The following is a 50,527-nucleotide window of genomic DNA, read 5'->3' on the forward strand; positions in this document are numbered from 1 at the left end:
CGATGCTCAGGCGCAGGAACTCGTGCAGGGGATGAGGGGCCATGCGCCTCGTGTAGTGAATGGACAGCAGGTCGTCGAGACTGGACCGGGTACTCGGCAGCCCGAAAGCGGAGATGACGAGCTGAAGCGCCACCGCGAACGCCGCCGTCGCGGCGAGGACCGCCAACTCCGGCCGTGAGAACTCCCGTCGCCGTACCCAGCGCACGCAGACGAGGAGTCCGGTCATGGCCGCGATTCCGGCGACGGCCAACAGGGTCTGCGCGTATTTGACCACTGCCGCGACGGCGAACGCCGAAAGGCATAGCGCCGTTCCCGACCGAATCCGGCCCCGCAGTATGCGGACACATCCGAGGACGGCCGCGAGCAGGACGCTCAGCAGCAGCCCTTCGCACAGCGGCAGCATGGACTCCTTCCCCGTCGGCAGCGCGTAGTACAGCACCTGTCCCAGGAGGGCGAGGGGAACGGAGACCCCCAGCGTCCGCAGAATCAGGACCACGAAGCCACTGGCCAGGACCGTCGCCACGAGCGACGCCGCCCACAGGCCGAGGACCAGACCGAACACACGGATGAAGGGGACGGTGTACAGGGGATATCCGGGCCGGGTCGCGAAGATCACGGAGAGGCGGGGATCGCAGAAGAGCGCCATGTAACCGGTGATATCGGTGCGCCCCGCATTACGCGTGACGCGGCCTCCCATCCACTTCCGGCACTTCTCGTACTCGGCCTTTCCGGTGCTCTTGTCCCGGTAGTGCCCCAGATCCGCGCTCGCGCGCCGCACGGAGCTGACCCGCACGCTGTCACAGAAATAGTCCACCGATCGCCGAGAGGCCTCCTCTCTGCCGACCCCTTGCAGCATGTAGCTGTGGGCCACGTATTGGCGTGTGTCCATGGCGGCACGCCCCTGGATCTGCCCCGACTGCGCCGCGGCGAATATGAGGGCGAACAGCAAGAAAAAGAAAAGGAGCACACGTTGGTCACGTGGCAACGACGGCGGTCGGAGGAACCTCTCTGCTTTCCACATCATCGAATGGCCTATCACGCGCGGCGGTGCGATTCCGCAGGGAACGCACTCCCCCACATTCATCACTCGAAGGTGTGACAACAGGAGAGCGAGCTGACGCGAGAGGGAAAATGCGATGAATGCGCCCCTCCGCCCAGCCCTCCCGCTCCCCCGCCGCCACCCGGTGAGCGCCGACGTCTTCGTCCGGCGGGCCGCGCGCGGCGCCACGGCGCTGCGCGGCGGTGGCTCCTGGCGCCCGACTCCGTATCAGGTCTTTGGGGGCCTGTTCTGGCTGGTGATGTCGCTCGCCTACTGGCGGGTCCCGCTGTGCTGCGACGCCGGCCGGCACGCGGCGGTCGTCGAGCGCCTCAGGGCGAGCCTTCTCCACCCGCTCCACCCGACGGCGGACCTGCCGGGCGCGGGCAGCCCGTACTACTCGCCGTACGCCGTGGCGCAGGGGGCCTTCGCACGGCTGACGGGCCTGGCGGGCTGGGAGGTCGTCCGGCTCACCGCCCCGGTGAACCTGCTGGTGCTGCTGACGGGCATCGGCCGCTTCGTCCGCGTCCTGACGCCTCGTCCATGGGCGCCGGTCCTGGCGCTCTTCGCCATGACGCTCCTGTGGGGCACCGAGCCCGCCTGGTCGAGCGGCTGTCTCGGACTGATGCCGATGACGGCGAACCTCGGCGACCCGTCGACGTTCGCCGTCGGACTGGCCTTCTGGGCCTGGGCGTTGACGGGCACGCGCGCGGGAGGCATCGGCGGCACGGTGCGGTACGTCGGCCCGAGCGGGCTGCGGAGCTTCTCCGGGTACGCCGGGATCGGCGCCCTCTACGGGCTGATCCTGCTCGTGCACCCGATCACGTCGATCGCGGCGGTGCTCGGGGCGGTGGCGTTCGTGGCCGGGTGGCAGCGCGGGTGGCGGGCGGCCGTCGTGGGCCGGTGGGCGCTGGCGAGTGCGGCGGCGCTGCTGGTCGCGTACGGCTGGCCGTACTTCGACGCCTTCACGCCGACCGGGGACAGCGGCGGCACGGAGGCGATGTACGAGGGGATGCCCGGCCACTTCTGGCTGGCGCTGACCGGGGTGCCCGCGCTGTGGCTGCGGGCGCGGCGGGCGGCCCGGAGCGCGGGGCACTGGTGGCGCGATCCGCTGGTGCTGATGTTCGCGCTGGAGTGCCTGGTCGTGGCGTACGGCCGGGTCGGCGGACACTTCGCGTACGGCGGGATCCTGGGGCTCACGCTGGTGCCGCCGCAGTTCGCGCTCGCGGTGGAGCTGGCAGCGCCGCGGCCGTGGGGATCCTGGCGTCGCCTTCTGGGGTGGGCGGCGGCAGCGGGGGCCTGCGTCGGGTTCCTCACCGTGCAGGCCGGGGCGGTCGTGCCGCGCTCGCTCGACCCGGTCGGCTTCGAACAGCCGCCGCGCTGGCCGACGTACGTCTGGGCGGCGCGGTACATCGGGCCCGGCGAGGTCGTCATCACCGACGGGTATTACTCCGGCCGGCTGATCGCGGGCTACGGCGCGAACCTCGTCGCGCCCGCCCGGCGCGACGCGGCCCTCGACGAGTCGGAGCGGCTGCGGCGGCTCGCGGCCGTCCGCGGCTACCTCGACCCGGCGTCCACCCGCGCCGAGCGCACCGCCGTCGCCCACCGGTACCACGTCCGCTGGCTGCTGCTGACGCGCTGGCGGCGGGTGCCCGGGGAGGCGACGGTGGTGGCGTGGAGCCGGGAGACGGGCGAGGTGCTCGCGCGGGTCGGCGACGGCGGGCGCTGACCGGTCCGGTTGCCGGCCTTGCTCGACCTACCCGCCTTGCTCGACTTGCCGGCTCGGCTCAGTCGCCTTACTCGACGACGATCTCGACCGGGATGTTGCCGCGGGTCGCGTTGGAGTAGGGGCAGACCTGGTGGGCCTGCTCGACCAGCTTGCGGCCGGTGGCCTCGTCCACGGTGTCGGGCAGCTCGACGCGGAGGGTGACCGCGAGGCCGAAGCCCTCGCCCTGCTTGCCGATGCCGACCTCGCCGGTCACGGCGGCCTCGGTGACGTCGACCTTCGCCGCACGGCCGACGAGGCCGAGGGCGCTGGCGAAACAGGCGGCGTAACCGGCGGCGAACAGCTGCTCGGGGTTGGTGCCCTGGCCACTGCCACCCATCTCCACCGGAATGCCCAGCTGGAGGTCGAGCTTGCCGTCGGAGCTGACGGCGCGGCCCTCGCGGCCGTGGGTGGCGGTGGCGACAGCGGTGTAGAGCGCGTCCATGGGGACCATCCCTCTCAGGTCGAAGTCTTGCCGGGGCGGCCGGTCCGACCGCCTCACGGCCCCAATTAGAGCACGCAATTAAATTGTGCACAACTCAATGGCAGGCAAGAGCTACCCTGGACGCATGACCGCCACGCCGACCCCGACCTCCGCGACCCCCGCCACGACCCCCGCCCCGAGCCCCCAGGTCTCGCCCGACGGGGACTACCTCCGTCTCGACCAGCAGATCTGTTTCTCCCTGAACGCCGCGTCGCGCGCCTTCGGCAGCGTCTACCGCGTGCTCCTCAAGGACCTCGGGCTCACCTACCCCCAGTACCTGGTGATGCTGGTGCTGTGGGAGCACGGCGAGCTGCCCGTGAAGAAGGTCGGCGAGCATCTGCGGCTCGACTCCGGGACTCTGTCGCCGCTGCTCAAGCGGCTGGAGGCGGCCGGTCTCGTACGCCGTGAGCGCAGCGCCCGCGACGAGCGCTCCGTGCATGTCCAGCTCACCGACGAGGGCGTCGCCCTGCGCGAGCGCGCGCTGCTCGTGCCGCGCCGGATCGCCGCGGCGACGGGTGCCGGCCTGGAGGAGATCCGCGAGCTGCGGGCGCGCCTCGACCGTCTGACGGCGGCACTGGACGAGGCGGCGCTGGACGAGACACCCGGCTGCGCCTAGGCCGTGCCCGGCGGATCGTGCCGGGGACGCGGGGTCCGGTGCGCCCACCTGCCGGAGGGGCCCTAGTCGGCGGCCGCCCAGTCCACGAGCCGGATAGGAGGACGGCGGACGTACAGACGCAGGGTCACACCCTTGCGTACGACCTCCTGCCGCGCGACGAACTCCTCATAGACGACGGCGAGTTTGACCTGCTCGGTCGCACTCGACGGATACCAGGTCGGCCGCAGCGCGAACGGCTCGGTGACCACCCACACCCGGTCGAGCCGCTCCAGCCGCCGCCGCAACTCACCCGGGCCCGTCTCCTTCCCGTACAACGTCCCGGACACCGGCGCCGGCACCCTCAGCGCCACATCCCGCACCCCGTGAAACCCCTTCGGATACGCCAGGGCCGACCGCCGTGCGAGCGCGGGCACGAACAACACCGGGTCCCCGGGCCGCAGTTCCCGCCCGGCGACCGCGGAGACGGCGGCGAGGTTGTCGGGACGGCGGTCGGGGATGCGGTCCTGCCGGAGGAGGGGCAGCTGGCAGACGAGCGCGAGGGCGATGGCCAGGACACCGACGAGGGCGACCGCCGGGACGCGGGAAAGGGAGACGGCCGGGACGCGGAATAGGGGGACGGCGGGGACACGGGCAAAGGGGGCGAGCAGTGGACGCGGGATGCCCCCTTCCGGCCGAGTGGCCCACAGCCGGCTCACCGCCCCGGCCAGGCGCTCGGCCCCGGCCGCGACAAGCAGCGGCGCCCCCGCAAGCGCGTACAGCACATACCGGTCGTCGTACAACGGCGAGAACTGTGAAACGCCGATCAGCACCGCGGGCGGAACCACCATCAGGGGCAGGGCGACCGTCTGGAGAGTGAGCCCGCGCCCGGCGAAGGGCGGATGCACGGCGACGACGATGAGGACCAGACAGGGGCCGGCCACCGCAGGCCCCGTGAACGCCTCCAGCAGGCGGTCCACGCTCTCCAGATCCGGCCTCGGCAGCCATGCGACCTGCGCGGACTGCCGCTGCGAGACGAGGAGGAGCGGCAGCAGCAGCAGCATTACGGCCCCGGCCGCACCTCCCCACCCCCGCCACACCCGCGCCGGCACCCGCGCGAGCGCCAGCGTTGCCGCGTGCCCGAGCAGCAGCAGCGCGGCCATCTCGTGCAGCAGACACGTGACGGCGACGGTCACGCCGTAGACCCACCAGCCCCCAGAGCCCAAGCGCACGGCCCGCACCAGAAGCAGCGTCGCCCCCGCCGCCCCTGCCGCGACGAGCGCGTACGACCGGCCCTCCTGGGCGAAGTGCCCGGTCATGGGCGTGACGGCGTACAGCAGCCCCGCCCACAGGCCGACCCGCGGGCGGCACAGGCGGACGCCGAGGGCGGCGACGAGGCCCGCGGTGGCGGCGGCGGCGCAGACCGAGGGGAGCCGGAGGGCGACCTCGCCGGGGTGCGGGGCGAGTACGGCGTGCATCAGGAGGTAGTACAGGCCGTGCACCGCGTCCACGGTGTGCAGCAGCTGCCAGATCTGCGGAACCGAGCGCCGCGCGACCTGGAAGGTGACGGCCTCGTCGCGCCACATGCCGCCGCGGTCGAGCCTCCAGAGCCCGAGCGTGAGCATGACGAGCACGGGCAGGAGAACGGCAACGACCTCCGGACGTCCGAGCCTCGACCGCCTCACCCATGCTCTCACCATGGGCAAATTTTGTGCGATTAGCCAACGTTTGACGGTCATTGACGGTGTATCACCACTTAAATGGCATCCGCGCGGCCTACGATTCGGCCGTGACGAGCGTCTCGACGCACACCGCCGCCCGCTCGCGCCCGCCCTGCCGTTTCGCGCGGTGGTGACGGTCAAGCTTCCACGCAACCACGACAGACGGGATGAAATGCGACGATCCCGCACGCCACCCACACCCAATTCCTGTCGTCTTCCGGACGAGACACTAAGTACCTCTTAACGGAAAATTACTCGCAACACCTACGATTCCGGCCCGTGGAAGCCATGAACCCTCACCACTCACAGGTCAGTGTGGTCGTCATCGGGTACAACGACGCCGCCCACGTGACGGACGCGGTCCGCTCGGCGCTCGCCCAGGGACCGGCCGTCCGTGAGGTGGTCGCGGTCGACGACTGCTCGACGGACGGCAGCGGAGCCCTCCTCGACGGCCTCGCCGCCGACGAGCCACGCCTGAAGGTGATCCGCCGCCCGGTCAACAGCGGCGGCTGCGGCAGCCCCCGCAATGCCGGGATCGACGCCGCGACAGCCCCGTACGTGATGTTCCTGGACAGCGACGACGTGCTGCCGCCCGGCGCGGTGGACGCGCTACTGGGGGCGGCGGTCGAGCGGGGCACCCAGGTCGCGTCCGGGCTGTGCGTGCGCCGTGAGCTGCCCTCGGGCCGCGAGGTCCCCTGGGAGCGCGCGCTGTACGCGCGGCCCGCGCTGGTCTCCCACCCCGCACGGCGCCCGCGCCTGGTGCACGACACGCTCTGCGTCAACAAGCTGTACCGCACCGACTTCCTGCGCGAGCACGGCATCCGCTTCCCCGAAGGCCGCTTCCGCTACGAGGACTTCGTGTTCACCGCGCGCGTGCTGGCCGCCGGACCGCGCATCGCGCTCGTCCCCGACACGGTGTACGTCTGGCACGTACGGCGCACCGCCGCGCGCCTGTCGATCTCGCTGGACCGCGCGGACGTCGACAACTGGCGGGCCAGGACCGAGGCGAACCAGGCCGCGTACGACATCCTCCTGGGCGCCGGTGAGAAGCGGCTCGCGCGGGCGGCGCACGCCAAGTTCCTCGACCACGAGCTGCGGATGTACACGCGCGAACTGGAGCTGCGCTCACCCGAGTACCGCCGCGCGTGGTGGGACCTCACGCGCGCGTACCTGTCGATGTTCGACGCGGCCGACTTCACCGTCAACCCGACCGCCCCCGGCCGCCTGGTCGCCCGGGTCGTCCTCGCCTCCCCCGAGCCCCGCGACCTGCCCCGCCTCAAGGAGCTCGCGGCCCGCCCGGCCCGGCTGCTCCCGCCCTACGCCCGCGCCTCCGACTCCACACCCATCTGGTCGGACGACCTCCCGCGCGTCACGCTGGACCACTTCCTGCTGCGCCCCGCGCACCAGCTCCCCGCCGCCGTCGACGCGGAACTGCGTCCCCGCGCGCGTGGCACACGACTGCGGCTGCGCCTGCACGAGTTGTACGGGCGGATGGCGGAGGCAGGTCCGAAGTCGGTGGACGTGGAGTTCACGCACCGGGAGGGGGGGCGCGTGGGCCTGCGCCTCGAGGCGGCCCTCGTGCCGGACCGGTACGGCGACACCTGGTCGGCCGAGACGCCGGTGGACCTGTCGGCGCTGGGCGCGGGCACCTGGGACCTGCGAGCCCGCCTCCGCTTCCGTGACGGCACGAGCCGCGAGGTCACCGCGCACGCGCTCGCGGACCCCGGCCTGCTGCGCCGCCGCGCGGTCCTGGACGCCCGCCACGGCGTCCTGCTGGTGCAGCCGTACCGCACGCACGCCGGGGCGCTCGCGCTGCGCACGGCGTCCGGATGGCGAGGAATGACCGAAGTGGTACGCCGTCGCCTCAAGCGCCTGCTTCACTGATACGCGACCGCACCACACACGCACGGGCACCCGCGCACACACGCACCCGACGGACTCACTGACGAGGGGACGACCACACATGACCTGGCTGATCACTGGCGGCGCCGGCTACATCGGGGCGCATGTCGTCCGCGCGATGCGCGACGCGGGCGAACAGGCCGTGGTCTACGACGACTTGTCCACGGGCATCGCCGAGCGGGTGCCGTCCGACGTCCCGCTGGTGGTCGGCTCGACCCTGGACGGCGAGCTGCTGACCCGGACGCTCGCGGACCACTCAGTCACCGGCGTCGTCCACCTGGCGGCGAAGAAGCAGGTCGGCGAGTCCGTGGACCTCCCCCTGCACTACTACCGGGAGAACGTCGAGGGCCTGCGGGTGCTGCTCGAAGCGGTGACGGCCGCGTCGGTCCACTCCTTCGTCTTCTCGTCCTCGGCCGCGGTGTACGGCATGCCGTACACCGCGCGGGACGACGCCCTGGTGACGGAGGAGACGCCGTGCGTGCCGATGAGCCCGTACGGCGAGACGAAGCTGGCGGGCGAGTGGCTGGTCCGCGCGACGGGCCGGGCCACGGGCCTGTCCACGGCGTCACTGCGCTACTTCAACGTGGCGGGAGCGGCGACCCCGGAACTGGCCGACGTCGGCGTCTTCAACCTGATCCCCATGATCTTCGAGAAGCTCACGGAGGACGCGCCGCCGCGCATCTTCGGCGACGACTACCCGACCCCCGACGGGACCTGTGTCCGCGACTACATCCACGTGGTCGACCTGGCGGAGGCCCACGTGGCCGCGGCCCGCGCGCTTCAGGCGTCCCCCGGCAAGGACCTGACCCTCAACATCGGCCGCGGGGAAGGCGTTTCGGTCCGCGAGATGATCGACCGCGTCAACGCGCTCACCGGTTACGACCGCCCTCCGGTGACCACCCCCCGCCGCCCCGGCGACCCGGCCCGTGTCGTCGCCTCCGCCGATCGCATCGCCGCCGAACTGGGCTGGAAGGCCAAGTACGACGTCCAGGACATGATCACATCGGCGTGGGAGGGCTGGGTGCGGCTGCATCCGGGGGCGGCACGTGACTAGACGGTCGCGAGCCGGGGGAAGGTGACGCCGGTCAGCTCCTCGGAGGCCTTCCACAGACGGACCGCGGACACCGGGTCACTGGCCGCGGCCGAGCGGCCGACGAGCGTCGGCCCGCCGCGCATCTCGGCGAACCCGTCCGGTCCTACGTAACTGGCGCCGGGCAGGTCCTGCGTGGCGGCGTACAGCGTCGGCAGGGCACCCGCCTTGTTGTCCTGGGCGATGAACCGGTTGCCCACCGCCATCAGCGTCCGCCGCATCACGCTGGCGTCGCCGCCCTGGAGGTTGGTGGCGGCCCAGCCGGGGTGCGCGGCGAGGGCTCGTACGGACGATCCCGCGGCGGCGAGACGGCTCTGCAGCTCCAGGGTGAACAGCAGATTGGCGAGCTTGGACTGGCTGTAGGCGGTCATGGGCGAGTACTCGCCCGTCAGGTTCAGGTTCTCGAAGTGCATGTGGTTGCTGCTGGGGATCTTGTGGGCCCCCGACGCCACGGTGACCACGCGGTCGGTGACATACGGCAGCAGCAGGTTCGTCAGGGCGAAGTGCCCCAGGTGATTGGTCCCGAACTGCATCTCGAAGCCGTCCTTGGTGCTGGCCTCGGGGATGTTCATGACGCCCGCGTTGTTGATCAGCAGATCGAGGCCGCCGGTCCACGACGCGGCGAACTCCCGCACGGAGGCAAGGTCGGCCAGGTCGAGCCTGCGCACCTCGACGCTGCCCTCGACGGTGCCGGCGGCCGCCTCACCGCGCCGCACGTCCCGGACGGCGAGTACGACGTGGGCGCCCGCTCGGGCGAGGGCGTCGACGGTGGCGATGCCGAGCCCGCTGTTGGCGCCGGTGACGACCGCGGTACGGCCGGTCTGGTCGGCGATGTCGCTCGCGTTCCACTTCTGATGCCTGCTCATGACCCTCAATGTAGGCGCCGCCAACAATGCTGTCAATGACAACAATGATGGCGGTGCCAACAATGTAGCCGGTGGTTACATCCCGGTTAGCATGAAGGCCATGGAGACCCGCCCTTACCACCACGGAGACCTGCGCGCCGCGCTGCTGACCCGCGCCGAGGAGACGCTCAAGGAGAAGGGCCCGGCTGCCCTGTCCCTGCGCGAACTGGCCCGCGATCTCGGCGTCAGCCATGCCGCGCCGAGCCGCCACTTCAAGGACAAGCAGGCCCTGCTGGACGCACTGGCCCTGGCCGGTTTCGACCGGCTCGGCGAGACCGTGGCCGCGTCCCAGGAAGCGGCGGGCGAGTCCTTCGCCGACCGGCTCGACGCCCTGGCCCGCGCCTACGTGGGCTTCGCCACCGCCAACGCGGAACTCCTCGACCTGATGTTCTCGATCAAGCACGACCCGGGAGCCTCCGAGGGCCTCATCAAGGCCTCCCAGGGCATGTACGTACTGGCACTGCGCATGATCAAGGACGGCCAGCGCCGGGGCGAGGTCCGCGAGGGACCCATGGAAGACATCGGCACCCCGGTCTTCACCACCCTCCACGGCTTCGCCACCCTCGCCGTGAGCGGCACGCTGGACGCCGAAACGCTGGACGCGGCGCTGGAGAAGGTCATCGCGCACACGCTTCGGGGGTGCGCGCCGGACGCCCCCGGCGCCGCCTCATAGGGCTGCTCAGTCCTCACAGGGCGGCGGCTCAGCCCTCACAGGGCGGCTCAGTCCTTCACCGCGAGGAAGCCGAACAGGTCCGGGACTCCGCCCGGGCCCGCCTCGGCGGTGCGCACCAGCCGCAGGCCGGCTGCCGTGGTGGCGTTGAGGAGGTCCGCGAGCGGGAGGTGCCAGGCGCCGACACGGGCCCGGACGCCCGCGGGGTTCCACGCGTCGAAGGTGCGGGACCGGTCGGCGTACCGCTCGTCGAGCAGGATCCTCGGCCGGTCGCTCCAGTCGGCGAACGCGCCGATGAAGCACGGGTGCACCCCCACGTGCGCGAATCGCCCGCCGGGCCGCAGCACCCGGGCGATCTCGCGCAGGACCGCGGCGTAGTCGGGTACGTCGGTGTGGGCCAGCACGCAGGCGACGGCGGGCAGGCAGCCGTCGGCGATCGGAAGCGCCGTCGCGTCGGCCGCGGCGACGGGCAACCTCCGTACCGCATGGCGCAGTTGACCGCTCGACAGGTCCACGCCCACCGGCGTCCACCCCAGTCCGGCCAGCGCGGGCGCGTGAGCACCCGTGCCGCAACAGACGTCCAGGCACGTCCCCTCGCCGGGCCCCAGCAGATCCTCGATCGTGGCGTGCACCCGCCGGATTAACTCGCCGCCCGCGCTCGGCGACATGAAGTCGTTGTACCAGTCGGCGTGTTCGTCGTAGGTAGCTGTCGTCGTCCCTGCGGTCCCTGTGGCCCTTGTCGTCTCGGCTCCCATGCCGTCGATGCTAGGGACGCCGCTCAAGCCCGCGGGGAGCTGTTCGCTCAGGGCTTCGACATCGGCATCGGCATCGGCGTCGGCATTGGCATGGGCGTTGATGTTGGCGTTGGCGTTGTTCAGCGGTCTCCCGAGGGGCGCAGGCAGTCGAGTACGACGCCCGCGAGGCGGTCGGGGTGGGCCGTGTCGGCGCGTTGACGCTGAGCGGTGAGCGCGGCCAGGACGATCGCCTGCACGTCCGCCGCGTCCACGTCGGGCCGTACGGCGCCGGCCTGCTGGGCCCGCTCCAGGAGCGTCGCGAAGGTCTCCCTCAGGTCGGCGGCCGCCTGCTGTGCCGCGCTTCCCATGTCGACCCCCGTGCGAGCGATCGCGTCGGCGAGATCCTGTTTGGCACCGGCTTCGCCGACCATCCGGACGAGGAACGCGAAGAACGCCGGTCCGGCCTCGCCCACCCGCTGGGCTGCCCGCACAGCCACCTGCGCGTCGAGCGTCAGCTGTTCGAGGTGCTCCACCACCACCGCCTCGAAGAGCGCTTCCTTGGTCGGGAAGTGGCGGTGGACGGTGCCCGCGCCGACCCCGGCCCGGCGGGCGATCTCGTCCAGCGGTACACCGACGCCCTCGGCGGCGAAGGCGAGCCGAGCCGCCTCCAGGATCCGTTCCCTGTTGCGTCGCGCGTCGGCTCGCAGCGGTCGCCCGGTGCTCAATCGTCCGTCCTCCGAAGTGATGGTTCCCGAACCGGAGACAAGCGGGGCGTGCGCCCCGTATAGTCAACATAAGCGGGGTGACCGCCCCGCTTACTCTCTCGTGAGGAGTGTCCCATGCCTGCTGCCACATCACGCGAGGTCGTCGAGAGTTTCCTTGGTCTCACCGTGCAGGGGCCGAGCGGGGAAATGGCCGACGTGTTCTCCGAGGACGCCGTCTTCGAGGTGCCGTTCCCCGCCCCGGGCCAGCCGCGACAGGAAGTGGGCCGCGAGACGTTCCGGACCCATCTGCAAGGGGCCGTCGGGCTGCAGGAGTTCGACGCCGTGGACCACGTCCGGCTGCACGAGACGGCCGACCCGGAGGTCGTCATCACCGAGTACCGGCTGCACGGCCGGGTGATCCCCACGGGAAAGAGCTTCGCCTCCGACATCGTCATGATCGCCCGCGTCCGCGACGGACTGATCGTCTGGTCGCGCAACTACTCCAACCCGCTGGTCGGCGCGATCGCGTTCGACACGGTCGGGGACCTGCTCGCGGGGCTGACCGCGGCGTAACCGCGCCTTTGGATGCCCCGGGGTCAGGGCGACAACCGACGGGCGAGGTCGGTGAGTTCGGCCGTCCGCAGTACCCGTCCGGCGAAGCCCGGCAGAGGTACGTGCAGGGGCTCCGTCCACCCCTCGCCGTGGCCGCTGCCGCCCCCTTCGTGGTCGACGGCACGCAGGGTGTCAGACCGCCGTCGGCATGGGCGTCGTCTCCCTGGGCGCGGGCGTCAGCCTCGCGCGGGGCCGGGGGCAGCACGCCGCCTGACACCGGGACAGGTGCCGCTGCCCCTGCCCCTGCCCCTGCCCCTGCCGGTCACAAAGCCTTGAGTGCCGCCGCCGTGGCCCGAGCCAGACTCGCCAGATACCCCTTGGGCAGCTTGGGCCCGCGCACCACGACCGCCCGCCAGTACAGCGGACCGGACATCAGGTCCAGCGCGAGTTCCAGGTCGATCCCCTCGCGCACCTCCCCACGCGCGGCCGCCGCCGCGACGATCCCGCTCGCGACCCCCTGCTGGCCCTCGCGCAACGCCTTCTGCATGGCGTCGGCGATGTCCGGGTTGCGGGCGGCCTCGGCCTGGAGATCCGGGATGATCTGACCGGCGACGGGGTGACGCAGGGCGCGGGACGTGACCTCGTAGAGGAGTCGCAGGTCGCCCTCCAGGGAGCCCGTGTCAGGGACGGGCAGCCCCTGCACCGCGATCGCCGAGACCAGGTCGAGCACCAGATGCAGCTTGGACCGCCAGCGCCGGTACACCGCGGTCTTGCCGACGCCCGCGCGGCGCGCGATGCCCTCGATGGACATCCGGGCGTAGCCGACGGCCGCGAGTTCCTCGAAGACGGCGGCGCGGATGGCTTCGGTCACATCCTCGCGCAGGACGGCCGCCCCCGCGGGGGCCCTTCGGCGCGGCTGCGTCTTCGGGGCGTCGGCGTTCGTCGTCATACGGACCAGCATAGGGCGTTACGACGAAACGGTTGCGTTCCGACGTCCTGACGCCCTACGCTCGCGTTGCGACGATACGGTCCCGTCCCGACGTAAGAAGACGGCAAGGACGACGTAAGAAACGTTCAGCGACGGACCCGCGCACTCCACCCCCCGAGCGAAAGCAGCGGATGTGAGCCAGGTCCTCCACACACCGCCCCCGACGTCGGTCTCCCCCGCCGACGACGCCGCGGCGCTCGCCGCCCGGTACGGCCTCACTGTCAGCGGCGCCCGCCCGTCCCTGACCGAGTACGTCCGCCAGTTGTGGGCGCGGCGCCACTTCATCACCGCCTTCTCCACCGCCAAGCTCACCGCCCAGTACAGCCAGGCGAAGCTCGGTCAGATCTGGCAGGTGATGACCCCGCTGCTGAACGCGGCGGTCTACTACTTCATCTTCGGCATCTTGATGGGCACCAGCCACGGGGTGCCCGACTTCGTGCCGTTCCTGGTCACCGGCGTCTTCGTGTGGACGTTCACACAGAGCTCGATCATGGCGGGCACCCGCGCGATCTCCGGAAGCCTCGGCCTCGTCCGCGCCCTGCACTTCCCGCGGGCCGCGCTGCCCGTGTCGTACGCCCTCCAGCAGCTTCAGCAACTGCTGTTCTCGATGGCCGCGCTGGTCGTGATCCTGCTCTGCTTCGGAGTGCCGGTCAGCATGTCCTGGCTGCTCGTCATCCCGGCGCTCACCCTGCAGTTCATGTTCAACGCGGGCGTGGCGATGGTCGTGGCCCGGATGGGCGCCAAGACGCCGGACATCGCGCAGCTCATGCCCTTCCTGCTGCGCACCTGGATGTACGTCTCGGGTGTCATGTGGAGCATCGAGAAGATGCTGAAGCACCAGAACCTGCCGCACGTCGTCCTGCTCGCGCTGCAGTGCAACCCGGCCGCCGTCTACATCGACCTGATGCGGTTCGCGCTGATCGACAGCTTCCACGCGCACCAGCTGCCGCCGCACGTGTGGGCGGTCGCCACGGGCTGGGCGCTGATCGCCGGTATCGGCGGTTTCATCTACTTCTGGAAGGCTGAGGAGACGTACGGCCGTGGCTGACATCATCACGAAGGAAGCCGGATTCCAGAGCGAATCCGGCCCCCAGGACGCACGCGTCCCCACCGTCATCGCCGACCGCGTCGACATCGTCTACCGCGTCAACGGCACCGGCGCAGGGCGTGGCAGCGCCACTGCCGCCCTCAATCGCATCCTGCGCCGCGAGAAGGCCGAGAAGGCCGCGGGCGTCCGCAAGGTGCACGCCGTCAAGAACGTCTCCTTCACGGCGTACCGGGGCGAGGCCGTCGGCCTGATCGGCACCAACGGCTCCGGCAAGTCGACCCTGCTCAAGGCGGTCGCGGGCCTCCTCCCCGTGGAGAACGGCAAGATCTACACCGACGGCCAGCCCTCGCTCCTCGGCGTCAACGCGGCCCTGATGAACGACCTCACCGGCGAGCGCAATGTCTACCTCGGCGGCCTCGCGATGGGTATGTCCCGCGAGCAGGTCAGCGAGCGCTACCAGGAGATCGTCGACTTCTCCGGCATCAATGAGAAGGGGGACTTCATCACGCTGCCGATGCGGACGTACTCCTCCGGTATGTCGGCGCGGCTCCGTTTCTCCATCGCCGCGGCCAAGGACCACGACGTGCTGATGATCGACGAGGCCCTGGCAACCGGCGACCGCTCCTTCCAGAAGCGCTCCGAGGCCCGCATCCGCGAGCTGCGCAAGCACGCGGGCACGGTGTTCCTGGTGAGCCACAACAACAAGTCGATCCGGGACACGTGCGATCGCGTGCTGTGGCTGGAGCGTGGGGAGCTCCGCCTGGACGGGCCGACGGAGGATGTGCTCAAGGAGTACGAGAAGTTCACGGGTAAGTAGTTCCACGCGGGGAACTACGGGGCCTCAGCTGCGGGTTGTTCGTGGCTGGGCGCGCAGTTTCCCGCGCCCCTTACGGGGCGCTCCTCACCTCTCCAAGAACGTGAACAACTCCTCCCAGCGCCGCACGATCTCGTCCGTCGTGTAGCGCTGGATGTTCGTGCGCGCGGCCTCGCCCATGGTGTCCCGCAGGCCCTTGTCGGACATCAAGGTGTCGAGTCGGCGGGCGAGTTCACCGGTGTTACCGAGGGTGGCGAGGAGGCCGTCCTCGCCGTCGTGGATGATCTCGTGGACGCCGGGGGCGCAGTCGAAGGCGGCGCAGGGGAGGCCGGTCGCCATGGCCTCCATGAGGGCGAGCGGGAAGCCCTCGCCACGTGAGGACAGAACGAAGACGGAGCCGCTGCGCAGCGCGCCGGGTACGTCGCTCGTACGGCCCATCCACTCGACGGAGTTGTCGAGTCCGAGCGCCGTGCACTGCTTCTTGAGGATCTGCTCGTCCTCGTCCTCGCCGGAGCCGTAGATCCGCAGGCGCCAGTCGGGGTGGCGCGGCGCGACCTCGGCCCAGGTGTCGAGGAGCATGTCGATGCCCTTCTGGTCGTGCAGCCGGCCGACGCTGACGACGGCCTTCTCGGTGCGGGGCGAGGGCACCTCGGGCATGAACGGGATCGGGTTCGGCATGAACGATGCGTTGTTCATGCCCTGCCCGATCCACAGGTCGGCGTCTTCGCGGGTGAGCGCCAGCATCCGGTCGACGTCCCGGTAGTGCCGCCGCACCCGCTGGAAGCGCGAGGTCGTCTTCGAGTACACGAAGGACTCGTGGCTCATGCCGATGACGGTCAGGCCGCTCGTGTCGGCCAGCGCCACCCACTCCATGGCCCACACCTGCGTGACGATCACGACGGCGCCGGGGCGCGCGGCACGGAAGAGCGCGGTCAGCTTGGCGGCCTGCTCGTGCATGCCCGCCGCGCGGTCGGCGCGCAGCTTCCGCTCGGCGACGTTGAGCCGCCCCTTGAGTCCGCGCATCGGGCCGACGCTCGGCGGATGGACGTCGTACAACGTCGTGGTGGGGTACGGGAGTTCGCCGAGCCACTGCGGGACGGCGGGCTCGGTGATGCCGACGACGTGGACGCGGTGGCCGCGCTCGGTGAAGAGGCGGGCCATCTGGTGCGACCAGCTGGTCACCCCGCCCAGCTCGTCGACGCTGTTGGAGACGAAGAAGATGTCCCGCTGGACGTCCGGGGTCACGCGCGCCTCCACTGGGCGAAGAACTGGTCGACGATGTCGCGGGCGGCGGTTCCCTTGTCGTACTCGCCGAAGTCGGCGACGAACCGCTCCCGCGCGGAGGCGTACTTCACCATCTGCTCGTCGAGGGAGCCGAGGGCGGCGTGCAGTTCCTCCTCGGTACGCACGACGGGTCCGGGCGCTCTCTCCAGCAGGTCGAAGTAGGTCCCGCGGCCCTCGTGCACGTACTCCTCGTAGTCGTAGGCGAAGAAGAACATCGGCCGGTCGAGGACGGCGTAGTCGAACATCACCGACGAGTAGTCGGTGATCAGGCCGTCGGCGAGGGCCAGCAGCGGTGTCATGTCGTGGCGTGCCGTGACGTCGATGACCCGGCCGCGTACGGAGGGCGGGAGCACGACGTGGTTCAGGTAGTGCGAGCGGACCAGGAGGACGTACCGGTCGCCGAAGGTGTCGGCGAAGCGCTCCACGTCGAAGGGCAGCTCGAACCGCTTCTTCCCGCTGCCGCGCTGGCGGAAGGTCGGGGCGTAGAGGAGCACCGCCTTGCCGCCCGGGATGCCCAACGCGGCGGCGAGCGGCCCGCGTTCACGGATGCCGGAGGTCTCCTCCCGCTCCTTGGCCTGCACGAGCGCGTCGTTGCGCGGGTATCCGACCCGCAGCAGCGTCCGCTCCTGGAGCCGGAACGCCCGTGCGAGCGTGCGCACATCGTGCTCGGAGCGGATCAGGAACCGGTCGAAGCGGTCGAGGGTGCGCTGCTGTCTGGCCTGCTCCCCACGGGACTTGACCTTCCACTCCGGCTCGTCGAAGCCCATCCGCTTGAGCGCCGAGCCGTGCCAGGTCTGGATGTATGTGGTCTCCGGGCGCTTGGTCAGCTTCAGCGGGTAGCTCTGGTTGTCGACCCAGAACTCGGCCTGGGCGAGGGCCTTGAGGTACGGGAGCGACCAGCGGCGTACGAGGGTGGCGTCGGCCGGAAAGCCGTCCGGGCTGTGCGCGTACGACCACACCGCCTCGAACTCCAGCCCCTGGCGCCGCATCTCCTCGTAGATCGCCTTGGGGCTGTCGCTGTACTGCCTGCCCAGGTGGCTCTCGAAGACGACGAGGCCCTTCTTGACGGGCAGGCGGCTGAACACCTCGCGGTACACGCGGAGCTTGGCGGAGCTGGAGGTGATGTCCTTGCGCAGGGTCCTGACCTTGCGGTAGCCCGACTTGGCGAGCCGCCCGGCCGGGCCGTGCACCCCTCGCTGGAGGAGCTCGTTCGCCTTCTTGTCCGGGACGAGCCGGAAGGAGAGGTGCCCGCGCGAGGAGACCAGTGGCTCGACGCGGTCGGCGACCAGCCGGGTCAGCCGGGGCCGCACGGGCGACTGACCTGTGGCCAGGCCGGGTTCGGCGGCCGTGAGGCGGGTCGTGGTGCGTACGTCGTCGACGTCGAGGTGGAGTCGTACGTCCCACACGGCGTCCACGATGCCCAGCGGTCTGATGGCCGCGAGGTCCGCCGCGGCCTCCCAGGAGATGGCCTCACCCTCGTGCCGCACGGCCTCGACCGGGAAGCGGAAGGTCTGGAAGCGCACGCCCGGGCGGCGGGCGTAGAACTCCAGCTGTCCGCCGAGCCGGGCGCCGGGCGGGACCACGCCGAGCGGGTTGGTGATCCGCCCGGCCAGCCGGACGGTGCCGCCGGACTCCTCGTACCGGGTCAGCACGTTGCGCAGGAACATCTTCTCGACGGGCTTGGTGTGATAGCCGAGGTCGGTGACGTCCAGGACGTGGCGGCCGAAGTCGTCGTCGAGGTGCTCGGCGCACCAGTACACGCGCCCGTCGCGCTCCACGAGCGGTGCGGAGATCTTGTCGCGGTTGGTGAGCGTGTCCACGGCGGGCAGCAGGTTGTCCCAGTCGCTCACCTGGAGGAGGTGGGCGCAGATCGCGTGGATGGGTTCCGTCTCGTCGAAGGCGGCGCGGTCGATCGACTCCAGGTACGGGCGGGCGATCGCGGCGAACTCCTGCCGGTAGACCGCGTCCCGGTAGGGCAGTTCCCGCAGATGCAGCACGAGGTCGTGCTTGAGGAACTTGACGTCCTTGGCGAACTTCAGCTCCAGCAGACCGCCGTCCGCGAGGAGTTGGTCCACCCGGCGGTGGATCTCCATGCGGTGCGCGAAGTTGGCGATCTCGTCACGCCGGTTACTGATCGACTTCGCCGCCGCGTCCGCCGGTTTCTCCACGACCCGCCAGTCGTACACCCGGTTGGGGATGAGGGTGATGCGGCGGGCGGCCACATAGGCCTGCGCGGAGAAGAGCAGGTCCTCGTAGTGGATGCCGACCGGGAACTCCAGGCCCGCGTCCAGCAGGAACCGCCTGCGGTAGCACTTGTTGGTCGACAGGGTGTCGAAGACCAGCAGGTCGGGCAGCTCGGAGATCGACTCCAGCGTGCGGGTGCGCTCGTACAGCCAGGGGTACCACTTGACCTCCTTGCCCGTGCGCGAGTCGACGTGCACGCGGACGCAGAGGCCGGAGACGAGGTCGGCGCCGGTGGTCTCGGCGGCCTCCAGCATGTTGCGGCAGGCGTTGCGCTCCAGCACGTCGTCGCTGTCGAGGAAGAGGACGTAGTCACCGCGGGCCCGGGTGATGCCGTGGTTGCGGGGGGCGCCGCAGCCGCCGCTGTTCTCGGGCAGCTGGTAGGCGCGTACGCGGTCGGGGTACTCGGCGGCCAGCCGCCGCGCCACCTCGTACGAGCCGTCCGTGCTCCGGTCGTCGACGACGACGACCTCGACGCTCCGCAGCGTCTGCTCCAGGGCGGAGCGCACGGCCGTGGGCAGCCGGGCGGCGTCGTTGTAGACGATCACGACCACGGATACGGCGGGCGTGATCGCGGACTCGGCGGGTGCGCAGCGCTGATCCACATTCATCCTATTAATCGTAGACATAACTACCCGCTGCGGCTCGTCACCGACCGTGCTTCGAGCTCTGGAACACCCACGTCCGGTAGACCAGGAAGCGGAAGGCCGAGGCCAGCAGGATCGACACCACCTTGGCGATGTTCGAGCCGAGCGGGCTGCTCATACCCAGGCCGTGGTAGCCGATATAGAACAGCGCGCTCTCCATGACGACGCCGATCCCGCTGAACACGAAGAAGAGGACGATCTGCCGCTTGGTGCGCGAGGCCCGGTCCCGGTAGGCGAAGAAACGAAAGCCCAGGTAGTTGGTGCCCATGGCGATGCAGCTGGCGATCACCGTGGCCGCCATCGGGGCCCACTTCAGGCCGTGCAGCAAAAGGTTGAAGAAGAGAATGTTGACCGCGACCCCGCTGCCGCCGACGACCCCGAATTTGGCCACCTCGAGAGCGATCCGGCGGGTCCGCGGGAACGCCCGGGGGCTGGTGGAGGGCGGTGTTGCCACCGATGTCCGCCTGCCGGAGAGGTTCACTGCCACAGGTCCGAGTCCTCCACACGTCCGTCCGACAACCGAAACAACCTTAGCCCAAATGTCGTATTTAGCAGGAATAGGTAAATTCCAAGCGCGATTTCCTCCAGAGATCGGAAAGAAAGCGGTCCGGGGCAGCTCGGCCGGCAGCTCGGCCCCGCGCGATACGCTCCCCCGGCACCGACAGAGCGGGGGGAAACCTATGCCGGGCGCGGTACCGAAGCCGCTGCGAGCCGAGGATCCACGGGAGATCGCGGGGTACCCGCTGCACGCGCGGATCGGCCAGGGCGGCATGGGCACCGTCTACCTCTCGCGCACCCGGGACGGCCGACGCGTCGCGCTGAAGCTGGTGCGCCGCGAGTACGCGGACGACCCGGCCTTCCGTGAGCGCTTCGCTCGCGAGGTGGCCGCCACCCAGCGGGTCTCCGGCCACCACCTGATCCCGGTCGTCGACCACGACGCGACCGGCGAGCGACCGTGGCTCGCCACCCGGTACGTGCCCGGCGTCCCCCTCGACGAGGCCCTCAAGGCCCACGGACCCCTTCCCGACCCCACCGTGCTCCAGCTGCTCGCCTGCACGGCGTCCGCCCTGCACGCCGTCCACACGGCGGGGGTGATCCACCGCGATGTGAAGCCCGGCAACCTGCTGCTGGCCGCCGACGGCCCCTGGCTGCTCGACTTCGGCATCGCGCGGGCCGCGGGCGCCACCACCCTGACCACCGTCGGCCGCCTGATCGGCACCGCGCGCTACATGTCCCCCGAGCACGCCCGCGGCCGCCCGGTCACCTCCGCGTCCGATGTCTTCGCCCTCGGCCTGATCGCGGCGGTCGCGGCCACCGGACGCCACCCGTACGGCGACGGCGGCGCCATCACCATCGCCGCACAGATCGCCAACACGGCCCATCGCCCGCCCCAACTGGACGCCTACGGCGACCAGTTGCGCCCCGTCCTCGAACGCTGTCTCACGGCCGACCCCGCCCAGCGCATCGGCACGGAGGAACTGGCCGCGCTGTGCCAGGAGTTGGCTGGGCGTGGCCTGAGCGACTTCAACGGCTGGCTGCCCGCTCCGCTGACCGCGGAGATCGCGCGGCGCGAGCAGGCGGCGCAGAACCCGCCGCAGCCGACGGCCCCGCAGATGCCGTCCGCGCCTCCCGCGACCCCTCCGCCGTCCACCGGTTTCGGCCCGTCGGCGCCCGCTCCCGCTCCGTCTACGGGCTACGGCCCGCCAACCTCCGATCCCCACACGTACAACCTCGCCCCGGCGCCCGCCGCTCCCCCGCGCCGCCGTGGCCGTGCGGCCCTGATCGCCGCCGCCCTCGTCGTCGCCGTCGGCGCGGGCGCGGGTACGGCCGTGTGGCTGCTGGGCAAGGACAAGGGCGACACCGGCAACGAGTCCAAGAACCAGGGTGGCCCGACGAGTTCGACGCCCACTCAGTCCAAGGGGCAGCAAGGCGGCGCCGGTTCGACGTCTTCGGATCCGACCGGCTCGGGCCGGGCGACGGCGAACGCCACGTACAGCGTCCTCTTCGAGGACAAGCCGCTCACGCTGCTCCGGCCCAGCGGTGGGCTCGACTCGACGTACGTCGATCTCGACGGGCCCAAGGTCGATCCGACCAACTACATGGACAGCGAGGTCCAGGACCTCCACTCCGACAACCGGACGCTCTACTTCGACCGCCCGATGGGCAAGTCGGCGGGCACCACCCCCGAGGAGTGCCGGGCAGGGGCCGAGCAGAACCCCTTCACCTCGTCGCTGAGCGGCTCCGTCATCAACAAGGACCAGTCGATCGTCAAGGGCGACCACCTCTGCATGGTCACCGGTGACGGCAACCTCGCCATGTGGACGATCACCGAGGTCGACCGCCCGGACGACACCGGCTACCTCCCCGACATCACGGGCACGGTCACCCTCTGGGACATCAAGAACTGAGAAAACGCGGGCGCCCCGAGCCGTTCCCGGCCCGGGGCGCCCCTATGCACGTACCTCTTACGAATGCGTCCGCAGCAGCGTCCGCATCGTCCGCATCGCCACCGACAGATTCGCCAGGTCGAACGAGTCGGAGCCCTTGATCTCGTCCAGGGTGGTGCGGGCCCGGCTCAGGATCGCCGCGTTCTTCTCCTCCCAGGCCTTGAAGCGCTGCTCGGGAGTCGAGGTGCCGTTGCCGACGGCGAGGACGTCGGCGGTGAGCGCCGCGTGGGCCGCGTACAGGTCCTCGCGGATCGACGCGCGGGCCATGGACTGCCAGCGGTCGGCGCGCGGGAGCTCGATGATGCGGTCCATGAGCTGGGTGATGGAGAGGCGGTCGGCGAGGTCGTAGTAGACCTCGGCGACGGCCATCGGGTCCCTGCCCATGCGGTCGGCCACCGCCACGATGTCCAGCGTCGGGAAGGCGGAGGAGAACCCGGCCACGCGGGTGGCGAGTTCGTCCGGGACGCCGGCGCCCGTCAGCTCGTCGTAGATCTGCTGGTACCACTCCAGATCCGCGCCGCGCAGCAGCTTGGGCAGCTGGGACCAGACCTGCTCGACACCGTCACTGAAGAAGGTGATCGTCTCGGCGAGCTGGAGCGGCTGCGGCCGGTTGTTGAGCAGCCAGCGCGTGCCACGCTCGACGAGGCGGCGCGAGTGCAGCCGGATCCGGGTCTGGACGTCGGCGGCGACGACATTGTCGAGCGCCTCCACCGCGTCCCACACCTGGCTCGACTCGAAGATCGCGCGGGCCGCGGTCTGCGCCCGGACGATCTCCTCCAGCGAGGCGCCGGTCTCCTCACGGAGGCGGTGCAGGAAGCTCGTACCGCCCGTGTTGACCGTGTCGTTGACCAGGACGGTCGTCACGATCTCACGACGCAGCGCGTGCGCTTCGATCTGCTCACGGAACTTCTCGCGCAGCGCCGACGGGAAGTACGCGTACAGCAGTCTCTGCAGATACGAGTCGTCGGGCAGCGAGGTGGAGAGCAGCTCGTCGGAGACCGTGATCTTCGTGTACGCGAGCAGGACGGCCGTCTCCGGACCCGTCAGGCCCTGCCCGGAGTTGAGCCGCTCGCGGATCTGCCGCTCGGTGGGCATGAACTCCAGGGCCCGGTCGAGGTGGCCCTCGTGCACCAGGTGGCGGATGAACCGCTGCTGGGCGTGGAGCATGCTCGGGGACTGGGCCAGCGCGTTGGCGATCGCCACGTTCTGCGCGTAGTTGTTGCGCAGCACCAGCTGGCCGACCTCGTCGGTCATCTCGGCGAGCTGCTTGTTGCGCTGCTTGACGGTCAGGTCGCCGTTGGCCACCACCGCGTTGAGCAGGATCTTGATGTTCACCTCATGGTCGGAGGTGTCCACGCCCGCGCTGTTGTCGATGGCGTCCGTGTTGATCTTGCCGCCGTGCTGCGCGCACTCGATCCGGCCGAGCTGGGTCAGACCCAGGTTGCCGCCCTCGCCGACGACCTTGGCCCGCAGGTCGGCACCGTCCACGCGGATCGAGTCGTTGGCCTTGTCGCCGACGTCCGCGTGCGTCTCCGTGGACGCCTTGACGTACGTACCGATGCCGCCGTTCCACAGCAGGTCGACCGGCGCCTTGAGGATCGTCTTCATCAGGTCGGCCGGGGTCATCTTGGCGACACCGGGCTCGATACCGAGGGCCTCGCGGATGTGCGCGTTGATCGGGATGGCCTTGGCGGTACGCGGGAAGACACCGCCACCGGACGAGATCAGCTGACTGTTGTAGTCGGCCCACGACGAGCGCGGCAGCTCGAACAGGCGGCGGCGCTCGGCGTACGAGGTCTCCGCGTCGGGGTGCGGGTCGATGAAGATGTGCCGGTGGTCGAAGGCGGCGACCAGGCGGATGTGCTCGGAGAGCAGCATGCCGTTGCCGAACACGTCACCGGACATGTCGCCGACGCCGACCACGGTGAAGTCCTGCGTCTGGGTGTTCACACCCAGCTCCCGGAAGTGCCGCTTCACGGACTCCCAGGCACCGCGGGCGGTGATGCCCATCTTCTTGTGGTCGTAACCGGCGGAGCCGCCGGAGGCGAAGGCGTCGCCGAGCCAGAAGTTGTACTTCTCCGCGACCCCGTTGGCGATGTCCGAGAACGTCGCGGTGCCCTTGTCCGCGGCGACGACGAGGTAGGTGTCGTCCTCGTCGTGCCGTACGACGTCCGCGGGCGGGACGACCTCACCGGCCACCAGGTTGTCGGTGATGTCGAGCAGCGCGGAGATGAAGGTCTTGTAGCTGCGGATGCCCTCGGCCATCCAGGCGTCGCGGTCCACGGACGGGTCGGGCAGCTGCTTGGCGACGAAGCCGCCCTTGGCGCCGACCGGCACGATGACGGTGTTCTTCACCATCTGCGCCTTGACCAGGCCGAGGATCTCCGTACGGAAGTCCTCCTTCCGGTCGGACCAGCGCAGGCCGCCTCGCGCGACCTTGCCGAACCGCAGGTGCACGCCCTCGACGCGCGGCGAGTACACCCAGATCTCGTACGCCGGTCGCGGCGCCGGAAGGTCCGGGATGGCCGTCGGGTCGAACTTCATGGAGACGTATTCGTGCCACTTGGCACCCAGCGCCTCCTGGAAGAAGTTCGTGCGCAGGGTCGCCTTGATGAGGTTGAGGAAGGACCGCAGGATCCGGTCCTCGTCCAGCGACGCGACCTGGTCGAGGGCGGCTTCCAGCTCCTCCAGCAGGGCGTCGGTCAGCTCCAGACCGGCGCGCTGGCGGTCCGGCGACATCCGCGCCTCGAACAGCGACACAAGGAGCCGGGTGGTGTGGACGTTGTTGCGGAGGGTGTCCTCCATGTAGTCCTGGCTGAAGGTGGAACCGGCCTGGCGCAGGTACTTCGCGTACGCGCGCAGCACCATCGCCTGCCGCCAGGTCAGCCCGGCGCTCAGCACGAGGGCGTTGAAGCCGTCGTTCTCGGCCTGCCCGGTCCACGTGGCGGAGAAGGCATCCTGGAACCGCTCGCGGCCGTCGTCGCCGAGGGTGTCGCCGTTGCCGTCCATGGACTTGGGCAGGCGCAGCCCGAAGTCGTAGATCCAAGCGGTCGTACGGTCCGAGCAGCGCAGCTCGTACGGGCGCTCGTCGGTGACCTCGACGCCCATGCGGTTCAGGGCGGGCAGCACCGCGGAGAGCGAGACCTGCTCGCCGGTGCGGTAGATCTTGAAACGGCGCTCGCCGGGCGCGGCACCCACCGGCTCGTACAGGCTGAGCGCGAAGTCCTTGCTCTTGTCGCGCGTCAGCGCTTCGAGGTGGACCAGGTCGGCGACGGCGGCCCGCGGGTTGTGGTCGGCCTTGTAGCCCTCGGGGAAGGCGTTGCCGTACCGGCGCAGCAGTTCGGCGGCGCGCTCCTCGCCGCACTCGGCGTTCAGCGCCTCGGCGAAGCCGTCGGCCCAGGAACGGGCGGCCTCGACGAGCCGCGCCTCGATACGGTCCTTGTCGGCGTCGGACAGCTGCGCCAGCTCGGTGCCCGGCGCGACCCGGACCACGAAGTGCAGCCGGGACAGGATCGACTCGGTGTTCCAGGCCGTGAAGTCGACGCTGGTGCCGTTCAGCTCTTCCTTGAGGACGTCGATGATCCGCAGGCGCACGCCGGTCGTGTAGCGGTCGCGCGGGAGGTAGACGAGGGCCGAGTAGTAGCGGCCGTACTCCTCCTGGCGCAGGTAGAGCCGCAGCCGGCGCCGCTCCTGGAGGTACAGGACAGAGGTGACGATGGAGCGCAGCTCGTCGGCGGGCGTCTGGAAGAGCTCGTCGCGGGGGTACGTCTCCAGGATCTGGAGGAGGTCGCGCCCGTCGTGGCTGTTGGGCGAGAACCCGGCGCCCTTGAGGACCTCTTCGACCTTCCGGCGGACGACGGGAACGCGCCGCACGGACTCGGTGTACGCGGCGGAGGAGAACAGCCCGAGGAAGCGCCGCTCCCCGATGACGTTCCCGTGCTCGTCGAACTTCTTGACCCCGACGTAGTCGAGGTAGGACGGCCGGTGCACGGTCGCCCGGCTGTTGGCCTTGGTCAGCACCAGCAGCTTGTGCTCGCGGGCCTTGGCCCGGGCGTCGGCGGGCAGCCGCTCGAAGGACGGGCTGACCGGGTGGCTGTCCTCGCCGGCGTGGTGCGGGTCGGAGCGCAGGATGCCGAGTCCGGTGCCGGGCACGGCGGCGAGCGAGTCGTCGTCGCGCAGCTCGTACTCCCGGAATCCCAGGAAGGTGAAGTGGTCGTCCGCGAGCCAGCGCAGCAGCTCACGGGCCTCCTCGACCTCCTGGTCGCGCAGGTCGTCCGCGGCCGGCTCCTTGGGGAGCTCCTCCGCAATACGCAGCGCGGAGTCGCGCATCTTCTCCCAGTCCTCGACGGCCTCACGGACGTCGGACAGGACGCGCAGCAGATCGGCGGTGATCTGCTTCAGATCGGCGCGGTCGGTCTCGCGGTCGATCTCGACGTGGATCCAGGACTCGATGTGGGCGTCGTGCGGAAGCTCGTCCGGGGTGGGCCGACCGGGCAGCACCTCGATGAGCTTGCCGGTGAGATCACGCCGTACGACGAACTGCGGGTGGATGACGACATGAATCCCGCGCCCCTGCCGTGACAGCTCATTGGTCACGGAGTCGACGAGGAAGGGCATGTCATCGGTGACCACCTCGACGACGGAGTGGCTGCACATCCAGCCGTTCTCCTCGACGGACGGGGTGTGGACCCGCACGTTGGCCTTGCCCTGCGGGCGGTTCTCGGCCAGTCGGTAGTGGGAGAAGGCGGCTCCGAAGACATCGACCGGGTCGCGGTCGGTGAGGTCCTCCGGGGCGGTGTGCAGGTAGTAGCGCTGGAGGAACGCGAGCACGGTGTCCTTGTCAGGGGTGCCCTCGCCCGTGGTCCCAGTCGGTAGGTGCCCCCCGACCGGGCTGTTCTCAGCTACCCGGGCGGCCCTCTCGAGCAGCTCGGCCTTGGCTTCGTCCAGCTTGGTCTGCATTGTCCTCTGGCTCCTGTCGCGCGCCGTTGCGTGACGTTGAAGGAAATTCGGTCTCTTCTCCGACGTAACGCCGTGACGCGGGGTGTCCGGTCTGGTCCGACGCTATGCCGCATGGAGAGATGAGCGGGGGGTTATCGGCCATTTTCGGCGCCCCTGGAGACTGTGACGCTGCTCTCGGCGACGTCCGTTCCGGGGGTGTCCTCCACGTACGGAGTGCGCTTGCCGCGTTCGCCGTCCCGTCCCGCCCGCGAAGATCAGCGACCGCCGCCCGGTCACGGATGTCGTCCGTGCTCACCGGGCGCAGGGCAGGGGCGACGATGCCCCCGCGAGATATCGCGCTGATCACGCCACAAGGCTATCGCCCCCTACCCGGGGCCCGTCATGAGCCGTATGTGTACAAAACCGGGGGGTGAACTTTGACAGTCTGCACAGGGACGAAAGGGACGAGGACGTGCAGTCCCGGCCGGGAGTGGGGATGCTGGATACCCGACGAGCGCACGGCCCCTTGGCAAGAACCCCCGCCCGAGGCACGTTGACCTGGACGGCCAACGCAGGCGCGAAAACGGCTGACGGGAGCGCAGTGACATGACAGCGAAGATCCTGATGGTCACCGGCGACGCGGCGGAATCGCTGGAGGTCCTGTACCCCTACCAGCGCCTCCGCGAGGAGGGCTACGAGGTCCACATCGCGGCCCCCACCCGCAAGAAGCTCCAGTTCGTGGTTCACGACTTCGAACCCGGCTTCGACACGTACACCGAGAAGCCCGGCTACACCTGGCCCGCGGACCTCGCGTTCGCGGACGTCGACCCCGGCCAGTACGCCGCCCTCGTCATCCCCGGCGGCCGAGCCCCGGAGTACCTCCGCAACGACCCCGAACTCCGCAAGATCCTCAAGTCCTTCTTCGACACGGACAAGCCGGTGGCCCAGATCTGCCACGGCCCCCTCCTGACGGCAGCGGTCGACGCCCTGCGCGGGCGCCGCGTCACGGCGTACCCGGCCCTGGAACTGGACATGCAGGCGGCCGGCGCGACCTTCCAGGACGCGGAGGCCGTGGTGGACGGCACCCTCGTCTCCGCCCGCGCCTGGCCGGACCACTCCAGCTGGATGCGCGAGTTCCTCACGGTGTTGCGCGCGAAGGCGCCGGTGACCTGACGCCGGTGACCTGACCCACGCGAGCGGCGACTGCCCCTCCGACGAGGCCTGGCCGGCACCACACAGCCCGTCCGGCGTTTGAGGACGAGGCCGTTCAGGCCGATGGCGGGGGTCTGGGGGCGCAGCCCTCAGGGACGATGGGGCCCCCAGCTCGAGCGAAGCCGAGAGTGCGGGGGGCATGAGGGCAAGGGCAGAGGGGGCGAAACCTTGGGCCGGCACCCGCTGCCGGCACGAGGCAAGCGCCGGTGAGCGCCGGTGAGCGCCGGTGAGCGCAGCCCACCCCGCCGCCACACCCCCGGTCAGGGTCACGCCGCCAACCGCTCGGCCTCCTCGACCGCCTCCTGCAGGCTGTCCACCACGGGCACGCCCACCTCCTCCAGGCTGGCGCGGCTGTGGGAACCCCCGGTGTAGAGGACCGCCTGCGCACCCACGTGCCGGGCGGCGACCGCGTCGTCGGCCGCGTCACCGATCACCACCACGCGGGACGGCTGCACACCGCTGAGCGCGCCCACGTGCCGCACCATGTGCTCGGCCTTGCTGCCGCCGGAGGGCCCGGTCCGCCCGTCGACGCGTATGAAGTGCGGCTCGATTCCGAACCCCCGCACCAGCGGGACCAGTTCGTCATGCCCGTACATACTCAGGATCGACTGACTGCGCCCCGCCGAACCCCACTCGGCGAGCAGCACCGGCACGCCCGCGGTGAGCTCGCACGCTATGCGGTGCTCCACGTAGTACCGGTGGAAGGTCTCGTCCATGACCTGCCACTCGGCATCCGTCGGCAGCCGCCCCATCAACCGCTCGTAGAACTTCGGCACCGGCACGCAATAAAGCGCCCTGTACCGCTCCAGCGTGATCGGCTCGAGCCCCAGCTCGGCGAACGCCGCGTTCGTCGCCCCGATGATCGCGTCATTGTCGTGGAACAGCGTCCCGTTCCAGTCCCACACAATGTGCGCAGCTCCGTGCTTCCCCATGCCAAGAACGTACCCGCCCCCACTGACAACGGCCCCCTCGCCTGGGGGGCCGTGGATGCCGAGGGCCGTGGATGCCGGGGGACGGCAGGCGGGCGCGTCAGTCCCACCGGGAGACGGCAGGCGGGCGTCAGTCCCCCAGCCCCACCAGGTTGGGGATCTCCTGCGTAGCGAACCACAGCAGCTCGTGATCCTCGGCCCCGTCCACAATGAACTGGGCGTCGTCGTCGCCGTGGTCGGCCGCCCCCAGCGCCTCCACGGCAGCGGCGACATCCGCCTCCGCGTCGGCCGAGTCGACGTGCACGGCGGCAGCCTTGGCCAGGGCCATGGCCCCGGAAACCCGCACCTCACCGAGCGCCGCGGGGTCGAGGCCCCGGTCGGGATCGGCGGCAGCGGTCCGGTCCGGGACGTCGACCGCGACGACGACCCGTCGCCGCACAGCCCCCGGCTCGACCGCGAGCAGCCGCAGCGAGGCCAGCGCGGCACGGTTCAGCGCCGCGTACTCGAGTTCCTCGATGTCGTCGGAGAGATACCACTCCCGCAACGCGGGCGTGACGGCGTACGCGACGAACGGTCCCGCCCCCAGCTCTCCCGTCTTGTACGCCTCGGCGAGACCGGAGAGGGTCAGGGGGACGTAGACGCGCATGGCTGTCCGCTTTCGTTAGTCGGAGGGCTCCGAGAAGGGCGGTCCCGCGCCTCCCGGGAGGGCCTTCAGGATACGTGCGGGCGTCCCCTTTCGAGTCCCCGGCCGCACCCTGTACGCCGTCCACCCCGGGCCACGGATTCACCCGGTACACCCCATCCCCGCCAAGGCTCCCCCTCATCCCGGCCACCCTGATAGGTGAACTTTCCGGCCGCCCCGGCGCGCGGCCGGCGTCCTTGCGAAGGCTCACTCCCGCCTCGTACAAGATCCCCAACACGAAAGTTACCGCCCGGTATTACCCGGGCCGGACCGAGCGGGGACCCCACATGAACAAGGTGATGACCAGGACGAAGCGCCACCCGGGCAGCCACCCACCCGGCCGCCAGGACACCCGCCGCCCCGGCAGCACCCCGCCGCGCACCCCGGGCGGCCCCCGCACTTCCCCAGCTGTCAGCCCGCCGTCCACGCCCCCGGGCGAGGGCGCATCCCTCCCGACACCGACCGCCACCCGCCGCCCACGGACGGCCCCGACCGGGACGCGCCCGGCGGCTGCACCGGGTGGCGTCCGCCCGTCGACGACACCGGGAGGAGGCCATCCATCGGCGACACCAGGAGGAGGCCGCCCGTCGACGAACCCGGGTGGCGTCCGCCCGTCCTCGACCCCGGGCGGCGCAGCCCCGCCCCTCAACGCCGCCCACGTCGAAGCCCCCCACGGGCCCGCTCCCCGGCCCCGTCCCACCGACCTCTTCGCCGACCGCCTCCTGGCCGTACTGAGCGGTCAGCGCCCCGTCCACTGCATGCTGCGTCACACCGCGGGCCGCGCCTACGACGAACTGGCCTGGCTCGCCGAGCGGGGCCCGCTGCGCACCCGCGGCACCCGCCCGGTCGTCCGCGACATCGGCTACTACGTCCCGCGCGCCGGCGCGATCGAGGCCTTCGCCCGCATCGGCGCCGGCGAGCAGGTCCGCGCCATGGCCTTCCGCCTGGAACGGGGCCCCGACCTCCGCTGGCGCTGCACGGCCGTGGAACTGGGCGGCCCCCGCATGCCCCACGCAGCCGACGACTGAGCCCCGCCGCGTCCCCGGCACCCTCGGCCCACCGCACACAATGCGGCCAGGCAACGCGAAGGGCCGGGCACCCGAAGGTGCCCGGCCCTCTCAAGCCGCTCTCAAGCCGCTCCAAACGTCCGTAACCGTCCCGGCCCGGCGGCAGCCTGCGCTACCGCCCGCCCGCGGCGACCGTCACTTCTTGCGCCGACGCACGCCCTTCTGCTGCTTGCGGCGCTCCGCGCGCGTGAGGCCGTCCGCCTCGGAGCGCACGGGCTCGTCGTCGTCGCTGGTGAAGTCGCCCTCGACGATGCCGCCCTCGCCGTCCACGGTCGGCGCCGAGAAGTGCAGCCGGTCCGGGCGCTGCGGGGCGTCGAGCCCCTTGGCACGGATCTCCGGGCGCGCACCCGCCGGGACGACGTCCTCCTTGTCCAGGGAAGGCGCGGCGTCCTCGACCGGGACCTCCTCGACCTGCTGCTCGACCTGGACCTCCAGGTTGAACAGGTAGCCGACGGACTCCTCCTTGATGCCGTCCATCATGGCGGTGAACATGTCGAAGCCCTCGCGCTGGTACTCGACCAGCGGGTCCTTCTGCGCCATGGCGCGCAGGCCGATGCCCTCCTGGAGGTAGTCCATCTCGTAGAGGTGCTCGCGCCACTTGCGGTCCAGGACCGACAGCACGACCCGGCGCTCCAGCTCACGCATGATCTCGGAGCCGAGCTGCTCCTCGCGGGCCGCGTACTGCTCGTGGATGTCGTCCTTGATGGACTCGGAGATGAACTCGGCGGTCAGACCGGCACGGTCGCCAGCCGCCTCCTCCAGCTCCTCGACGGTGACCTTCACCGGGTAGAGCTGCTTGAAGGCGCCCCACAGCCGGTCCAGGTCCCACTCCTCGGCGAAGCCCTCGGCGGTCTCGGCCTCGATGTAGGCGTCGATCGTGTCGTCCATGAAGTGCTGGATCTGCTCCTGCAGGTCCTCGCCCTCCAGGACGCGGCGGCGCTCGCCGTAGATGACCTCGCGCTGCCGGTTGAGGACCTCGTCGTACTTCAGGACGTTCTTACGGGTCTCGAAGTTCTGCTGCTCGACCTGCGACTGGGCGGACGCGATCGCGCGCGTGACCATCTTGTTCTCGATCGGCACGTCGTCCGGCACGTTCGCCATCGACATGACGCGCTCGACCATCTGAGCCTTGAACAGGCGCATCAGGTCGTCGCCGAGGGACAGGTAGAAGCGGGACTCGCCCGGGTCGCCCTGACGGCCGGAGCGGCCGCGCAGCTGGTTGTCGATACGGCGCGACTCGTGGCGCTCGGTGCCGAGGACGTAGAGCCCGCCGAGCTCCTTGACCTCCTCGAACTCGGCCTTGACCGCCTTTTCGGCCCTCTCCAGAGCAGCCGGCAGGGCATGGGCCCACTCCTCGATGTGATCCTCGGGGTCGAGGCCGCGCTGGCGCAGCTCCGCCTCGGCGAGGTCGTCGGGGTTGCCGCCGAGCTTGATGTCGGTACCACGGCCGGCCATGTTGGTGGCGACGGTCACGGCGCCCTTGCGGCCGGCCTGAGCGATGATCGGCGCCTCACGGTCGTGCTGCTTCGCGTTCAGCACCTCGTGCTGGATGCCCCGCTTGGAGAGCTGCTGCGAGAGGTACTCGGACTTCTCGACCGACGTCGTACCGACGAGGATCGGCTGGCCCTTCTCGTGCTTCTCGGCGATGTCGTCGACGACTGCCTCGAACTTCGCGACCTCGGTGCGGTAGATCAGGTCGGACTGGTCCTTGCGGACCATCGGCCGGTTGGTCGGGATCGGGACGACGCCGAGCTTGTAGATCTGGTGGAACTCGGCGGCCTCGGTCATCGCCGTACCGGTCATGCCGGAGAGGCCGGGCAGTTCCTTGCCGTCCTGGTCGTGGCGCTTGTAGAGGCGGAAGAAGTTCTGCAGGGTGATCGTGGCGAGCGTCTGATTCTCGTCCTTGATATCCACCCCTTCCTTCGCCTCGATCGCCTGGTGCATGCCCTCGTTGTAGCGGCGGCCGGCGAGGATACGGCCGGTGTGCTCGTCGACGATCATGACTTCGCCGTCGATGACGACGTAGTCCTTGTCCTTCTTGAAGAGTTCCTTGGCCTTGATCGCGTTGTTCAGGTACCCGACGAGCGGCGTGTTCACCGACTCATACAGATTGTCGATACCCAGCCAGTCCTCGACCTTGGAGACGCCGGGCTCGTGGATGGCGACGGTGCGCTTCTTCTCGTCGACCTCGTAGTCCCCGGTCTCCTCGATGCCCTTGAGGGAGTTGCCCGCCTCGCCCTTCTTCAGGCGAGTGACCAGCTTGGCGAAGTCGCCGTACCACTTGGTGGCCTGGTCGGCCGGGCCGGAGATGATCAACGGCGTACGGGCCTCGTCGACGAGGATCGAGTCGACCTCGTCGACGATCGCGAAGTTGTGGCCGCGCTGCACCAGTTCGTCCTGCGACCACGCCATGTTGTCGCGCAGGTAGTCGAAGCCGAACTCGTTGTTCGTGCCGTACGTGATGTCGCACGCGTACTGCTCGCGGCGCTGGGCCGGCGTCATGTTGGCGAGGATGCAGCCGACGCTCAGACCCAGGAACTTGTGGACGCGACCCATCATCTCGGAGTCGCGCTCGGCCAGGTAGTCGTTGACCGTGATGAGGTGAACGCCGCCTCCGGAGAGGGCGTTCAGATACGCGGGCAGGGTGCCGACGAGCGTCTTGCCCTCACCGGTCTTCATCTCGGCGACGTAGCCGAGGTGGAGCGCGGCGCCGCCCATCATCTGCACGTCGTAATGGCGCTGGCCAAGGACGCGCTTGGCCGCCTCACGGACGGTGGCGAACGCTTCGGGCAGCAGGTCGTCGAGGCTTTCGCCGTCGGCGTACCGCTGCTTGTACTCATCGGTGAGGGCCCGCAGCTCGGCGTCGGAGAGGTCGACGAAGTCCTCTTCGATGGAGGCGACCTGGTCCGCGATGCGGTGCAGCTTGCGCAGGATCTTGCCTTCGCCTGCACGCATGATCTTCGAGAGGACGGACACGGGGGTTTGTCTCCTTGCCGGTCGGGCCTGGGACGGTCGGTTTCAATGGCAGATTCAAATCACAGCTTGAGCAACGGCCATCGTAAGCGAGGACCCCACCGCGCCGGGAGGTCTGCCAGTGACAGCCACTAGGACAACGGACAGGCGTTGCGGAAGGTGCCGCGTCCATGCTGCGAAAAGTAGTGGGACACTCACCCACAGCAAACAAATGGCGCCCTTCCGCTCGTCCGAGCAGAATCGGCCGATGGACCCCGTCACGCTGACCACCGACCGTCTCCTCCTGCGCGCCGTGGGCTCGCACGACACCGACGCCGTGTACGACGCCGTTCAGGACCCCGACATCCAGCGCTGGACCACGATCCCCTCGCCCTATCTGCGCGAGCATGCGACGGGGTTCACGGACCAGATGGTGCCCGACGGCTGGGCGGACGGCTCCATGTTCACCTTCGGTGTCTTCCTCCCCTCCGGGGAGCTGGTGGGCATGCTCGGCATCACCATGCGCTCCCTCGGCGTCGGCGAGGTCGGCTTCTGGGCGGCGAAGGAGCACCGCGGCAACGGCTACATCACCGAAGCCACCGTCGCGGCCTCCCGCTGGGCGTTCACGGACCTGTCCATCGACCGCGTCGAATGGCGCGCCGAGGTCGGCAACACCGGCTCCCGCGCCGTCGCCGAACGCGCCGGCTTCACCCTGGAAGGCACCCTCCGCTCCGCCATCAACAACAAGGGCGTACGCCGAGACTGCTGGGTGGCTTCCTTGCTCCCGTCGGACCTGGGCCTGCCGTCGACGGCACCGTACTTGCCGGCACCGTCGCACCTGTAACAGCTGTGGGCTCTTCTCTTTCGGCCCGTCCGGCGTTTGAGGACGAGGCCGTCCAGGCCGATAGGGGGTCTGGGGGGCGGAGCCCCCAGGGACGATGCGGGTCCCCCCGCTCGAACGAAGCCGAGAGTGGGGGAGGGTAGGGGCGGAGGGGGCGAAACAACCCGACGCCGCCACCAACTCCGGGCGCTCATGAAACGGACGTGCCCTCGCTCCGACCCCAAACCCCCAGGCCAGCCCCCGTTGTCAGTGGCACCGCCTACCTTGTGGGCATGACGAGTCTCCCGCGTCCCACCGCCGAACTCTCCGCCGACGAGGCCCGCCGCATCGCCCTGCGGGCCCAGGGCTTCCTGGGCGCCCCGGACCGCAGGACCGGCGTACGCGGAGTCCTGCGGCACCTGGGCGCGGTCCAGCTCGACACGATCTCGGTCCTCGCCCGCTCCCACGAACTGATCCCGTACGCCCGCCTGGGCGCGGTGGGCCGCAAGACGGTGGACCAGGCGTACTGGACGCCGGGTTCCGGTGGCGCGCCGCACGCCTTCGAATACTGGTCCCACGCGGCCTGCATCCTCCCCGTGGAGGAGTGGCCCCACTTCGCCTTCCGCCGCCGCGCCTACCGTGCCCGCCCGCACTGGAACCACGCCCTGCCGGACGGCACTTACGACCAGGTCGTCAAGCAGCTCCGCACCGAAGGCCCGCTCACGGCCACGGATTTGGGCGGCGCGAAGAAGACCAGCGAATGGTGGGACTGGTCGGGCACCAAGGTCGCCGTCGAGCGCGCGCTGATGTACGGCGAGGTGGTGTGCACGGAGCGCCGCGGCTGGAAGCGGGTGTACGACCTCGCCGAGCGCGCCATCCCCGACTCCCTGCTCCACGACCAGCTGGACGACACGGAGTGCCTGCGCCGCCTCGTCCGCCTCGCGGGCCAGTCCCTGGGCGTCGGCACCCGCGCGGACATCGCCGACTACCACCGCCTGAAGGGCGAACAGGTCGACGCGGTGATCGCGGACTCGGGCCTGGTCCCGGTGACGGTGGAGGGCTGGGGCAAGCCCGCGTGGGCCGACCCGGAGGCTCTGGAGACGGCCCCGCGCGGCCGCCACCGTACGACGCTGCTGTCGCCGTTCGACTCACTCATCTGGGAGCGGGCCCGCACTGAGCGGATCTTCGGCTTCACCCACCGCCTGGAGGCGTACACACCCAAGCCGAAGCGGGTGTACGGCTATTTCGCGATGCCGGTCCTCGCCGGCGGCCACCTCGTCGGCCGTGTGGACCCGGCCCGCGAGGGCCGCACCCTGGTCGCCAAGCAGGTCACCCTGGACGGCGCCAAGGCCGTCCCCGCGGTGGCCCAGGCCCTGGTGGAGGCCGCGAGCTGGGTGGACTGCACGGACGTACGCGTGGAGCGCGTGGACGCCCCGGAACTGCGCGAGCCGCTGACGAGAGAACTGGCCCACGCCCTCGCATGACCCCGGGCCGCCTGCCACGGGCCACCGGATGCCGAACACCGGTCACCGGCCACGTCGGCCAAGTGGCTAGCGGATCTCGAGAATCTTCTCCCGCATCGCGTACACCACGGCCTCCATCCTGGAGTGCAGCTGCAATTTCTCCAGGATGTTGCGCACGTGGTTCTTCACCGTGTTCTCGGAGATGAACAACTCCTTGGCGATGTCCCGGTTGTTCATCCCCGTGGCGACGAGTTTGAGAACCTCCAGCTCGCGATCGGTGAGCCGCGGCGCGGGCACCAGCCGGCGCTCGTCCGTCCGCTGGATCATCGACTTGAACTCTGTGAGCAGTTTCGACGCCATCGAGGGGCTGATCTGCGACTGCCCGTCGGCCACCGCGCGAATGGCCGTGGCCACCTCGTCCGTGGAGATCTCCTTGAGGAGATAACCGGTCGCGCCCGCCTTGATCGCATCGTAGAGGTCGGCCTCCTCGTCGCTGATCGTCAGCATGATGATCTTCGCGCTGGGTGCCACCTCCTTGATGGAGGTGCACGCCTCGATACCGCCCCGCTTCGGCATGCGTACGTCCATCAGCACGATGTCGGGCAGCAGGTCGGCCGCCTTGTCGACCGCCTCAGCCCCGTCACCCGCCTCACCGACGACCTGGATGTCCTCCTCGGCCGCGAGCACGATCTCCAGACCGCGGCGGAAGAGGGCGTGGTCGTCCACGACAAGGACCCTGATGGGCTCCTTGCGTGGAGAGCCCGCGTCCGGGCCCATGCCGACGACGCCGTCGTCGGCATCCTCGTCACGCATCGGTCCGAAGCTGTCCGCCATCGTTCCTCCCCCTGAAGGCCGAGGCCTGTGTTCCTGTGCCCTCGCCAACCCAAGGCAACGGCCCACCGGTTGAGGCCGGTGCGGCCATGATTTCATGCCCGGACGCCAGTGCGGTGACAGAGCGGGGCGCTAAGCGGTCGCACACCGGTGCCCCTGGGGGCGCACGCGCGCTCCAGGGGCACCGGCTCAGCTGTCACCGGGGCGGGTCAGCCGCCGAGCGCACCGCCCGGCGCGTCCGACCCTGCCTGGGCGACCATGGGGTCCGTGCTGAGGTGGATGACGCCGTAGTCGTACGCGTGCCGCCGGTAGACGACACTGGGGTCCTTGGTCTCGGAGTCGACGAACAGATAGAAGTCGTGCCCGACCAGCTCCATCTCGTAGAGCGCCTGGTCGAGCGTCATCGGGGCGGCCACGTGGGTCTTCTCGCGAACGACGAGGGGGCCTTCGCCCATGACCTCGAGGGAGCCGATCTTCTTGGTCGGCACACTGTTCTGCTCGTCCTCGTGTACGACGCTGCCGTTTCCGTTCAGCGTCGCGGCGCCCGGAACGCGGTCGGCGACCTCTGCGGCCGAGAGCCTGCCGTTCCCACGGCGGGTGTGGCGCTTGTCGTGCTGCTTGCGCAGCCGGGCTTCGAGTTTGTCCGCCGCCAGGTCGAGTGCTGCATATGGATCGCTTGCCGCTGCCTCCGCCCGGATCACCGGACCGCGGGAATGGAGCGTGATCTCCACTCGGTCGCTACGGTCGGCCTGCCGGGGGTTGGGCTCCTTGGACACCTCGACGTCGAGGCTGATCACCTTGCCATCGAGCTTCTGGATCTTCTCCAGCTTCAGCTTCTCGGCCACGTGCTTGCGGAACCGCTCGGGCACCTCGGTCTTGCGGCCCTTGACGACGATGTCCACGCAGAACTCCGTTCCCGGATAGCTCCGCTCCACAGGCGGAGCATCTCCCTTTTGCACCAGGTCCCGGTGAGTCCCGGAACCTCGGACTCGGTGACTTTCACCTCCTCCTCCCCCATGGGCAAGATCTCCACCCCACCGAAGCGGGTGATTCAGAAAACCCGCGGCATGGCATTCGGATTCGCGAGGTACGGCCTGCGCCATTGCCTCACAACCGAACATATCTCGCCCGGACGGATGTCGTCACCCTCTACTGCGGCGTACCTCCGTTCAGGTGAATTGACCCTCTCATTACCTGCAACGATGCAAGTTCCCAGTCAGTTCCGGTTTATTTCGAAAGAGACCGGTGAGGCTGCGACCACTGCCGCACAGATCCTGTCGCACATCGTGTCCCCGACTTCGCTCATACACGCCGCTCCTTGGGCCGCTTGTGTCTGATCCGCCGCCCTCGCCACCCTTGCTTCCGCCGCCCGTACGGCACGTGCCGCCTCCGTCAACGAGGCGCCCGTCGTCATCAAGTCGTCCACCAGCACCACCCGATCGGCCTCCGCCAGCAGCCGGACACCTCCGGCGGCCACCTCCAGGGCGCCCGCAAGATTGTCCAGCCGCTGCCGGGAGTTGAGCCCCGACTGGTCGGCCACGGCACGCCGCTGCCGCAGCACGGCGAGCACCCGGGCGGGTGTCCCCGTACGGCGCAGCTCACCCGCCGCCGCGAGCGCGATCCGCCGCGCCGGATCGTGCCCCCGCGCCCGCACCGCGCGCCGCGAGGACGGCACCGGAACAAGCAGCACCGCTCGATCGACTCCGACAGCGGCTCCCGGCAGACCGCCCTCGGCCCACGCTTGCCCGTTCCCGAGCCTCAGCCGCCCTTGTGGAGCCGCGAGCCGTCCGTCCGGACCTGGGAGTCGCGTGTGCCCCAGCCCCGCCCGTACAGCCCCCGCCAGGGCCACTCCGAGGGGCGCCGCGAGCGCCAGCGCACCCCGTTCCTTGTGGGCGAGGAGCGCCGCCCGCACCTCGTCCTCGTAGGGAGCCGCCGCGTGCACCGCAGGCAGCCCAGGCGGCTCCGGCACCGGTCGCACCCGGCACGGTGCGGCCCCGTCCAGGGCTGCACGGCACTCCGGGCAGAGCACCGTGCGAGGCCTCCCGCAGCCTCCGCACTCGGCCGGCAGCACCAGATCGGTGAGGTCCTGCCACCACCCCCGCATGCCCACCACTGTGCCAACGCTCGGGCCGCCCGGCCACCCCTGTGGATAACTACCTGTGGACAACTCGCACAGCCGGACATCCCACAGCCGTCACCCTCGGGCAGCCCTCGCCGGAAACCCAGCGGCCTTCCCCGCGAACGAGCAGGCCTACCCGGGAAGAGCGGTCCTCCCCGGAAACCAGCACGCCCAGCGACTACCCGGGATAAATCGGCGCCGTCCCGTCCTTGACCACCTTCTGCCACTGCTGCCCGGACGACAGCCGCACGATCCCGTCCTCCTGCGAGTAAGCCACGAGCGGCAGCCGCTCGTCCTCGGACGCGGCGATCTCCTTGACGCCCGGAAGCGCGGAAGGCGCCGTACCCACCGGAGTGGAGCCGTCGACCTGGACGTACCGCATCTGCTGCACGCCGCCCTTCTCGCTCCCGACCACCACGAGCCGGCTGTCCCCGGCCCACGACATGGCCGTGACCTCCTCCAGCTGCGGTGCCACCGAGCGCAGTTCGAGGATCGAGGCGTCGGGCCGATCACCGGACGTGGTGCCGCGCTGAATGCGCCCGATCTGCAACGAGCTCTTGCCGTCCTTCTCGACGATCAGTGCGATCCGCACCCCGTCGGCGGCCACCCGTACCGCCTCGACGCGCCCGTCCAGCGCAGGCGTCTCGACCACCAGCGGATCACCCGCGCCCTTCTCCAGCAGAAGCAGCCGGGGGTTCTTCGGATCGCGGTCGGCCACCCACAGGTCGCCCCTCCCGTCCCAACTGGGCGTCGTCAGCCGGTCGTCCGCCGTCTTGCCGTGGCTGCGCAGCACCGCCTCCCCGAGCGAACTGCCCGACACCAGCGACCCGACGTACAGCGAGCTCCCGTCGGTCGACACACCGGCCGCGCTGTCCTCGTCCCGCGACACCGCGACCGACCGCAGCTTCTTGTCGCCCTCGCCCAGCGCACCGGGCACCGGCTCGGGCTCCTTGTCGGTGTTACGGCTGAGCATCCGCACGAGCCGCTGCTTGCCGTCGATGAAGTACTGGTACTCGGGACCCTGCCCCGTACCGTGCGAGGCCACGCTCTCCGCCCGGTTCTCGGTGAGCACACACAGCTGCGAACCGTCCGACTTCTGCAACTCCACCTCGCCGACCCCGGTGGGCGTCAGGTCCTGGAACGTGAAGAGGAGTTGGGCCGCCATCCTGGTGCACTGGGTCTGTCCGACCCGGTCGGCCTTGTGGTTCAGCGGCACGGTGACCCTGTTCCGGTCGTCGGGCGACAGCGACTTGACGCCCTGCTTCAGCTCCGTACCGGAGGGGAAACTCGACCTGACCACGGGGTCCAGCCAGCGCGTGGGCCCCTTCAGGAGTGCGCGGACGATCTGCGTCATCGGGTCCACCTGCTTGCGCACATAGACCGGATCGGCGACGGTCCCCAGCTGTCCGCTCGTCCCGGAGGACACGTTCGAAGCGAAGTAGTACTTATTGACCGACTTGTAGTTGCGCTGGAAGTCGGACCTGCCCATCACCACACCCTGCGGCAGCCCGTTGATGCGCCACTGATTGGTCTTCTTCTGCCGCGTGAGATGCACCGTCTTGTCATACGCACCGGAGTCCGGCGCGTACGCGTGCTGCGCGTCCACGCCTGCGACCTTGCTGCCGCTGAGCCGGTACAGGAAGTCGCCGTCGGTGCCCTGGTTGGTCCCCGAGTTCACGGACTCCGGGAACGGCCCTTCCGCGAGAACGGTCGTGGAACGGTACGGATCCCACGCCTTCGAGGCGTTCGCTGTCAGATACTCGCGCGCCGTCTCGTACTGCGGGTCGTCACTGGTCAGCGCCTCGAGGAAGCCCTGCACGATCTCCGAGGGCGAAGCGTCCTGCCCCGGCGGCTTCGCGAAGACCCGGACCTGCGAGTCCTGCCGCGGCGTCGACTCGACGCCGCTCAGATCCCCGCTGTCCGGCATCGAGGCGCACCCCGCCAGCAACAGCGCGACACAGCCGACGTATACCCCCGCACGCACCGAACGTCTACGACCGCCGCGTCCCTCGCGGTCAGCGCCCACGAAATGCCTCCCCTTGTCCGAGCTCCTCCGGCTCGCTGCCACCCGGCCCGCGCTCCTGCACGGTCCTCTCCCCGCCCGCGGCAGGTGCGTCGTCCGTCCGTCGCACGGCCCCGGTGGGCCGCGGCACCACACGCGCGCCGTTGCCCGGCAGCGCCGTCGGGTCGGCCGTCGGCGACGCCCCGGCCAGCCGCGGCCCGATGGGCGCCCGCGGCGGCATCGGCGGCGGCGCGCTCCCGCCCCCGGGCTGCTGCACCGGCACCGTGGCGAGCTTGCCGCTGCCGCCGAGGGGCAGACCGGCGTCATGAAGTCCACGATTACGCCGCGAGTCCTTGGGTTCCAGCGGTATCGGCGATCCCCGCAGCGGCTCGTCCGCCGTCCGCGGCAACGTCAGCCGGAACTGCGAACCGCCACCCGGCTCGCCCCACGCCTGCAGCCAGCCGCCGTGCAACCGCGCGTCCTCCAGGGCGATGGACAGTCCGAGCCCCGTTCCACCGGTGGTACGCGCGCGTGCCGGGTCGGCACGCCAGAAGCGGCTGAACACCCGGGTCGCCTCGCCGGGCTTGAGCCCGACGCCGTAGTCGCGCACCGCGACCGCGACCGCGCCGCCCGCCGCGGCGAGCTTGACCACCACGTCCTTGCCCTCGCCGTGCTCCACGGCGTTGACGACGAGATTGCGCAGCACCCGCTCCACGCGCCGGGCATCCGCCTCGGCGACCACCGGCTGCTGGTCGCCGACGACGCGTATGTGCGTGCCCTTGCGCTCGGCGAGCGGCGCGGCCCCGCTGACGACCCGTCGTACGACCTCTCTGAGGTCTATCGCCTCGGCCTCCAGCGCCGCCGCGCCCGCGTCGAACCTGCTGATCTCCAGCAGGTCCGCCAGCAGCGACTCGAACCGGTCCAGCTGGTCCGCCAGCAGCTCCGCGGACCGCGCGGTCACCGGGTCGAAGTCCACCCGCGCGTCATGGATGACGTCGGCCGCCATCCGCACGGTCGTCAGCGGCGTCCGCAGCTCGTGCGACACATCGGACACGAACCGCCGCTGCATCCGCGACAGGTCCTCCAACTGCTGGATCTTCAGCTGCAGGTTCTGCGCCATCTTGTTGAAGGCCTCGCCGAGCCGCGCGATGTCGTCCTCGCCGGTGACCTTCATACGTTCCTGGAGGCGTCCCGCGGACAGTCGCTCGGCGATCCCCGCCGCCATCCGCACCGGCGTGACGACCTGGCGCACCACGAGCCAGGCGATGGCCCCGAGGAGCACCACGACGAACAGTCCGGCCGTGGCCAGCGTCCCCTTGACCAGGCTCAGCGACTTCTCCTCCTGCGTCAGCGGGAAAAGGTAGTAGAGCTGGTACGGGTCCCCGTTGGGGTCGTTGACCTGCTTGCCGATGATCAGCGCGGGCTGGGTCTCCCGGCTCTGGTCGGTGTAGATGATGCGCGTGTAGCTCTGGGTCACACCCGTACCGGCGTCCACGCGCTTGCGCAGGTCCTCCGGCACGCTGAGGGTCGGGTTGACGCGACCGGAGGCGCGCGGTCCCAGCCCCCTGTTCTCGTTCTCCGCGGCGGTGGTGCTGAGCGTCACGACGTCGAAGGCGCCCTGGCCACCACTGGAGAGCGACTCCACGAGGTCGCTCATCCACCCGCTGACGTTCTGTACGGGATTGCCGTCCGAGCCGGCGTTGTCGTCCCCGCCGCTCGCGCTCGCCGCGCTGTCGGCCTGCTGCCCCGCCACCGCGAACCCGCCCACGGCCTGGCTCTGCGACGCCTTCACCTTGGCGTCCAGCAGACCGTTGCGCACCTGCCCGATCACGACGAAGCCGAGCAGCAGCACCACGCCCAGCGACATCAGCAGCGTCGTGACGACGATCTTGAGCTGGATGTTGCGCCGCCACAGCCGCATCACGGGCAGCAGCGGACGACGCACCCAGCGCATGACCAGCCGAAGGACCGGGCTGCCCTGGACTCCGCCCTGCAGCAGCCCGCCCTCGATGAAGTGTCCCCAGCGGGAGCCCGTCACTTTCCGGCCGACAGGCCGCCCCGAACGGACCCCCGGCTCACCGGGCGCCGAAGCGGCACTGTCCCGGGACATGTCAGCTCGGTCCGGCCTTGTAACCGACGCCACGGACGGTCACCACGATCTCCGGCCGCTCCGGGTCCTTCTCGACCTTGGAGCGCAGCCGCTGGACATGGACGTTGACCAGACGGGTGTCCGCCGCGTGCCGGTAGCCCCACACCTGCTCGAGGAGCACCTCACGTGTGAACACCTGCCACGGCTTGCGGGCCAGCGCCACCAGCAGATCGAACTCCAGCGGCGTCAGCGCGATCGACTGCCCGTCCCGCTTCACAGAGTGACCGGCGACATCGATGACGAGGTCACCGATGGCCAGCTGCTCGGGCGCCGGCTCCTCCGAACGGCGCAGCCGCGCCCTGATCCGCGCCACCAGCTCCTTTGGCTTGAACGGCTTCACGATGTAGTCGTCGGCACCCGACTCGAGGCCGACCACGACATCGACGGTGTCGCTCTTCGCCGTGAGCATCACGATCGGCACCCCGGACTCCGCCCTGATCAGACGGCACACCTCGATACCGTCCCGGCCGGGAAGCATCAGGTCCAGGAGCACCAGATCGGGCTTGGTCTCACGGAAAGCGGCCAGCGCCTTGTCGCCGTCGGCTACGAAAGACGGCTCAAAACCTTCACCACGCAACACAATGCCGAGCATCTCGGCCAGTGCGGTGTCGTCATCGACGACAAGGACTCGTCCCTTCATAAACGACATCATCCCATTAACTAAATCGTTACCTGGCGTGACCTGTCACACAGCTCGGCGAGTGCCTCAGCCGTCACGGGCGACACAGCGCCCTCTTCGGTCACGATCGCCGTCACCAACTCGGGAGGCGTCACATCGAACGCCGGGTTGTACGCCTGGGTCCCCAGGGGTGCCACCGGTATCCCGCCTCCCGCTTCCACTCCCGCCACCGGCACCTGGGGTGCTGTGACCTCGGTCACCTCATGACCGGCGCGCTGCTCGACCTCGATGGACGCTCCGTCCGGGGTGTCCAGATCCACTGTGGTCACCGGCGCCACCACGATGAACGGCACATGGTGGTACCGAGCCAGCACCGCGAGCGGATAGCTCCCCACCTTGTTCGCCACCGAACCGTCGGCCGCGATCCGGTCGGCCCCGATCAGCACCGCGTCCACCTCCCCCGCCGCGAACAGTGACCCCGCCGCGTTGTCCGTGAGCAAGGTGTACGCCATTCCGTTGCGCGCCGCCTCGTAAGCCGTCAGGCGAGCACCTTGCAGCAACGGCCGCGTTTCGTCCACCCACAGCCTTCGCAGCTGCCCCGCCCGATGTGCCGCGAGGGCCACCGCGAACGCCGTGCCCTCCCCTCCGGACACCAGCGCCCCGGTGTTGCAGTGCGTCAGCACCCGGTGCCCGCCACCCGGCAGCAGCTCGTCGAGCAGCGCCAGACCGTGCTCGGCCATCCGCGCGCTGGCCTCGGCGTCCTCCCGGTGCAGCGCCCGCGCCGCGGCGAGCGCCGCCGCGGTGGCCCGCTCCTGATCGCCACCGCCCAGGAGCGCGGCACGATACGCCGCCTGCGCCCTGCGCACGCCCACAGCGAGGTTCACCGCGGTGGGCCGGGCACCGGCCAGCGCACGGGCGGCCTCGTCCACGTCGAAGCCGCGCGCGGCGGCGAGCGCGACGCCGTACGCCCCGGCGATGCCGAGCACCGGCGCCCCCCGCACCGCGAGCGTCCGGATCGCCTCCACCAGCGCGGGTGCGTCGGTGCACACCAACTCGACCTCCTCGACCGGCAGCCTCCTCTGGTCGAGAAGGACCAGTACCGGGCCTTCAGGTGGCTCGTCCCAGCGGATCGTCGGTATCTCCCTCGGTCCTTTGTCCTCACGGGATTTCGCGTACTGATCAGCCATCCGCCCAGTCTGCCCCGTACCCGGCGGACAATTGAAGGTGCGCAGCCCATACGGTGGCCGGTCCCTTGCCGGGCACACCGTGGCACGATGGCTGCCAACCTGCCGCCGCGACCGCGGACGGGCACCGTGAAGGAGCGACGATGAAAGACACTCCGGGCTGGGCCTCGCCCGGATCTGCCCCCTCCGACGGGCAGGAACCGGACGCGTCCGGCACCGCGCAGCCCACGGAGCAGCCCTCGGACCAGGGCGGCACGGACCAGCCTGAGCCGCCCTCGAAGTGGTCCAAGGAGCAGCCCCCGCCCGGCCAGTGGTCCGCTCCCAGTCCCCAGGACCCCGGCCAGGCCCCGCCGCCACCTCCGCCCGGCCCGGGCTGGGGCGGCCAACAGCCCGGCGGCCCCGGAGGCCAGGGGGGCGGCGGGGGCGGCTGGGGAGGCCCCGGTCGCGGTTACGGCGGCCCCGGGGGTCCCGGCGGCTGGGGAGGCAACTGGGGCGGCCCGCCGCCCGCGGCCAAGCCCGGCGTCATCCCGCTCCGCCCGCTCGGCGTCGGCGAGATCCTCGACGGCGCGGTCTCCACGATGCGCACCTACTGGCGCACCGTCCTCGGCATCTCGCTTGCCGTCGCGGTCGTCACGGAGATCGCGGTCATCCTGCTCCAGGGCTTCGTCCTGGACGACAGCGCCGGCACGGACGCCCTCAACGACCCGAGCGCCACCGTCGGCGAGCTGAGCCGCGCCCTGGGCGACACATTGCTCAACTCCGGTGTCGTCCTGCTCATCACCCTGCTCGGCACCATCGTCGCGACGGCGCTGCTGACGACCGTGACCAGCCGCGCGGTGCTCGGTAAGTCGGCGACCACGGCGGAGGCCTGGCGGGATGCCCGCCCTCAGCTGCCGAAGCTGTTCGGCCTGACCTTCCTGCTCCCGCTCATCGCCGTCGGGGTCGTCGCCGTCGGCACGCTGCCCGGCGTGCTCGTAGCGGTGGCCGGTGCGGGCGACGCGGGCATCACGCTCGCCGTCCTCGGCGGACTCGGCACGGGCGTCGTCGCGCTCTGGCTGATGATCCGCTTCTCGCTCGCCTCTCCCGCCCTGATGCTGGAGAAGCAGGGCATCCTGAAGTCGATGAGCCGCTCCGCGAAGCTCGTGCGCGGCTCCTGGTGGCGGGTCTTCGGCATCCAGCTGCTCGCCACGATCATCGCCAACATCGTGGCGTCGATCGTCGTGATCCCGTTCGCCTTCCTCGCCGCGGCCCTCAGCGGCGACGGCGTCACCGGCTTCCTCAACAGCGGTAGTGGAAACCTCGGCTGGACGTTCCTCATCGTCAGCGGCGTCGGCTCGGTGATCGGATCCATGCTCACCTTCCCGATCACCGCGGGCGTCACCGTGCTCCTCTACATCGACCAGCGCATCCGCCGCGAGGCCCTCGACCTCGACCTGGCCCGCGCCGCCGGGCTCCAGGACTACGGCTCCCACACCCCCGGCACCACTCCGGGGAGCTGATGCGGTGAGTCCGACGGGGGGAGTTCTCACAGCGGTACTGGCACTGCCTCGTACCGGCGCCACGGCCGTCCTCGCGCTGCCGCGCTCCGGCGACGAACCACCGGTCACGATCCCGCGCGACCCCGCACGGGAGGCGGCCAAGCGCGAGCTGTCCAAGCGGATGTACCACGAGAACGACCCCAGCCTGGTCCAGCGCGCCCTCAATGCCTTCTGGGACTGGGTCGACAAGCTGTTCAGCGCCGCCTCCGCCGCAACTCCCGGAGGAACGCTCGGCCTTGTCGTCATCGTGCTCGCGCTCGTGGCGGTCGTGGCCGCCCTGTGGTGGCGCCTGGGCACCCCGCGCCGCACCCCCACGTCGTCCGCCGCCCTCTTCGACGACCGCCCCCGCAGCGCCGCCGAACACCGCGCGGCCGCCGAGGCACACGCCGCCCAGAGCCACTGGAACCAGGCCGTCCAGGAATGCATGCGCGCCATCGTCCGCTCCCTGGAAGAACGCGCCCTGCTCGATCCACGCCCCGGCCGTACGGCGGACGAGGCAGCCGCCGAAGCAAGCCGCACCCTGCCCGCCCACACGGACCGACTGCGCGCCGCGGCCCGGGACTTCGACGACGTCACATACGGCGGACGGGCCGCCGGCTCACGGACGTACCACCGTCTCACCGAACTCGACAGCGACCTGGGACGCACCAAACCCGTACTCGCGAACAGCGCCCAGAGCACAGCCCACAGCGCCCGCCAGGGGGCCGCCTCATGATCGAGGCCACCCTCATGTCCACCTCGGCCTCGCCCACCGCCCGCCACGTGTGGACCCGCGCGCGCGGAGTCGTGCTCGCGCTCGTGATCCTGCTGGCGGCCGCCATCGCGATCGCCGCGGTCCGCTCCGGCGCCCAGCACGGCCGACTCGACCCGCGCTCCGCCGACCCCTACGGAAGCCGCGCCGTCGCCGAACTCCTCGCCGACCGGGGCGTCTCCACGCGCGTGGTCACCACCCTGGACGAGGCCCGCACCGCGGCCGGCCCCGACACCACTCTCCTGATCGCCGTCCCCGACCTGCTGAGCAACCGTCAGCAGACGCTCCTCCACTCGGCGACCGCGAACTCCGACGGCCGTACGATCCTGATCACCCCCGAGTCGCCTTCCCTCGGCACCCTCGCCCCGGAAGTCACCGCGGACCCCGCGATCAGCTTCGACTCGACACTCTCCCCCGGCTGCGACCTGCCCGCCGCCCGCCGAGCGGGCGCCGCCGACACGGGTGGCATGCGCTACACCACCACCGACCTCGACGCCGACACCTGCTACCCCAGCGACGGCCTGCCCACGCTGCTGCGCATCCCGGCAGCGTCCGGGGACGGCGACACCGTCGTGCTCGGCGCCCCCGACATCCTCTACAACGACCGCCTCGACGAGCAGGGCAACGCCTCGCTCGCCCTTCAACTGCTCGGTTCCCGCCCCCACTTGGTCTGGTACCTCCCCTCGCTCTCCGACACCTCGGCCACCGACGCGGGCAGCCAGAGCTTCTTCGACCTGCTCCCCTCGGGCTGGCTCTGGGGCACACTGCAGCTCTTCATCGCGGCAGCCCTGGCCGCCCTCTGGCGGGCACGCCGACTCGGCCCCCTTGTACCCGAACGCCTCCCCGTCGCGATCCGCGCCTCCGAAACCGTCGAAGGCCGCGCCCGCCTCTACCGCAAGGCCAACGCCCGCGACCGCGCGGCCAACGCCCTGCGCTCCACCACGCGCACCCGCGTCGCCCCCCTCGTCGGCGTACCCCTCGCCCAGGCACACGCGCCCGAGGCCCTGCTCCCCGCCCTGTCCGCCCAACTCCAAGGCGACGGACAGACCCTGCACTCCCTCCTCTTCGGCCCGCCGCCCCGCGACGACGCGGCCCTCGTCTCCCTCGCCGACCAACTCGACGCCCTCGAAAGAGAGGTACGCCGTTCATGATGGACCCGACCACTGACAACGCCGGGTACGCCGGGGATCCGGGCACTGCCCGCTCCTCCCTGGAGGCCCTGCGCGCCGAGATCGCCAAAGCCGTGGTCGGCCAGGACCCCGCCGTGACCGGCCTTGTCGTCGCCCTCCTCTGCCGCGGACACGTTCTACTTGAAGGAGTCCCCGGAGTAGCGAAAACGTTGCTCGTCCGTGCGCTCGCATCCGCACTCGAACTCGACACCAAGCGCGTCCAGTTCACCCCCGACCTGATGCCCAGCGACGTCACCGGCTCCCTCGTCTACGACGCCCGCACCGCCGAGTTCTCCTTCCAGCCCGGCCCGGTCTTCACCAACCTCCTCCTCGCCGACGAGATCAACCGCACCCCGCCCAAGACCCAGTCGTCCCTCCTCGAAGCGATGGAGGAACGCCAGGTCACGGTCGACGGCACCCCCCGTCTGCTCCCCGAGCCGTTCCTGGTCGCCGCGACCCAGAACCCGGTCGAGTACGAGGGCACGTACCCCCTGCCGGAAGCCCAACTGGACCGCTTCCTCCTCAAACTGACGATCCCTCTGCCCTCCCGCGAGGACGAGATCAACGTCCTGACGCGCCACGCCGAGGGCTTCAACCCACACGACCTGCGGGCCGCCGGCCTGCGCCCCGTAGCGGGCCCCGCCGACCTCGAAGCCGCGCGTGCCGCGGTCGCCAAGACTGCGGTCTCCCCCGAAATCACCGGCTACGTAGTGGACATCTGCCGTGCCACCCGCGAATCGCCGTCCCTCACCCTCGGCGTCTCCCCGCGCGGCGCGACGGCACTCCTCGCCACAGCCCGCGCCTGGGCGTGGCTGACCGGCCGCGACTACGTCATCCCCGACGACGTGAAGGCCCTGGCCCTCCCCACACTCCGCCACCGCATCCAGCTCCGCCCCGAGGCCGAGATGGAAGGCGTGACGGCCGACTCCGTCATCAACGCGATCCTCGCCCACGTCCCCGTCCCCCGCTGATGGCACTCACCGGACGCGCCGCCCTCCTGGCGGCCCTCGGCACCCTCCCCGTGGGCATCTGGGAGCCGAGCTGGACGGGCATCCTTGCCGTGAACGCCCCCCTGGCCCTGGCCTGCGCCTGCGACGCCGCCCTGGCAGCACCCGTACGCCGCCTCGGCCTGACCCGCTCCGGCGACACTTCCGTACGCCTCGGCGAAACCGCCGACGTCACCCTTACAGTCACCAACGCGTCCGGCCGCCCCCTGCGCGCCCGCCTCCGCGACGCCTGGCCCCCGAGCAGCTGGGAACCCGGCACCGAGGTAGCCGCCTCGCGCCACCGCCTGACGGTCCCCGCCGGCGAACGCCGACGCCTGACGACCCGCCTGCGCCCCACCCGCCGCGGCGACCGCCACGCGGACCGCGTCACGATCCGCTCGTTCGGCCCCCTGGGCCTCTTCTCCCGCCAGGGCAGCCACAAAGTCCCCTGGACGGTACGAGTCCTGCCGCCCTTCACCAGCCGCAAGCACCTGCCCTCCAAACTGGCCCGGCTCCGCGAACTCGACGGCCGCACCAGCGTGCTGACCCGCGGCGAGGGTACGGAATTCGACAGCCTCCGCGAGTACGTCCCCGGCGACGACACCCGCTCCATCGACTGGCGCGCAACAGCCCGCCAGACCACAGTCGCCGTCCGTACCTGGCGCCCCGAACGCGACCGCCACATCCTTCTGGTCCTCGACACCGGCCGCACCTCGGCGGGCCGTGTGGGTGACGCCCCTCGCCTCGACGCCTCCATGGACGCGGCCCTGCTCCTCGGGGCCCTCGCCTCCCGAGCCGGCGACCGCGTAGACCTTCTCGCGTACGACCGCCGAGTACGTGCCCTCGTGCAGGGTCGCGCGGCAGGCGAGGTCCTCCCGTCCCTGGTCAACGCGATGGCGACCCTGGAACCGGAACTCGTCGAGACGGATGCCCGCGGCCTCACCGCCACAGCACTGCGTACGGCCCCTCGCCGCTCCCTGATCGTGCTGCTGACGAGCCTCGACGCGGCCCCCATCGAAGAGGGCCTCCTTCCCGTACTCTCTCGCCTCACCCAACGTCACACAGTCCTCGTCGCGTCAGTGGCTGACCCGTATATCGCCCGCATGGCGACGGCTCGGGGAAACACCGAAGCGGTGTACGAGGCAGCAGCCGCGGCCCAGGCCCAGGCGGAGCGCCATCGCACGGCCGAACAACTGCAGCGCCACGGTGTCACCGTCGTTGACGCGACTCCGGATGACCTGGCTCCCGCGCTCGCGGATGCGTATCTGGCGCTCAAGGCCGCGGGGCGGCTCTAAGCAGGCATAAAAAAGGGGGCCTCTTGTTTCAAGAGGCCCCCGAAATGATCCTAAACGCAGAAAACCCCCGTACCGATTTCCCGGTACGGGGGTTTTCTCTACAATTAGTTCGGCGGCGTCCTACTCTCCCACAGGGTCCCCCCTGCAGTACCATCGGCGCTGTGAGGCTTAGCTTCCGGGTTCGGAATGTAACCGGG

General features: G+C 70.4%; 39 protein-coding genes and 1 rRNA gene (1 of these 40 running past the window's edge). 18 read left to right on the forward strand and 22 right to left on the reverse strand.

The window, feature by feature from the left end; all coding sequences use genetic code 11:
* A protein-coding gene (locus ACZ4WS_RS41620) for a hypothetical protein (RefSeq protein ID WP_467988455.1) crosses the window boundary here: on the reverse strand, positions 1-889 show its 5' portion. 329 nt of this gene lie to the left of the window's left edge; only the first 889 of its 1,218 coding nucleotides appear in the window; its start codon is at positions 887-889; its stop codon lies beyond the left edge, outside the window.
* 295 nt (positions 890-1,184) lie between these two features.
* Here ACZ4WS_RS41620 and ACZ4WS_RS41625 point away from each other — a divergent pair, with 295 nt between their 5' ends.
* Complete coding sequence (locus ACZ4WS_RS41625; protein WP_467988516.1) at positions 1,185-2,765, forward strand: hypothetical protein; 1,581 nt, start codon at positions 1,185-1,187, stop codon at positions 2,763-2,765.
* 67 nt (positions 2,766-2,832) lie between these two features.
* Here ACZ4WS_RS41625 and ACZ4WS_RS41630 read toward each other — a convergent pair whose 3' ends face one another.
* The gene (locus ACZ4WS_RS41630; RefSeq protein WP_467988457.1) at positions 2,833-3,246 is read right to left on the reverse strand and encodes an organic hydroperoxide resistance protein; all 414 of its coding nucleotides are present in this window, start codon (positions 3,244-3,246) and stop codon (positions 2,833-2,835) included.
* Positions 3,247-3,370: 124 nt separating this feature from the next.
* On the opposite strand from ACZ4WS_RS41630, the gene ACZ4WS_RS41635 reads away from it, so the two are divergent.
* Positions 3,371-3,901, forward strand: a complete 531-nt coding sequence (locus tag ACZ4WS_RS41635; RefSeq protein WP_467988459.1) for a MarR family winged helix-turn-helix transcriptional regulator — start codon at positions 3,371-3,373, stop codon at positions 3,899-3,901.
* 62 nt (positions 3,902-3,963) lie between these two features.
* Here the strand turns inward: ACZ4WS_RS41635 and ACZ4WS_RS41640 are convergent, their stop codons facing one another.
* Positions 3,964-5,577 (reverse strand): glycosyltransferase family 39 protein, encoded by a 1,614-nt coding sequence (locus tag ACZ4WS_RS41640; RefSeq protein ID WP_467988461.1) that lies wholly within the window; start codon positions 5,575-5,577, stop codon positions 3,964-3,966.
* Positions 5,578-5,886: 309 nt separating this feature from the next.
* Between ACZ4WS_RS41640 and ACZ4WS_RS41645 the strand changes: the two genes are divergently transcribed.
* The gene (locus ACZ4WS_RS41645) at positions 5,887-7,482 is read left to right on the forward strand and encodes a glycosyltransferase family 2 protein (protein ID WP_467988517.1); all 1,596 of its coding nucleotides are present in this window, start codon (positions 5,887-5,889) and stop codon (positions 7,480-7,482) included.
* Between the two features lie 79 nt (positions 7,483-7,561).
* The gene (galE, locus tag ACZ4WS_RS41650; RefSeq protein WP_467988463.1) at positions 7,562-8,554 is read left to right on the forward strand and encodes a UDP-glucose 4-epimerase GalE; all 993 of its coding nucleotides are present in this window, start codon (positions 7,562-7,564) and stop codon (positions 8,552-8,554) included.
* On the opposite strand, the gene ACZ4WS_RS41655 is transcribed toward galE, so the two are convergent.
* The gene (locus tag ACZ4WS_RS41655; protein WP_467988464.1) at positions 8,551-9,456 is read right to left on the reverse strand and encodes an oxidoreductase; all 906 of its coding nucleotides are present in this window, start codon (positions 9,454-9,456) and stop codon (positions 8,551-8,553) included. The two genes, galE and ACZ4WS_RS41655, sit on opposite strands and share 4 nt — an antisense overlap.
* Before the next feature lie 100 nt (positions 9,457-9,556).
* Here ACZ4WS_RS41655 and ACZ4WS_RS41660 point away from each other — a divergent pair, with 100 nt between their 5' ends.
* Complete coding sequence (locus ACZ4WS_RS41660) at positions 9,557-10,168, forward strand: TetR/AcrR family transcriptional regulator (RefSeq protein WP_467988466.1); 612 nt, start codon at positions 9,557-9,559, stop codon at positions 10,166-10,168.
* A gap of 47 nt (positions 10,169-10,215) precedes the next feature.
* Here ACZ4WS_RS41660 and ACZ4WS_RS41665 read toward each other — a convergent pair whose 3' ends face one another.
* Together ACZ4WS_RS41665 and ACZ4WS_RS41670 are read right to left on the reverse strand one after the other, a co-directional pair.
* Entirely contained in the window at positions 10,216-10,920 is a 705-nt protein-coding gene (locus ACZ4WS_RS41665; RefSeq protein WP_467988467.1) for a class I SAM-dependent methyltransferase, read from the reverse strand.
* A 119-nt stretch (positions 10,921-11,039) separates the two neighbouring features.
* Entirely contained in the window at positions 11,040-11,624 is a 585-nt protein-coding gene (locus ACZ4WS_RS41670) for a TetR/AcrR family transcriptional regulator (protein WP_467988469.1), read from the reverse strand.
* Positions 11,625-11,738: 114 nt separating this feature from the next.
* Between ACZ4WS_RS41670 and ACZ4WS_RS41675 the strand changes: the two genes are divergently transcribed.
* Positions 11,739-12,176 carry a nuclear transport factor 2 family protein gene (locus ACZ4WS_RS41675; RefSeq protein ID WP_467988471.1) on the forward strand — a complete coding sequence of 146 codons (438 nt, stop codon included), beginning with the start codon at positions 11,739-11,741 and terminating at the stop codon, positions 12,174-12,176.
* Between the two features lie 301 nt (positions 12,177-12,477).
* Here the strand turns inward: ACZ4WS_RS41675 and ACZ4WS_RS41680 are convergent, their stop codons facing one another.
* Positions 12,478-13,104: a TetR/AcrR family transcriptional regulator gene (locus ACZ4WS_RS41680; protein ID WP_467988473.1), complete on the reverse strand. Its 627-nt coding sequence runs from the start codon at positions 13,102-13,104 to the stop codon at positions 12,478-12,480.
* A 172-nt stretch (positions 13,105-13,276) separates the two neighbouring features.
* Between ACZ4WS_RS41680 and ACZ4WS_RS41685 the strand changes: the two genes are divergently transcribed.
* Together ACZ4WS_RS41685 and ACZ4WS_RS41690 are read left to right on the forward strand one after the other, a co-directional pair.
* The gene (locus ACZ4WS_RS41685) at positions 13,277-14,191 is read left to right on the forward strand and encodes an ABC transporter permease (protein WP_467988474.1); all 915 of its coding nucleotides are present in this window, start codon (positions 13,277-13,279) and stop codon (positions 14,189-14,191) included.
* A 1-nt stretch (position 14,192) separates the two neighbouring features.
* Positions 14,193-15,008 (forward strand): ABC transporter ATP-binding protein, encoded by an 816-nt coding sequence (locus ACZ4WS_RS41690; protein ID WP_467988519.1) that lies wholly within the window; start codon positions 14,193-14,195, stop codon positions 15,006-15,008.
* Positions 15,009-15,092: 84 nt separating this feature from the next.
* On the opposite strand, the gene ACZ4WS_RS41695 is transcribed toward ACZ4WS_RS41690, so the two are convergent.
* Genes ACZ4WS_RS41695 through ACZ4WS_RS41705 form a run of 3 tightly spaced genes read right to left on the reverse strand, consistent with a single transcriptional unit; the run spans position 15,093 to position 19,631 of the window.
* Positions 15,093-16,250, reverse strand: coding sequence for a glycosyltransferase (locus ACZ4WS_RS41695; RefSeq protein WP_467988475.1), 1,158 nt, complete (start codon positions 16,248-16,250; stop codon positions 15,093-15,095).
* Complete coding sequence (locus ACZ4WS_RS41700) at positions 16,247-19,141, reverse strand: bifunctional glycosyltransferase/CDP-glycerol:glycerophosphate glycerophosphotransferase (RefSeq protein WP_467988477.1); 2,895 nt, start codon at positions 19,139-19,141, stop codon at positions 16,247-16,249. The genes ACZ4WS_RS41695 and ACZ4WS_RS41700 overlap by 4 nt, the downstream gene beginning before the upstream one ends.
* Positions 19,142-19,178: 37 nt before the next feature.
* Entirely contained in the window at positions 19,179-19,631 is a 453-nt protein-coding gene (locus ACZ4WS_RS41705) for a GtrA family protein (protein ID WP_467988479.1), read from the reverse strand.
* A gap of 226 nt (positions 19,632-19,857) precedes the next feature.
* Here ACZ4WS_RS41705 and ACZ4WS_RS41710 point away from each other — a divergent pair, with 226 nt between their 5' ends.
* Positions 19,858-21,585 (forward strand): serine/threonine-protein kinase, encoded by a 1,728-nt coding sequence (locus tag ACZ4WS_RS41710; RefSeq protein ID WP_467988481.1) that lies wholly within the window; start codon positions 19,858-19,860, stop codon positions 21,583-21,585.
* A 57-nt stretch (positions 21,586-21,642) separates the two neighbouring features.
* Here the strand turns inward: ACZ4WS_RS41710 and ACZ4WS_RS41715 are convergent, their stop codons facing one another.
* Entirely contained in the window at positions 21,643-26,583 is a 4,941-nt protein-coding gene (locus tag ACZ4WS_RS41715) for an NAD-glutamate dehydrogenase (RefSeq protein WP_467988483.1), read from the reverse strand.
* A gap of 585 nt (positions 26,584-27,168) precedes the next feature.
* Between ACZ4WS_RS41715 and ACZ4WS_RS41720 the strand changes: the two genes are divergently transcribed.
* Positions 27,169-27,735 carry a DJ-1/PfpI family protein gene (locus tag ACZ4WS_RS41720; protein WP_467988485.1) on the forward strand — a complete coding sequence of 189 codons (567 nt, stop codon included), beginning with the start codon at positions 27,169-27,171 and terminating at the stop codon, positions 27,733-27,735.
* 305 nt (positions 27,736-28,040) lie between these two features.
* On the opposite strand, the gene ACZ4WS_RS41725 is transcribed toward ACZ4WS_RS41720, so the two are convergent.
* Together ACZ4WS_RS41725 and ACZ4WS_RS41730 are read right to left on the reverse strand one after the other, a co-directional pair.
* Complete coding sequence (locus ACZ4WS_RS41725) at positions 28,041-28,706, reverse strand: HAD family hydrolase (protein WP_467988487.1); 666 nt, start codon at positions 28,704-28,706, stop codon at positions 28,041-28,043.
* Positions 28,707-28,833: 127 nt separating this feature from the next.
* Positions 28,834-29,349, reverse strand: coding sequence for a DUF6912 family protein (locus ACZ4WS_RS41730; protein WP_467988489.1), 516 nt, complete (start codon positions 29,347-29,349; stop codon positions 28,834-28,836).
* Between the two features lie 323 nt (positions 29,350-29,672).
* Here ACZ4WS_RS41730 and ACZ4WS_RS41735 point away from each other — a divergent pair, with 323 nt between their 5' ends.
* On the forward strand, positions 29,673-30,413 hold the full coding sequence (locus tag ACZ4WS_RS41735; RefSeq protein WP_467988491.1) for an Rv3235 family protein: 741 nt from the start codon (positions 29,673-29,675) through the stop codon (positions 30,411-30,413).
* 174 nt (positions 30,414-30,587) lie between these two features.
* Here the strand turns inward: ACZ4WS_RS41735 and secA are convergent, their stop codons facing one another.
* Positions 30,588-33,428: a preprotein translocase subunit SecA gene (secA, locus tag ACZ4WS_RS41740; protein ID WP_467988493.1), complete on the reverse strand. Its 2,841-nt coding sequence runs from the start codon at positions 33,426-33,428 to the stop codon at positions 30,588-30,590.
* A gap of 244 nt (positions 33,429-33,672) precedes the next feature.
* Between secA and ACZ4WS_RS41745 the strand changes: the two genes are divergently transcribed.
* The gene (locus ACZ4WS_RS41745; protein ID WP_467988495.1) at positions 33,673-34,248 is read left to right on the forward strand and encodes a GNAT family N-acetyltransferase; all 576 of its coding nucleotides are present in this window, start codon (positions 33,673-33,675) and stop codon (positions 34,246-34,248) included.
* Between the two features lie 269 nt (positions 34,249-34,517).
* Entirely contained in the window at positions 34,518-35,708 is a 1,191-nt protein-coding gene (locus tag ACZ4WS_RS41750) for a winged helix-turn-helix domain-containing protein (RefSeq protein ID WP_467988497.1), read from the forward strand.
* Positions 35,709-35,774: 66 nt separating this feature from the next.
* Here ACZ4WS_RS41750 and ACZ4WS_RS41755 read toward each other — a convergent pair whose 3' ends face one another.
* The 7 genes from ACZ4WS_RS41755 to mtnA form a co-directional block, all read right to left on the reverse strand.
* Complete coding sequence (locus ACZ4WS_RS41755) at positions 35,775-36,521, reverse strand: response regulator (protein WP_369235919.1); 747 nt, start codon at positions 36,519-36,521, stop codon at positions 35,775-35,777.
* A gap of 206 nt (positions 36,522-36,727) precedes the next feature.
* The gene (hpf, locus tag ACZ4WS_RS41760; RefSeq protein WP_467988499.1) at positions 36,728-37,420 is read right to left on the reverse strand and encodes a ribosome hibernation-promoting factor, HPF/YfiA family; all 693 of its coding nucleotides are present in this window, start codon (positions 37,418-37,420) and stop codon (positions 36,728-36,730) included.
* A gap of 314 nt (positions 37,421-37,734) precedes the next feature.
* The gene (locus ACZ4WS_RS41765) at positions 37,735-38,622 is read right to left on the reverse strand and encodes a ComF family protein (protein ID WP_467988501.1); all 888 of its coding nucleotides are present in this window, start codon (positions 38,620-38,622) and stop codon (positions 37,735-37,737) included.
* A 193-nt stretch (positions 38,623-38,815) separates the two neighbouring features.
* Positions 38,816-40,663, reverse strand: a complete 1,848-nt coding sequence (locus tag ACZ4WS_RS41770; RefSeq protein WP_467988502.1) for an LpqB family beta-propeller domain-containing protein — start codon at positions 40,661-40,663, stop codon at positions 38,816-38,818.
* Entirely contained in the window at positions 40,653-42,749 is a 2,097-nt protein-coding gene (gene mtrB, locus ACZ4WS_RS41775; protein WP_467988504.1) for an MtrAB system histidine kinase MtrB, read from the reverse strand. The genes ACZ4WS_RS41770 and mtrB overlap by 11 nt, the downstream gene beginning before the upstream one ends.
* 1 nt (position 42,750) lies before the next feature.
* Positions 42,751-43,440 carry a two-component system response regulator MtrA gene (mtrA, locus tag ACZ4WS_RS41780; protein ID WP_015659998.1) on the reverse strand — a complete coding sequence of 230 codons (690 nt, stop codon included), beginning with the start codon at positions 43,438-43,440 and terminating at the stop codon, positions 42,751-42,753.
* 8 nt (positions 43,441-43,448) lie between these two features.
* On the reverse strand, positions 43,449-44,594 hold the full coding sequence (gene mtnA / locus ACZ4WS_RS41785) for an S-methyl-5-thioribose-1-phosphate isomerase (protein WP_467988505.1): 1,146 nt from the start codon (positions 44,592-44,594) through the stop codon (positions 43,449-43,451).
* A 140-nt stretch (positions 44,595-44,734) separates the two neighbouring features.
* On the opposite strand from mtnA, the gene ACZ4WS_RS41790 reads away from it, so the two are divergent.
* The 5 genes from ACZ4WS_RS41790 to ACZ4WS_RS41810 are packed head-to-tail and all read left to right on the forward strand — an operon-like array spanning position 44,735 to position 50,330.
* Positions 44,735-46,090 carry a DUF7847 domain-containing protein gene (locus tag ACZ4WS_RS41790; protein ID WP_467988507.1) on the forward strand — a complete coding sequence of 452 codons (1,356 nt, stop codon included), beginning with the start codon at positions 44,735-44,737 and terminating at the stop codon, positions 46,088-46,090.
* Positions 46,091-46,094: 4 nt separating this feature from the next.
* The gene (locus ACZ4WS_RS41795; RefSeq protein ID WP_467988509.1) at positions 46,095-46,844 is read left to right on the forward strand and encodes a DUF4129 domain-containing protein; all 750 of its coding nucleotides are present in this window, start codon (positions 46,095-46,097) and stop codon (positions 46,842-46,844) included.
* A complete protein-coding gene (locus ACZ4WS_RS41800; RefSeq protein WP_467988510.1) occupies positions 46,841-48,031 on the forward strand; it encodes a DUF4350 domain-containing protein in 1,191 nt (396 codons plus the stop codon). The genes ACZ4WS_RS41795 and ACZ4WS_RS41800 overlap by 4 nt, the downstream gene beginning before the upstream one ends.
* On the forward strand, positions 48,031-49,020 hold the full coding sequence (locus tag ACZ4WS_RS41805; RefSeq protein WP_467988520.1) for an AAA family ATPase: 990 nt from the start codon (positions 48,031-48,033) through the stop codon (positions 49,018-49,020). The genes ACZ4WS_RS41800 and ACZ4WS_RS41805 overlap by 1 nt, the downstream gene beginning before the upstream one ends.
* On the forward strand, positions 49,020-50,330 hold the full coding sequence (locus ACZ4WS_RS41810; RefSeq protein WP_467988512.1) for a DUF58 domain-containing protein: 1,311 nt from the start codon (positions 49,020-49,022) through the stop codon (positions 50,328-50,330). Before ACZ4WS_RS41805 ends, ACZ4WS_RS41810 begins: the two co-directional genes overlap by 1 nt.
* Before the next feature lie 107 nt (positions 50,331-50,437).
* Here the strand turns inward: ACZ4WS_RS41810 and rrf are convergent.
* Positions 50,438-50,527, reverse strand: a 5S ribosomal RNA gene (rrf, locus tag ACZ4WS_RS41815); the annotation flags it as partial.

The sequence above is a fragment of the Streptomyces sp. NPDC029292 genome (assembly GCF_055569295.1).

Coding starts and splice junctions, on each gene's coding strand:
- ACZ4WS_RS41630 (WP_467988457.1), bottom strand. CDS start 3,246: ATGGACGCGCTCTACACCGCTGTCGCCACCGCCACCCACGGCCGCGAG.
- ACZ4WS_RS41635 (WP_467988459.1), top strand. CDS start 3,371: ATGACCGCCACGCCGACCCCGACCTCCGCGACCCCCGCCACGACCCCC.
- ACZ4WS_RS41640 (WP_467988461.1), bottom strand. CDS start 5,577: ATGGTGAGAGCATGGGTGAGGCGGTCGAGGCTCGGACGTCCGGAGGTC.
- ACZ4WS_RS41645 (WP_467988517.1), top strand. CDS start 5,887: ATGAACCCTCACCACTCACAGGTCAGTGTGGTCGTCATCGGGTACAAC.
- galE (WP_467988463.1), top strand. CDS start 7,562: ATGACCTGGCTGATCACTGGCGGCGCCGGCTACATCGGGGCGCATGTC.
- ACZ4WS_RS41655 (WP_467988464.1), bottom strand. CDS start 9,456: ATGAGCAGGCATCAGAAGTGGAACGCGAGCGACATCGCCGACCAGACC.
- ACZ4WS_RS41660 (WP_467988466.1), top strand. CDS start 9,557: ATGGAGACCCGCCCTTACCACCACGGAGACCTGCGCGCCGCGCTGCTG.
- ACZ4WS_RS41665 (WP_467988467.1), bottom strand. CDS start 10,920: ATGGGAGCCGAGACGACAAGGGCCACAGGGACCGCAGGGACGACGACA.
- ACZ4WS_RS41675 (WP_467988471.1), top strand. CDS start 11,739: ATGCCTGCTGCCACATCACGCGAGGTCGTCGAGAGTTTCCTTGGTCTC.
- ACZ4WS_RS41680 (WP_467988473.1), bottom strand. CDS start 13,104: ATGACGACGAACGCCGACGCCCCGAAGACGCAGCCGCGCCGAAGGGCC.
- ACZ4WS_RS41700 (WP_467988477.1), bottom strand. CDS start 19,141: ATGAATGTGGATCAGCGCTGCGCACCCGCCGAGTCCGCGATCACGCCC.
- ACZ4WS_RS41710 (WP_467988481.1), top strand. CDS start 19,858: ATGCCGGGCGCGGTACCGAAGCCGCTGCGAGCCGAGGATCCACGGGAG.
- ACZ4WS_RS41715 (WP_467988483.1), bottom strand. CDS start 26,583: ATGCAGACCAAGCTGGACGAAGCCAAGGCCGAGCTGCTCGAGAGGGCC.
- ACZ4WS_RS41720 (WP_467988485.1), top strand. CDS start 27,169: ATGACAGCGAAGATCCTGATGGTCACCGGCGACGCGGCGGAATCGCTG.
- ACZ4WS_RS41725 (WP_467988487.1), bottom strand. CDS start 28,706: ATGGGGAAGCACGGAGCTGCGCACATTGTGTGGGACTGGAACGGGACG.
- ACZ4WS_RS41730 (WP_467988489.1), bottom strand. CDS start 29,349: ATGCGCGTCTACGTCCCCCTGACCCTCTCCGGTCTCGCCGAGGCGTAC.
- ACZ4WS_RS41735 (WP_467988491.1), top strand. CDS start 29,673: ATGAACAAGGTGATGACCAGGACGAAGCGCCACCCGGGCAGCCACCCA.
- ACZ4WS_RS41745 (WP_467988495.1), top strand. CDS start 33,673: ATGGACCCCGTCACGCTGACCACCGACCGTCTCCTCCTGCGCGCCGTG.
- ACZ4WS_RS41750 (WP_467988497.1), top strand. CDS start 34,518: ATGACGAGTCTCCCGCGTCCCACCGCCGAACTCTCCGCCGACGAGGCC.
- ACZ4WS_RS41755 (WP_369235919.1), bottom strand. CDS start 36,521: ATGGCGGACAGCTTCGGACCGATGCGTGACGAGGATGCCGACGACGGC.
- ACZ4WS_RS41765 (WP_467988501.1), bottom strand. CDS start 38,622: ATGCGGGGGTGGTGGCAGGACCTCACCGATCTGGTGCTGCCGGCCGAG.
- mtrB (WP_467988504.1), bottom strand. CDS start 42,749: ATGTCCCGGGACAGTGCCGCTTCGGCGCCCGGTGAGCCGGGGGTCCGT.
- mtrA (WP_015659998.1), bottom strand. CDS start 43,440: ATGATGTCGTTTATGAAGGGACGAGTCCTTGTCGTCGATGACGACACC.
- mtnA (WP_467988505.1), bottom strand. CDS start 44,594: ATGGCTGATCAGTACGCGAAATCCCGTGAGGACAAAGGACCGAGGGAG.
- ACZ4WS_RS41790 (WP_467988507.1), top strand. CDS start 44,735: ATGAAAGACACTCCGGGCTGGGCCTCGCCCGGATCTGCCCCCTCCGAC.
- ACZ4WS_RS41800 (WP_467988510.1), top strand. CDS start 46,841: ATGATCGAGGCCACCCTCATGTCCACCTCGGCCTCGCCCACCGCCCGC.
- ACZ4WS_RS41805 (WP_467988520.1), top strand. CDS start 48,031: ATGGACCCGACCACTGACAACGCCGGGTACGCCGGGGATCCGGGCACT.
- ACZ4WS_RS41810 (WP_467988512.1), top strand. CDS start 49,020: ATGGCACTCACCGGACGCGCCGCCCTCCTGGCGGCCCTCGGCACCCTC.